Source organism: Pseudomonas baetica, assembly GCF_002813455.1.
In the GTDB taxonomy this organism is placed as follows: domain Bacteria; phylum Pseudomonadota; class Gammaproteobacteria; order Pseudomonadales; family Pseudomonadaceae; genus Aquipseudomonas; species Aquipseudomonas baetica.
The window spans coordinates 56632-113878 of record NZ_PHHE01000001.1; the positions used below are offsets into that span (position 1 = coordinate 56632).

Annotated in this window: 51 protein-coding genes and 4 pseudogenes (2 of these 55 running past the window's edge); 32 read left to right on the top strand and 23 right to left on the bottom strand. The window is 59.2% G+C overall.

What is annotated here, in order from left to right; translation table 11 throughout:
- The 15 genes from rsmH to lpxC all read left to right on the top strand — a co-directional run.
- A protein-coding gene (gene rsmH / locus ATI02_RS00260) for a 16S rRNA (cytosine(1402)-N(4))-methyltransferase RsmH (protein WP_167394859.1) crosses the window boundary here: on the top strand, positions 1 to 944 show its 3' portion. It extends 4 nt beyond the left edge of the window; the window shows 944 of its 948 coding nt (coding positions 5–948); its start codon lies off the left edge, out of view; its stop codon occupies positions 942 to 944.
- Entirely contained in the window at positions 941 to 1234 is a 294-nt protein-coding gene (gene ftsL, locus ATI02_RS00265; protein ID WP_095190816.1) for a cell division protein FtsL, read from the top strand. Before rsmH ends, ftsL begins: the two co-directional genes overlap by 4 nt.
- Positions 1234 to 2973 (top strand): peptidoglycan D,D-transpeptidase FtsI family protein, encoded by a 1740-nt coding sequence (locus tag ATI02_RS00270; protein ID WP_170947305.1) that lies wholly within the window; start codon positions 1234 to 1236, stop codon positions 2971 to 2973. Before ftsL ends, ATI02_RS00270 begins: the two co-directional genes overlap by 1 nt.
- A complete protein-coding gene (locus tag ATI02_RS00275; protein ID WP_100845128.1) occupies positions 2973 to 4436 on the top strand; it encodes a UDP-N-acetylmuramoyl-L-alanyl-D-glutamate--2,6-diaminopimelate ligase in 1464 nt (487 codons plus the stop codon). The genes ATI02_RS00270 and ATI02_RS00275 overlap by 1 nt, the downstream gene beginning before the upstream one ends.
- Positions 4429 to 5796, top strand: coding sequence for a UDP-N-acetylmuramoyl-tripeptide--D-alanyl-D-alanine ligase (locus tag ATI02_RS00280; RefSeq protein WP_100845129.1), 1368 nt, complete (start codon positions 4429 to 4431; stop codon positions 5794 to 5796). The genes ATI02_RS00275 and ATI02_RS00280 overlap by 8 nt, the downstream gene beginning before the upstream one ends.
- Positions 5796 to 6878 carry a phospho-N-acetylmuramoyl-pentapeptide-transferase gene (gene mraY / locus ATI02_RS00285; RefSeq protein ID WP_100845130.1) on the top strand — a complete coding sequence of 361 codons (1083 nt, stop codon included), beginning with the start codon at positions 5796 to 5798 and terminating at the stop codon, positions 6876 to 6878. The genes ATI02_RS00280 and mraY overlap by 1 nt, the downstream gene beginning before the upstream one ends.
- A gap of 5 nt (positions 6879 to 6883) precedes the next feature.
- A complete protein-coding gene (murD, locus tag ATI02_RS00290; RefSeq protein ID WP_100845131.1) occupies positions 6884 to 8230 on the top strand; it encodes a UDP-N-acetylmuramoyl-L-alanine--D-glutamate ligase in 1347 nt (448 codons plus the stop codon).
- Entirely contained in the window at positions 8227 to 9444 is a 1218-nt protein-coding gene (gene ftsW / locus ATI02_RS00295) for a putative lipid II flippase FtsW (RefSeq protein ID WP_047303079.1), read from the top strand. The genes murD and ftsW overlap by 4 nt, the downstream gene beginning before the upstream one ends.
- Positions 9434 to 10504 carry an undecaprenyldiphospho-muramoylpentapeptide beta-N-acetylglucosaminyltransferase gene (murG, locus tag ATI02_RS00300; RefSeq protein WP_100845132.1) on the top strand — a complete coding sequence of 357 codons (1071 nt, stop codon included), beginning with the start codon at positions 9434 to 9436 and terminating at the stop codon, positions 10502 to 10504. The genes ftsW and murG overlap by 11 nt, the downstream gene beginning before the upstream one ends.
- Positions 10497 to 11957, top strand: a complete 1461-nt coding sequence (gene murC / locus ATI02_RS00305; protein WP_095190809.1) for a UDP-N-acetylmuramate--L-alanine ligase — start codon at positions 10497 to 10499, stop codon at positions 11955 to 11957. Before murG ends, murC begins: the two co-directional genes overlap by 8 nt.
- Positions 11954 to 12928, top strand: a complete 975-nt coding sequence (locus ATI02_RS00310; protein ID WP_100845133.1) for a D-alanine--D-alanine ligase — start codon at positions 11954 to 11956, stop codon at positions 12926 to 12928. The genes murC and ATI02_RS00310 overlap by 4 nt, the downstream gene beginning before the upstream one ends.
- A gap of 4 nt (positions 12929 to 12932) precedes the next feature.
- Positions 12933 to 13799, top strand: a complete 867-nt coding sequence (locus ATI02_RS00315) for a cell division protein FtsQ/DivIB (protein WP_100845134.1) — start codon at positions 12933 to 12935, stop codon at positions 13797 to 13799.
- Between the two features lie 15 nt (positions 13800 to 13814).
- On the top strand, positions 13815 to 15074 hold the full coding sequence (gene ftsA, locus ATI02_RS00320; RefSeq protein ID WP_007989901.1) for a cell division protein FtsA: 1260 nt from the start codon (positions 13815 to 13817) through the stop codon (positions 15072 to 15074).
- Between the two features lie 67 nt (positions 15075 to 15141).
- Positions 15142 to 16338: a cell division protein FtsZ gene (gene ftsZ / locus ATI02_RS00325; protein WP_007916986.1), complete on the top strand. Its 1197-nt coding sequence runs from the start codon at positions 15142 to 15144 to the stop codon at positions 16336 to 16338.
- Positions 16339 to 16450: 112 nt separating this feature from the next.
- Positions 16451 to 17362 (top strand): UDP-3-O-acyl-N-acetylglucosamine deacetylase, encoded by a 912-nt coding sequence (lpxC, locus tag ATI02_RS00330; RefSeq protein WP_007916984.1) that lies wholly within the window; start codon positions 16451 to 16453, stop codon positions 17360 to 17362.
- 176 nt (positions 17363 to 17538) lie between these two features.
- Here lpxC and ATI02_RS00335 read toward each other — a convergent pair whose 3' ends face one another.
- From ATI02_RS00335 to ATI02_RS00370, 8 genes and pseudogenes are all read right to left on the bottom strand, one after another.
- Complete coding sequence (locus tag ATI02_RS00335; protein ID WP_100845135.1) at positions 17539 to 19047, bottom strand: sensor domain-containing diguanylate cyclase; 1509 nt, start codon at positions 19045 to 19047, stop codon at positions 17539 to 17541.
- 91 nt (positions 19048 to 19138) lie between these two features.
- Complete coding sequence (locus ATI02_RS00340) at positions 19139 to 20455, bottom strand: OprD family porin (RefSeq protein ID WP_100845136.1); 1317 nt, start codon at positions 20453 to 20455, stop codon at positions 19139 to 19141.
- 193 nt (positions 20456 to 20648) lie between these two features.
- The gene (locus tag ATI02_RS00345) at positions 20649 to 20870 is read right to left on the bottom strand and encodes a hypothetical protein (RefSeq protein ID WP_095190803.1); all 222 of its coding nucleotides are present in this window, start codon (positions 20868 to 20870) and stop codon (positions 20649 to 20651) included.
- A 174-nt stretch (positions 20871 to 21044) separates the two neighbouring features.
- Entirely contained in the window at positions 21045 to 22409 is a 1365-nt protein-coding gene (locus ATI02_RS00350) for a heavy metal sensor histidine kinase (protein WP_100845137.1), read from the bottom strand.
- Positions 22399 to 23075 (bottom strand): annotated as a pseudogene (locus ATI02_RS00355) (heavy metal response regulator transcription factor). Before ATI02_RS00355 ends, ATI02_RS00350 begins: the two are co-directional and overlap by 11 nt.
- A gap of 7 nt (positions 23076 to 23082) precedes the next feature.
- A complete protein-coding gene (locus ATI02_RS00360) occupies positions 23083 to 26196 on the bottom strand; it encodes a multidrug efflux RND transporter permease subunit (protein ID WP_100845138.1) in 3114 nt (1037 codons plus the stop codon).
- Entirely contained in the window at positions 26193 to 27353 is a 1161-nt protein-coding gene (locus ATI02_RS00365) for an efflux RND transporter periplasmic adaptor subunit (RefSeq protein WP_100845139.1), read from the bottom strand. Before ATI02_RS00365 ends, ATI02_RS00360 begins: the two co-directional genes overlap by 4 nt.
- A gap of 165 nt (positions 27354 to 27518) precedes the next feature.
- Positions 27519 to 28820 carry an IS4 family transposase gene (locus ATI02_RS00370; protein WP_100848404.1) on the bottom strand — a complete coding sequence of 434 codons (1302 nt, stop codon included), beginning with the start codon at positions 28818 to 28820 and terminating at the stop codon, positions 27519 to 27521.
- A 1005-nt stretch (positions 28821 to 29825) separates the two neighbouring features.
- Here ATI02_RS00370 and ATI02_RS00375 point away from each other — a divergent pair.
- Together ATI02_RS00375 and ATI02_RS00380 are read left to right on the top strand one after the other, a co-directional pair.
- Positions 29826 to 30131, top strand: a complete 306-nt coding sequence (locus ATI02_RS00375) for a fimbrial protein (protein ID WP_095191611.1) — start codon at positions 29826 to 29828, stop codon at positions 30129 to 30131.
- A 111-nt stretch (positions 30132 to 30242) separates the two neighbouring features.
- The gene (locus ATI02_RS00380) at positions 30243 to 30482 is read left to right on the top strand and encodes a hypothetical protein (protein WP_100845140.1); all 240 of its coding nucleotides are present in this window, start codon (positions 30243 to 30245) and stop codon (positions 30480 to 30482) included.
- Between the two features lie 206 nt (positions 30483 to 30688).
- Here ATI02_RS00380 and ATI02_RS00385 read toward each other — a convergent pair whose 3' ends face one another.
- The 5 genes from ATI02_RS00385 to ATI02_RS00405 all read right to left on the bottom strand — a co-directional run bounded on the left by ATI02_RS00385 (position 30689) and on the right by ATI02_RS00405 (position 34752).
- On the bottom strand, positions 30689 to 31438 hold the full coding sequence (locus ATI02_RS00385; protein WP_100845141.1) for a YkgJ family cysteine cluster protein: 750 nt from the start codon (positions 31436 to 31438) through the stop codon (positions 30689 to 30691).
- Positions 31439 to 31521: 83 nt separating this feature from the next.
- Positions 31522 to 31848: a hypothetical protein gene (locus ATI02_RS00390; protein ID WP_095191608.1), complete on the bottom strand. Its 327-nt coding sequence runs from the start codon at positions 31846 to 31848 to the stop codon at positions 31522 to 31524.
- Between the two features lie 189 nt (positions 31849 to 32037).
- The gene (locus ATI02_RS00395; protein WP_095191982.1) at positions 32038 to 33285 is read right to left on the bottom strand and encodes an IS256 family transposase; all 1248 of its coding nucleotides are present in this window, start codon (positions 33283 to 33285) and stop codon (positions 32038 to 32040) included.
- Positions 33286 to 33363: 78 nt separating this feature from the next.
- Positions 33364 to 33822 carry a GNAT family N-acetyltransferase gene (locus ATI02_RS00400; protein WP_100845142.1) on the bottom strand — a complete coding sequence of 153 codons (459 nt, stop codon included), beginning with the start codon at positions 33820 to 33822 and terminating at the stop codon, positions 33364 to 33366.
- Between the two features lie 27 nt (positions 33823 to 33849).
- Positions 33850 to 34752 (bottom strand): chemotaxis protein CheV, encoded by a 903-nt coding sequence (locus ATI02_RS00405; protein ID WP_095191606.1) that lies wholly within the window; start codon positions 34750 to 34752, stop codon positions 33850 to 33852.
- 259 nt (positions 34753 to 35011) lie between these two features.
- Between ATI02_RS00405 and ATI02_RS00410 the strand changes: the two genes are divergently transcribed.
- Positions 35012 to 36259, top strand: coding sequence for an IS256 family transposase (locus ATI02_RS00410; RefSeq protein WP_095191982.1), 1248 nt, complete (start codon positions 35012 to 35014; stop codon positions 36257 to 36259).
- A 61-nt stretch (positions 36260 to 36320) separates the two neighbouring features.
- Here the strand turns inward: ATI02_RS00410 and norR are convergent.
- Positions 36321 to 37868 (bottom strand): annotated as a pseudogene (norR, locus tag ATI02_RS00415) (nitric oxide reductase transcriptional regulator NorR); the annotation flags it as partial.
- A 164-nt stretch (positions 37869 to 38032) separates the two neighbouring features.
- Between norR and hmpA the strand changes: the two are divergent.
- The 9 genes from hmpA (at position 38033) to ATI02_RS00465 (ending at position 46989) form a co-directional block, all read left to right on the top strand.
- Complete coding sequence (hmpA, locus tag ATI02_RS00420) at positions 38033 to 39214, top strand: NO-inducible flavohemoprotein (RefSeq protein WP_100845143.1); 1182 nt, start codon at positions 38033 to 38035, stop codon at positions 39212 to 39214.
- Positions 39215 to 39434: 220 nt separating this feature from the next.
- Complete coding sequence (locus tag ATI02_RS00425) at positions 39435 to 39995, top strand: ester cyclase (protein WP_100845144.1); 561 nt, start codon at positions 39435 to 39437, stop codon at positions 39993 to 39995.
- Positions 39996 to 40020: 25 nt separating this feature from the next.
- Positions 40021 to 40530, top strand: a complete 510-nt coding sequence (locus tag ATI02_RS00430; protein ID WP_095191602.1) for a disulfide bond formation protein B — start codon at positions 40021 to 40023, stop codon at positions 40528 to 40530.
- Positions 40531 to 41355: 825 nt separating this feature from the next.
- Complete coding sequence (gene cyoA, locus ATI02_RS00440; protein WP_095191601.1) at positions 41356 to 42297, top strand: ubiquinol oxidase subunit II; 942 nt, start codon at positions 41356 to 41358, stop codon at positions 42295 to 42297.
- A 3-nt stretch (positions 42298 to 42300) separates the two neighbouring features.
- Entirely contained in the window at positions 42301 to 44331 is a 2031-nt protein-coding gene (gene cyoB / locus ATI02_RS00445) for a cytochrome o ubiquinol oxidase subunit I (RefSeq protein WP_090286080.1), read from the top strand.
- A 3-nt stretch (positions 44332 to 44334) separates the two neighbouring features.
- Positions 44335 to 44958, top strand: coding sequence for a cytochrome o ubiquinol oxidase subunit III (cyoC, locus tag ATI02_RS00450; protein WP_095191600.1), 624 nt, complete (start codon positions 44335 to 44337; stop codon positions 44956 to 44958).
- Entirely contained in the window at positions 44958 to 45293 is a 336-nt protein-coding gene (gene cyoD, locus ATI02_RS00455) for a cytochrome o ubiquinol oxidase subunit IV (protein WP_007916940.1), read from the top strand. The genes cyoC and cyoD overlap by 1 nt, the downstream gene beginning before the upstream one ends.
- A gap of 10 nt (positions 45294 to 45303) precedes the next feature.
- The gene (cyoE, locus tag ATI02_RS00460) at positions 45304 to 46191 is read left to right on the top strand and encodes a heme o synthase (protein WP_095191599.1); all 888 of its coding nucleotides are present in this window, start codon (positions 45304 to 45306) and stop codon (positions 46189 to 46191) included.
- A 306-nt stretch (positions 46192 to 46497) separates the two neighbouring features.
- The gene (locus tag ATI02_RS00465; RefSeq protein WP_095191598.1) at positions 46498 to 46989 is read left to right on the top strand and encodes a RidA family protein; all 492 of its coding nucleotides are present in this window, start codon (positions 46498 to 46500) and stop codon (positions 46987 to 46989) included.
- A 73-nt stretch (positions 46990 to 47062) separates the two neighbouring features.
- Here ATI02_RS00465 and ATI02_RS00470 read toward each other — a convergent pair whose 3' ends face one another.
- The 4 genes and pseudogenes from ATI02_RS00470 to ATI02_RS00485 form a co-directional block, all read right to left on the bottom strand.
- Positions 47063 to 47767, bottom strand: a complete 705-nt coding sequence (locus ATI02_RS00470; RefSeq protein ID WP_095191597.1) for a hypothetical protein — start codon at positions 47765 to 47767, stop codon at positions 47063 to 47065.
- Positions 47768 to 47903: 136 nt separating this feature from the next.
- Positions 47904 to 48416, bottom strand: a pseudogene (locus tag ATI02_RS00475) (hypothetical protein).
- A gap of 61 nt (positions 48417 to 48477) precedes the next feature.
- Positions 48478 to 48882, bottom strand: a complete 405-nt coding sequence (locus tag ATI02_RS00480) for a GNAT family N-acetyltransferase (protein ID WP_100845145.1) — start codon at positions 48880 to 48882, stop codon at positions 48478 to 48480.
- A gap of 57 nt (positions 48883 to 48939) precedes the next feature.
- Positions 48940 to 49846 (bottom strand): annotated as a pseudogene (locus ATI02_RS00485) (LysR family transcriptional regulator).
- A 102-nt stretch (positions 49847 to 49948) separates the two neighbouring features.
- On the opposite strand from ATI02_RS00485, the gene ATI02_RS00490 reads away from it, so the two are divergent.
- On the top strand, positions 49949 to 51121 hold the full coding sequence (locus ATI02_RS00490; protein WP_100845146.1) for an aspartate aminotransferase family protein: 1173 nt from the start codon (positions 49949 to 49951) through the stop codon (positions 51119 to 51121).
- Between the two features lie 126 nt (positions 51122 to 51247).
- On the opposite strand, the gene ATI02_RS00495 is transcribed toward ATI02_RS00490, so the two are convergent.
- The 3 genes from ATI02_RS00495 to ATI02_RS00505 form a co-directional block, all read right to left on the bottom strand.
- Positions 51248 to 53167, bottom strand: a complete 1920-nt coding sequence (locus tag ATI02_RS00495; protein WP_100845147.1) for an alkaline phosphatase D family protein — start codon at positions 53165 to 53167, stop codon at positions 51248 to 51250.
- 71 nt (positions 53168 to 53238) lie between these two features.
- Positions 53239 to 53979 (bottom strand): hypothetical protein, encoded by a 741-nt coding sequence (locus tag ATI02_RS00500; protein WP_100845148.1) that lies wholly within the window; start codon positions 53977 to 53979, stop codon positions 53239 to 53241.
- Between the two features lie 100 nt (positions 53980 to 54079).
- Positions 54080 to 54445 (bottom strand): hypothetical protein, encoded by a 366-nt coding sequence (locus ATI02_RS00505; protein ID WP_100845149.1) that lies wholly within the window; start codon positions 54443 to 54445, stop codon positions 54080 to 54082.
- A 119-nt stretch (positions 54446 to 54564) separates the two neighbouring features.
- On the opposite strand from ATI02_RS00505, the gene ATI02_RS00510 reads away from it, so the two are divergent.
- Positions 54565 to 55311, top strand: a complete 747-nt coding sequence (locus ATI02_RS00510) for a hypothetical protein (protein ID WP_100845150.1) — start codon at positions 54565 to 54567, stop codon at positions 55309 to 55311.
- A gap of 45 nt (positions 55312 to 55356) precedes the next feature.
- Positions 55357 to 55725, top strand: coding sequence for a PH domain-containing protein (locus tag ATI02_RS00515; protein WP_100845151.1), 369 nt, complete (start codon positions 55357 to 55359; stop codon positions 55723 to 55725).
- A gap of 9 nt (positions 55726 to 55734) precedes the next feature.
- On the opposite strand, the gene ATI02_RS00520 is transcribed toward ATI02_RS00515, so the two are convergent.
- Positions 55735 to 56064 carry a hypothetical protein gene (locus tag ATI02_RS00520; RefSeq protein WP_100845152.1) on the bottom strand — a complete coding sequence of 110 codons (330 nt, stop codon included), beginning with the start codon at positions 56062 to 56064 and terminating at the stop codon, positions 55735 to 55737.
- Between the two features lie 268 nt (positions 56065 to 56332).
- Here ATI02_RS00520 and ATI02_RS00525 point away from each other — a divergent pair, with 268 nt between their 5' ends.
- Together ATI02_RS00525 and ATI02_RS00530 are read left to right on the top strand one after the other, a co-directional pair.
- On the top strand, positions 56333 to 56593 hold the full coding sequence (locus ATI02_RS00525; protein ID WP_095191586.1) for a DUF6429 family protein: 261 nt from the start codon (positions 56333 to 56335) through the stop codon (positions 56591 to 56593).
- A 74-nt stretch (positions 56594 to 56667) separates the two neighbouring features.
- Entirely contained in the window at positions 56668 to 57024 is a 357-nt protein-coding gene (locus ATI02_RS00530; RefSeq protein ID WP_100845153.1) for a DUF7079 family protein, read from the top strand.
- 194 nt (positions 57025 to 57218) lie between these two features.
- Here the strand turns inward: ATI02_RS00530 and ATI02_RS00535 are convergent.
- The gene (locus ATI02_RS00535; RefSeq protein WP_100845154.1) for an IS3 family transposase occupies positions 57219 to 57247 on the bottom strand (it continues 1134 nt past the right edge of the window). Within the gene, positions 57219 to 57247 belong to an annotated coding region that runs on past the window's edge; the region does not span the whole gene.

Consider the following 57247-nt stretch of genomic DNA (forward strand, 5'->3'; position numbering starts at 1 on the left):
CTATTGATAGCGGCTTTAACCACATCACCGTACTGCTTGACGAAGCCGTCGAGGCTCTCGCCGTACGCCCTGATGGCTGCTATCTGGATGGCACGTTCGGGCGCGGTGGGCACAGTCGGTTGATCCTCAGCCAGCTTGGAACCGACGGTCGACTCATCGGTTTCGACAAAGATCCACAAGCGATTGCCACCGGGCAAACGCTAGCGGCCGAAGACGGCCGCTTTGTCGTTGTGCAGCGCAGCTTTGCCGAACTCGGTTCGGAAGTCGCCGAACGCGGTCTGGCCGGCAAGGTCAGCGGCATCCTGCTCGACCTCGGCGTGTCTTCGCCGCAGCTCGACGACGCTGAGCGCGGTTTCAGTTTCCTCAACGACGGCCCGCTGGACATGCGCATGGACCCGTCCCGTGGCATCAGCGCTGCCGAGTTCGTCAACACCGCGCCGGTGGAAGAAATCGCCCGGGTGTTCAAGGAATACGGTGAGGAACGTTTCTCAGGGCGCATGGCTCGCGCCGTCGCCGAGCGTCGCGATATCACCCCTTTCGAGCGCACCGCTGATCTGGCTGAAGTGTTGAAAGTCGCCAACCCGGCGTGGGAAAAGGGCAAGAACCCGGCCACCCGTGCGTTCCAGGGTTTACGCATTCACGTCAACAACGAACTGGGTGATCTGGAAGCCGGCCTCGAAGCCGCGCTGGAAGCTCTGGAAGTTGGCGGCCGTTTGGTGGTGATCAGCTTCCACTCGCTGGAAGACCGCATCGTCAAACTGTTCATGCGCAAGCTGGTGAAAGGCGAAGCCGACAACCTGCCGCGCAACCTGCCGGTTCGCCACGTGGCGTTCGAACCGAAAATCAAAGTCCATGGCAAAGCGCAGACGGCCTCCGACGCCGAACTCAAGGCCAACCCACGTTCCCGTAGCGCCGTCATGCGCGTCGCGGAGAAGCTGCGGTGAGCAAGCTTTTCGCCAAGCCACTGCCCGGCGGCAGCTTTTTCATGCTGCTGCTGTTTGTCGCCGTGCTCGTGTCGGCCATTGGCGTGTCTTATAGCGCGCACTGGAACCGCCAGTTGCTCAACAATCTTTATAACGAACTCAGCGTGCGCGACAAGGCGCAGGCCGAGTGGGGTCGCCTGATTCTCGAGCAAAGCACCTGGACCGCGCACAGCCGGATCGAAGTGCTGGCCACCGAACAACTGAAGATGAAAATCCCGGGCGCGGCTGACGTGAAGATGGTGGCGCCATGATGAAACTCGAAGGCGCACTGTTCCCATGGCGCTTCCGCCTGATGGTCGCGCTGCTTGGCGTGATGGTTGCGGCGATCTGCTGGCGCATCATTGACCTGCAAGTGGTTGACCGTGACTTCCTTAAAGGTCAGGGCGACGCGCGCAGTCTGCGTCATATCCCGATTCCGGCGCACCGCGGTCTGATCACCGACCGTAACGGCGAGCCTTTGGCCGTCAGTACGCCGGTGACCACGCTGTGGGCCAACGCCAAGGAAATGCAGACCGCCAAAGAGAAGTGGCCAGCACTGGCCGCCGCGCTGGGGCAGGACCCGAAAGCCCTGAGTGAGCGCCTCGAAGCGCAAGCCAACAAAGAATTCATTTATCTGGTGCGCGGGCTGACTCCCGAGCAGGGCCAGTCCGTGCTCGACCTTAAAGTGCCGGGCGTTTATGGCATCGAAGAATTCCGCCGCTTCTATCCGGCCGGTGAAGTCACGGCGCACATGGTCGGCTTTACCGACATCGACGACCACGGTCGCGAAGGCGTCGAACTTGCTTACGACGAGTGGCTCGCTGGCGTACCCGGCAAGCGGCAGGTCATCAAGGATCGGCGCGGTCGGCTGATCAAGGATGTTCAGGTCACCAAAAACGCCAAGGCCGGTAAGCCCTTGGCGTTGTCCATTGACCTGCGTCTGCAATATCTGGCCAACCGTGAACTGCGTAACGCGATCATCGAGAACGGCGCCAAGGCTGGTAGCCTGGTGATCATGGACGTGAAGACCGGCGAGATCCTCGCCATGGTCAACCAGCCGACCTACAACCCGAACAACCGTCGCAACCTGCAACCGGCGATGATGCGTAACCGCGCGATGATCGACGTGTTCGAACCGGGTTCGACCATGAAAGCCATCTCGATGGCCGCCGCGATCGAAACCGGACGCTGGAAACCAAGCGACACCGTCGAGGTTTATCCAGGCACGCTGCAGATCGGCAAATACACCATCAAGGACGTTTCGAGGTCTGAAGGCCCGGTGCTGGACCTGACCGGCATCCTGATCAATTCCAGTAACGTCGGCATGAGCAAGGTCGCGTTCGATATCGGCGGCGAAACCATTTTCCGCCTCGCGCAGAAGGTCGGTCTGGGCCAGGACACCGGCCTCGGCTTCCCGGGTGAACGTGTCGGCAACTTGCCGAACTACCGCGATTGGCGCAAGGCTGAAACCGCGACGCTGTCCTACGGCTACGGTATTTCCGTGACCGCGATTCAACTGGTTCACGCGTTTTCGGCCCTGGCCAACAACGGTCGTCTCGCGCCGTTGACCTTGATCAAAACCGACAAGGCACCGCAGACCACTCAGGTGCTGCCGGAAGCCGTTGCGAAAACCATGCAAGGCATGTTGACCCAAGTGATCGAGGCTCCGCGCGGCGTGTTCCGCGCGCAGGTGCCGGCGTATCACGTGGCCGGCAAGTCGGGTACTGCGCGCAAGACTTCGGTGGGTACCAAGGGTTACGCCGAAAACTCGTACCGCTCGCTGTTCGCCGGTTTCGGCCCGATGAGCGATCCGCGTTACGCGATTGTTGTAGTGATCGATGAACCGTCCAAGGCCGGTTACTTCGGTGGTCTGGTATCGGCGCCGGTATTCAGCCGTGTGATGTCTGGAACCTTGCGCCTGATGAACGTGACCCCGGACAACCTGCCGACCACACAACAGGCCAACGCCACCCCGGTCATTCCGCTGAAAGCCAATGGAGGGCGCGGCTGATGTCATTAAGTCTGAACAAAATATTCCCCCACGCCGGCCACGATCTGTTGATCCGTGAATTGGCGCTGGACAGCCGCAACGTACGCGCAGGTGATTTGTTCCTCGCGGTGCCGGGCGGCAAATTCGATGGCCGTGCGCACATTGCTGATGCATTGGCGCGCGGCGCTGCCGCGGTGGCGTATGAAGTGGAAGGCGCCACCGTGCTGCCTATCACTGATGTGCCGTTGATTCCGGTCAAGGGGCTCGCGGCGCAGTTGTCAGATATCGCCGGGCGTTTTTACGGCGAACCAAGCCATCATCTGAATTTGATCGGCGTCACCGGCACCAACGGTAAAACCAGCGTGACCCAACTGGTCGCGCAGGCATTGGATCTGCTCGGCCAGCATTGCGGCATTGTCGGCACCCTTGGTTCCGGCTTCTATGGCGCACTGCAAAGCGGTCTGCACACCACGCCCAATCCAATTGCCGTACAGGCGACTCTGGGCGACCTGAAAAAGGCCGGCGCGAAAGCCGTGGCCATGGAAGTCTCGTCCCATGGTCTGGATCAGGGCCGGGTGACCGCGCTGGCGTTCGACGTGGCGGTGATGACCAACCTGTCCCGCGATCATCTGGATTATCACGGCACCATGGAGGCTTACGCCGAGGCCAAGGCCAAGCTGTTCGCCTGGAATGATTTGAAGTGCCGCGTGGTCAACCTCGACGACGATTTCGGCCGGCAACTGGCCGCCGATAAACGTGAGTCGCGCTTGATCACCTACAGCCTGCTCGACAGCAGTGCTTACCTGTTCTGCCGCGAGGCGCAGTTCGACGACCACGGCGTGCGCGCCACGCTGGTGACGCCGCAGGGCGAACATCATCTGCGCAGCACCTTGCTCGGGCGCTTTAACCTGAGCAACGTACTGGCCGCCGTCGGCGCCTTGCTCGGTCTGGACTACGCGCTCGACGAAATTCTCAAGGTCCTGCCGAAACTCGAAGGCCCGGCCGGACGCATGCAGCGTCTTGGCGGAAGCACTCAGCCGCTGGTGGTGGTTGATTACGCCCACACACCGGATGCGCTGGAAAAAGTCCTGACGGCATTGCGCCCACACGTCAAAGGTCAGTTGCTGTGCCTGTTCGGCTGCGGCGGTGATCGCGATCGTGGCAAACGTCCGCTGATGGCCGAAGTGGTCGAGCGACTGGCTGATCAAGTGCTGGTCACCGATGACAATCCGCGCACTGAAGACCCGGCCGTTATTTTCGATGACATCCGCGCCGGTTTTACCGCTGTGGATAAAGTCACTTTCGTCGCTGGCCGTGGTCTGGCCATCGCGCAATTGATTGCCGGCGCTTCGGCCGATGACGTGATCGTCCTGGCCGGCAAAGGTCACGAGGACTATCAGGAAATCAACGGTGAGCGCCATGCCTTCTCCGATCTGGTCGAAGCCGATCACGCGCTGACCGCTTGGGAGGTGGCCCATGCTTAAGGCCCTCAAACTGAGCGAATTGACCAACGCACTCGACGCACGTTTGATCACTGCCGATGCCAGTTTCGACGGCGTCAGCATCGACAGCCGCGCGATCCAGCCGGGCCAGCTGTTTATTGCCCTGACCGGCCCGCGTTTCGACGGTCACGATTACCTGAATGACGTCGCCGGCAAAGGCGCCGTGGCGGCGCTGGTCGAGCGTGAAGTCGCCGACAGCACCTTGCCGCAATTGCTGGTCAAGGACACCCGTCAGGCCCTGGGCCAGCTGGGTGCCTTGAACCGCGCAGCCTTTACTCAGCCAGTGGCAGCGATCACCGGTTCCAGCGGCAAGACCACCGTCAAGGAAATGCTCGCGAGCATCCTGCGCACGCGCGGTCCGGTGCTGGCGACTCGGGGCAATCTGAACAACGACCTCGGCGCGCCACTGACTCTGCTCGAACTGGCCCCGGAACACACAGCGGCCGTGATTGAGCTGGGTGCCTCGCGTCTGGGCGAAATCGCCTACACCGTCGGGCTGACCAAGCCGCACGTGGCGATCTTGAACAATGCCGGTACCGCTCACGTCGGTGAGTTTGGCGGGCCGGAAAAAATCGTCGAAGCCAAGGGCGAAATCATCGATGGGCTGGCGGCGGATGGCGTTGCCGTGCTCAATCTTGATGACAAGGCCTTCGGTATCTGGAAGACCCGCGCTGCCGCTCGCAAAGTGCTGACGTTCGCCCTGAGCAATCCTCAGGCGGATTTCTACGCCAGCGATCTGAGCACCGATGCGCGTGGTTGCCCGGCCTTCAATCTGCACACACCTGAAGGTGTCGAATACGTTCAACTGAACCTGCTCGGCACCCACAACGTTGCCAATGCCATGGCCGCTGCCGCCGCCGCTCACGCCCTCGGCGTGTCGCTGTTCGGCATCGCCACCGGGCTTGGCGCCGTGCAACCGGTCAAGGGTCGCACCGTCGCGCAACTGGCGAAAAACGGAATGCGCGTGATCGATGACACTTACAACGCAAACCCCACCTCAATGTGTGCGGCCGTTGATATACTCGCCGGCTTTTCCGGCCGCACCGTCCTGGTGCTCGGAGATATCGGCGAGTTGGGCGATTGGGCGGAGCAGGGGCACCGCGACGTGGGCGAGTACGCCCGGGGCAAGGTTTCCGCGCTTTATGCCGTTGGGCCGAACATGGTTCACGCCGTAAACGCTTTCGGCGAACAGGCGCATCACTTCGGCACGCAAGCCGAACTGATCCAGGCCCTCGACGCCGAGCAGGACACAAACACCACCATTTTGATCAAGGGTTCGCGCAGTGCAGCGATGGAAAACATCGTTGCAGCTCTGTGCGGGTCCAGTCTGGAGAAACATTAATGCTGCTGCTGCTAGCGGAGTATCTGCAACAGTTCTACAAAGGCTTCGCGGTCTTCCAGTACCTGACCCTGCGCGGGATCCTCGGTGTGCTGACCGCGCTGGTTTTGTCGCTGTGCTATGGCCCGTGGATGATCCGCACTTTGCAGAACCGGCAGATCGGTCAATCCGTGCGTAACGACGGCCCGCAATCGCACCTGTCCAAGTCGGGTACACCGACCATGGGCGGCGCACTGATTCTGTCTTCGATCGGCGTCAGCACCTTGCTCTGGGCTGATCTGAGCAACCGTTATGTCTGGACCGTGCTGCTGGTGACCCTGCTGTTCGGCGCCATCGGTTGGGTCGACGATTACCGTAAAGTCATCGAGAAGAACTCCCGTGGCCTGCCGAGCCGCTGGAAGTATTTCTGGCAATCGGTGTTTGGCCTCGGCGCGGCGATCTTCCTTTATATGACTGCTGCTACTCCGGTGGAAACCACACTGATCCTGCCGATGCTCAAGGACTACAGCATTCCGCTGGGCTTTGGCTTCATTGTGCTGACTTACTTCGTGATCGTCGGTTCGAGCAACGCGGTCAACCTGACTGACGGCCTCGACGGTCTGGCGATCATGCCAACCGTGATGGTCGGCGGTGGCCTGGGCATTTTCTGCTACCTGTCGGGTAACGTGAAATTCGCCGAATACCTGCTGATTCCTTATGTACCGGGTGCGGGTGAACTGATCGTGTTCTGCGGTGCGCTGATCGGTGCCGGTCTGGGCTTCCTCTGGTTTAACACCTACCCGGCCCAAGTCTTCATGGGCGACGTCGGTGCACTGGCACTCGGCGCAGCCCTGGGCACCATCGCGGTGATCGTCCGCCAGGAAATCGTCCTGTTCATCATGGGCGGTGTGTTCGTGATGGAAACCCTGTCAGTCGTCATTCAGGTTGCGTCCTTTAAGCTGACCGGTCGCCGTGTATTCCGCATGGCACCGATACACCACCACTTTGAACTCAAGGGCTGGCCCGAGCCGCGCGTGATCGTCCGTTTCTGGATCATCACCGTGATTCTCGTGTTGATCGGCCTTGCCACCCTGAAGCTGAGGTAGAACGAGTGTCTCTGATCGCTTCTGACCACTTCCGCATCGTTGTCGGCCTCGGCAAGAGCGGCATGTCCCTGGTTCGCTTCCTGGCGAACCGGGGCACGTCGTTTGCCGTGGCAGACACGCGGGAAAATCCACCGGAACTGGCCACGCTCAAGCGTGACTATCCGCACGTGGAAGTGCGTTGTGGCGAGCTGGACGTCGAATTTCTGTGCCGTGCCGATGAGCTCTACGTGAGCCCCGGCCTGGCGCTGGCGACCCCGGCCCTGCAAGCCGCTGCGGCCCGTGGCGTGAAACTGTCCGGTGACATCGAGCTGTTCGCGCGTAACGCGAAGGCGCCGATTGTGGCCATCAGTGGTTCCAACGCGAAAAGCACCGTCACCACCCTGGTCGGCGAGATGGCGGCTGCGGCCGGCAAACGCGTGGCGGTGGGCGGCAATCTCGGTACCCCGGCGCTGGATCTGCTCAGCGACGACGTCGAGTTGTACGTGATGGAGTTGTCGAGCTTTCAGCTGGAAACCACCGATCAGCTCAACGCTGAAGTGGCGACCGTGCTGAACATCAGCGAAGACCACATGGATCGCTACAGCGGTCTGCCGGCGTACCACCTGGCCAAGCACCGGATCTTCCGTGGTGCGAAGCAGTTCGTGGTCAACCGTCAGGACGCGCTGACCCGGCCGCTGATGGGCGAGGGCCAGCCGTGCTGGACCTTCGGTTTGAGCAAGCCTGATTTCAAGGCATTCGGTATCCGTGAGGAAGATGGCGAGAAGTATCTGGCCTTCGAATTCCAGAACCTGATGCCGGTACGCGAGCTGAAAATTCGTGGCGCGCACAACCAGTCCAACGCACTGGCGGCGCTGGCGCTCGGCCATGCGGTCGGCCTGCCGTTCGACGCGATGCTGGCGGCCCTGCGCACCTTCGCCGGTCTCGAACATCGCTGCCAGTGGGTGCGTGATCTGGACGGCGTCGCTTACTACAACGATTCCAAAGCCACCAACGTTGGCGCCGCACTGGCGGCCATCGAAGGCCTGGGTGCGGACATCGACGGCAAGGTCATTCTGATCGCCGGTGGTGATGGCAAAGGTGCCGAGTTCAACGACCTGCGTGATCCGGTGGCAGCCAACTGCCGCGCCGTGATCCTGATGGGCCGCGACTCCGACAAGATCGGCGCGGCCATCGGCGATGGCGTGCCACTGATTCGCGCAACCTCCCTGGTTGATGCTGTCGCGCAATGCCGCGCTGCCGCCCAACCGGGTGACGTGGTGCTGCTGTCGCCGGCCTGTGCCAGTTTCGACATGTTCAAGAATTACGAAGACCGTGGTCACCAGTTCGTCCGCGCCGTGGAGGAATTGGCATGAACCTGAGAAATATCATCAAGCCGTACCCGTCGCCGCTGATTACCGGACGCGGCATCGATCTCGACTTCCCGATGCTCGCCGGTTGCCTGGCGCTGCTCGGCCTGGGTCTGATCATGATCGCTTCGGCCTCCACCGAAGTGGCGGCCGCGCAGTCGGGCAGTCCGCTGTATTACATGATCCGCCACCTTATCTATGTGGTGCTGGGATTGGGCGCGTGCATCATCACCATGATGATTCCGATCGCCACCTGGCAACGTCTCGGCTGGTTGATGCTGCTCGGTGCATTTGGCCTGCTGATCATGGTGATCATCCCGGGGATCGGCCGTGAGGTTAACGGTTCGATGCGCTGGATCGGTTTCAGCTTCTTCAACGTGCAGCCGTCGGAGATCGCCAAGGTATTCGTGGTGATTTACCTCGCCGGTTATCTGGTGCGTCGCCAGAAAGAAGTGCGCGAGAGCTGGATGGGTTTCTTCAAGCCGTTCATCGTGCTGCTGCCAATGGCCGGCCTGTTGCTGATGGAGCCGGACTTCGGCGCCACCGTAGTGATGATGGGCGCCGCGGCGGCGATGCTGTTCCTTGGCGGGGTCGGCCTGTTCCGCTTCTCGCTGATGGTGGTGCTGGCGGTCGGGGCCGTGGTGTTGTTGATTCAGATGCAGCCGTATCGAATGGCGCGTCTGACCAACTTCGCTGACCCGTGGGCGGACCAGTTCGGTGCCGGTTACCAGTTGTCGCAAGCCTTGATCGCGTTTGGTCGCGGTGAATGGCTGGGCGTGGGCCTGGGCAACAGCGTGCAGAAGCAGTTCTACCTGCCGGAAGCGCACACCGATTTCGTGTTCTCGGTATTGGCCGAAGAGCTCGGCGCCGTGGGCTCGCTGTGCACCGTGGCGCTGTTCGTGTTCGTGTGTATTCGCGGCATGTACATCGGCTTGTGGGCCGAGAAGGCCAAACAGTTTTTTGCCGCGTATGTGGCTTACGGCCTGTCGTTCCTGTGGATTGGTCAGTTCCTGATCAACATCGGTGTGAACGTCGGCCTGCTGCCAACCAAGGGTCTGACCTTGCCGTTCCTCAGTTATGGCGGCAGTTCGTTGGTGATCTGCTGTGCCTGTCTTGGCTTGTTGCTGAGGATCGAGTGGGAGAGTCGAACCCACCTGGGCAGTGAAGAGATGGAATTCCATGAGAGCGACTTCGCTGAGGAGCCGAATCATGGACGCTAACGTATTGATCATGGCCGGCGGAACCGGCGGCCACGTATTCCCTGCACTGGCTTGTGCCCGCGAGTTTCAGGCACGCGGCTACACCGTGCACTGGCTCGGCACGCCACGCGGAATCGAAAACGAGCTGGTTCCGGCCGCCGGGCTGCAATTGCACCGAATCAACGCCACCGGCCTGCGCGGCAAGGGCAAGCTGTCGCTGCTCAAAGCGCCGTTCATGCTGCTCAAATCGGTATGGCAGGCGCGGGCGATCATTCGTCGTCTGAAACCGGTGTGCGTGGTCGGCTTCGGTGGTTATGTGACTGGGCCCGGTGGCCTCGCCGCGAAACTGGCCGGTGTGCCCGTGATCGTTCACGAGCAGAACGCTGTCGCCGGCACCGCCAATCGGTTGCTGGTGCCGTTCGCCGCCCGAGTGTGTGAAGCGTTCCCCGACACCTTTACTCTGTCGGACAGCCGCCGTACCACCGGCAATCCGGTGCGCAGCGAGCTGTTCCTCGACACATTGCGACCTGCTCTGGCAGGGCGCAAAGCGCGTTTGCTGATCCTGGGCGGAAGCCTGGGCGCAGAACCGTTGAACAAATTGCTGCCTGAAGCCCTGGCCCAAGTCGCTGCCGATTTGCGTCCGGAAGTGTTTCATCAGGCCGGCAAAAACCACGATGAAGTGACTGCAGAGCGCTACCGCGCCGCCGGCGTGGAAGCGCAGGTGCAGCCATTCATCAAAGACATGGCCCAGGCCTATGGCTGGGCTGACCTGGTGGTGTGCCGTGCAGGCGCGTTGACCATCAGTGAGCTGGCTGCCGCCGGTCTGCCCTCGATGCTGGTGCCTTTGCCCCACGCGATCGACGATCACCAGACCCGCAACGCCGATTATTTGGCCCGTGAAGGCGCAGCCTTCCTGATGCCGCAAAGAACGACTGGTGCCGCGGACCTTGCCGCGCGCCTGACAGAGGTCTTGATGCAACCGCAACGACTCGAAGAAATGGCCCAAGCGGCCCGCCGTCTGGCGAAACCCGATGCCACCCGTAGCGTGGTCGATACCTGTCTGGAGGTGGTCCATGGTTGAGAATCAGAAAGCCATGCCGCAACCGGAAATGCGCCGCATCCGTCGCATCCACTTCGTCGGTATCGGCGGCGTGGGCATGTGCGGCATCGCCGAGGTGTTGTTGAACCTGGGCTATGAAGTGTCCGGTTCCGACCTGAAAGCTTCGCCGGTGACCGAGCGTCTTGAGTCGTTCGGCGCGAAAATATTTATCGGCCACCGCGCCGAAAACGCTGCTGCCGCCGATGTGCTGGTGGTGTCGAGTGCCGTCAACACCTCCAACCCGGAAGTTGCGACCGCGCTGGAACGCCGCATCCCGGTGGTGCCGCGTGCCGAAATGCTGGCTGAGCTGATGCGCTATCGCCACGGCATCGCCGTCGCCGGTACCCACGGCAAAACCACCACCACCAGCTTGATCGCTTCGGTGTTCGCCGCTGGTGGTCTCGATCCGACCTTCGTCATCGGTGGCCGCCTGAATGCCGCGGGCACCAATGCCCAACTCGGCACCAGCCGTTACCTGATCGCCGAAGCCGACGAGAGCGATGCGAGTTTCCTGCATCTGCAACCGTTGGTGGCCGTGGTCACCAACATCGACGCCGACCACATGGCGACCTACGACGGTGACTTCAACAAACTGAAGAAAACCTTCGTCGAGTTCCTGCACAACCTGCCGTTCTACGGTTTGGCGGTGATGTGCCTGGACGATCCGGTGGTGCGCGAAATCCTGCCGCTGGTCAAACGCCCGACTGTGACCTACGGCTTCAGCGAAGACGCCGACGTGCGCGCGATCAATGTGCGTCAGCAAGGCATGCAGACGTTCTTCACGGTGCTGCGTCCTGACCGCGAGCCGCTGGAAGTCTCGGTGAACATGCCCGGCAACCACAACGTGCTCAATTCCCTGGCGACCATCTGCATCGCCACTGACGAAGGCGTCAGCGATGAAGCCATCGTTCAGGGCCTGTCGGGCTTCCAGGGTGTCGGTCGACGCTTCCAGGTCTACGGCGAACTGCCGGTGGACGGCGGCCACGTGATGTTGGTCGACGACTACGGTCATCACCCGACCGAAGTCGCCGCCGTGATCAAAGCCGTACGCGGTGGCTGGCCGGAGCGTCGTCTGGTGATGGTGTATCAGCCGCACCGTTACAGCCGCACCCGCGACCTGTACGACGACTTCGTCAATGTACTGGCCGACGCCAACGTGCTGCTGCTGATGGAAGTCTACCCGGCCGGCGAAGAGCCAATCCCGGGTGCCGACAGCCGCAAGCTGTGCAACAGCATCCGTCAGCGCGGTCAGCTCGATCCGATCTACATCGAGCGTGGCGTTGATCTGGCGCCGCTGGTCAAGCCGCTGCTGCGTGCCGGCGACATTCTGCTGTGCCAGGGCGCCGGTGATATCGGCGGTCTCGCGCCGAAGTTGTTGAAAAGTGAATTGTTCGCTGGCGCCGTGGCGGCGTCGGTCGAGGGGAAGTTGAAATGACTGCTGCCTACGCCAAGCTGTTTTCCACTATCGCGCCGAAAGACTTCGGCCGCGTCGCCGTGCTCTTTGGCGGTCTGAGTGCCGAGCGTGAGGTTTCGCTGAAATCCGGTAACGCCGTGCTCGAGGCGCTGCAAAGCGCTGGCGTGGACGCGTTCGGCATCGACGTTGGCGATGATTTTCTGCAGCGTCTGCTCAGCGAAAAAATCGACCGCGCTTTCATCATCCTCCACGGTCGTGGCGGTGAAGACGGCAGCATGCAGGGCCTGCTCGAATGCGCGGGTATCCCGTATACCGGCAGCGGCATTCTCGCTTCGGCACTGGCGATGGACAAACTGCGCACCAAACAGGTCTGGCACAGCCTCGGGATTCCGACGCCGCGTCACGCCGTGTTGTGCAGCGAAGCCGATTGTATTTCGGCAGCGACGGAACTGGGCTTCCCTTTGATCGTCAAACCGGCGCATGAAGGTTCAAGTATCGGGATGGCCAAAGTGAGTTCTGCGTCCGAGTTGATCGACGCATGGAAAGCGGCCAGTACCTACGATTCGCAAGTCTTGGTTGAGCAATGGATTCAAGGTCCGGAGTTCACCATCGCCACCCTGCGTGACCAGGTGTTGCCTCCAATCGCCCTGGGTACACCGCACACGTTCTACGACTACGACGCCAAGTACATCGCCAACGATACCCAGTACCGCATTCCGTGCGGCCTGGACGCGGACAAAGAACAGGAACTCATGGATCTCACGGCCAAGGCCTGTGAGGCGCTGGGTATCGCCGGTTGGGGCAGGGCGGACGTGATGCAGGACGCCGACGGGCAGTTCTGGTTCCTGGAAGTGAACACTGCACCGGGCATGACCGATCACAGTCTGGTGCCGATGGCGGCCCGTGCGGCCGGTCTGGATTTCCAGCAACTGGTGCTGGCCATTCTGGCCGCCAGTGTTGAAGGCGCGGTAACCCAAGAGGCGCGAGGTTAAGACCATGCAAGGCGCTCAGCTCCGACATCAGCCTCCCGCACCCGGCCGCAAGCCGGTGCCGCGGGGTGCCAGCCGAATGGTGGCGAAAGAGCCGATGTCCGCGCGCCTGCCGAAAGCCAACTTCGGTTTTCTGAAAAGCCTGTTCTGGCCAGTGCTGCTGGTGGTGCTCGGCTTCGGTACTTATGAAGGCGCGCAGCGTTTGCTGCCGTACGCCGACCGGCCGATCACCAAGATCGCCGTGCAGGGCGACCTGAGCTACATCAGCCAGCAAGCGGTGCAGCAGCGGATCGCCCCTTTTGTGGCGGCGAGCTTCTTTACCATCGATCTGGCGAGCATGCGCAAGGAGCTTGAGCAAATGCCCTGGATCGCCCACGCCGAAGTGCGTCGGGTGTGGCCGGATCAAGTGGTGATCCGCCTCGAAGAGCAACTGCCGGTGGCGCGTTGGGGCGACGAGTCGTTGCTGAACAACCAGGGCCAGGCGTTTACGCCAAGGGAGCTGGCGAACTACGAACACCTGCCACAGCTGTTCGGCCCACAACGGGCCCAGCAGCAAGTGATGCAGCAGTACCAGGTGCTGAGCCAGATGCTGCGGCCGTTGGGCTTCTCGATTGCACGCCTGGAATTGCGTGAACGCGGGAGCTGGTTCCTGACTACCGGTGCCGGCAGTTCCGGCCCCGGCATCGAGTTGCTGTTGGGACGCGGCAACCTGGTGGAAAAGATGCGCCGCTTTATCGCCATCTATGACAAGACGCTCAAAGAACAGATTACGAACATTGCGCGCATCGATCTGCGCTACGCCAACGGCCTCGCTGTTGGCTGGCGGGAACCAGTAGCGCCGACGACAGCCCAACCCGCTGTCGCAAAGAATTAAGAAGAGGCAGGACCCATGGCAAACGTGCAAAGCGGCAAAATGATCGTCGGTCTGGATATCGGCACCTCCAAGGTGGTGGCGCTGGTAGGCGAGGTCGCGGACGACGGCACGCTGGAAATCGTCGGTATCGGTACTCATCCGTCCCGCGGCCTGAAAAAAGGCGTGGTGGTGAACATCGAGTCCACCGTGCAATCGATCCAGCGCGCGATCGAAGAAGCCCAACTGATGGCGGGCTGCCGCATTCACTCGGCGTTCGTCGGCGTGGCGGGTAATCACATTCGCAGCCTGAACTCCCACGGCATCGTCGCAATCCGTGATCGCGAAGTCAGCTCGGCCGACCTTGAGCGTGTTCTCGACGCTGCCCAGGCCGTGGCGATCCCGGCTGATCAGCGCGTGCTGCACACCCTGCCGCAGGATTACGTGATCGATAACCAGGAAGGCGTTCGCGAGCCACTGGGCATGTCCGGCGTGCGTCTGGAAGCCAAGGTTCACGTGGTCACCTGCGCCGTCAACGCCGCACAGAACATTGAAAAATGCGTGCGTCGCTGCGGTCTGGAAATCGACGACATCATTCTTGAGCAACTGGCATCGGCCTACTCGGTGCTGACCGACGACGAGAAAGAACTGGGCGTGTGCCTGGTCGACATCGGCGGCGGCACCACCGACATCGCGATCTTCACCGAAGGCGCGATCCGCCACACCGCGGTGATCCCGATTGCCGGTGATCAGGTGACCAACGACATCGCCATGGCGTTGCGCACTCCAACCCAGTACGCCGAAGAAATCAAGATTCGCTACGCCTGCGCCCTGGCCAAACTGGCCGGTGCCGGCGAAACCATCAAGGTGCCAAGCGTTGGCGACCGTCCACCGCGTGAACTGTCGCGTCAGGCCCTGGCCGAAGTGGTCGAGCCGCGTTACGACGAACTGTTCACCCTGATTCAGGCCGAACTGCGTCGCAGTGGTTACGAAGACCTGATCCCGGCCGGCATCGTCCTGACCGGCGGTACGTCGAAGATGGAAGGCGCGACAGAACTCGCCGAAGAAATCTTCCACATGCCTGTACGCCTCGGTGTCCCGCATGGCGTGAAAGGTCTGGATGACGTAGTGCGCAACCCGATTTATTCCACTGGCGTGGGCTTGTTGATGTACGGCCTGCAAAAGCAGTCCGACGGGATTTCGTTCTCGGGCATCGGCAGCCGCGACAGCTACAGCAACGAAGAACCACAGGCGCCGTTGCTGGATCGATTGAAGAAGTGGGTGCAAGGCAACTTCTAAAGCTTTACCGCAACACCGCAACAAACAGCAGTAGGCGAAAAAACTAGAGAATGTAAGGAGAGGGAAAATGTTCGAACTCGTAGACAACATCCCCGCAAGCCCGGTAATCAAAGTTATCGGTGTTGGCGGTGGCGGCGGCAACGCTGTCAATCACATGGTCAAGAGCAACATCGAAGGCGTCGAGTTCATCTGCGCCAACACTGATGCTCAAGCGCTGAAAAACATCGGCGCGCGCACCATCCTGCAACTGGGCACCGGCGTGACCAAAGGTCTCGGCGCTGGCGCCAACCCTGAAGTAGGTCGTCAGGCCGCTCTCGAAGACCGTGAGCGCATTGCCGAAGTCCTGCAGGGCACCAACATGGTGTTCATCACCACTGGCATGGGCGGCGGTACCGGTACCGGTGCAGCACCGATCATCGCCGAAGTGGCCAAGGAAATGGGCATTCTGACCGTTGCGGTCGTGACTCGTCCGTTCCCGTTCGAAGGCCGCAAGCGTATGCAGATCGCCGATGAAGGCATCCGCATGCTGTCCGAAAGCGTCGACTCGTTGATCACCATTCCTAACGAGAAGCTGCTGACCATCCTCGGTAAAGACGCAAGCCTCTTGTCGGCTTTCGCCAAGGCTGACGATGTACTGGCCGGTGCCGTTCGCGGTATCTCCGACATCATCAAGCGTCCGGGCATGATCAACGTCGACTTCGCCGACGTGCGTACCGTGATGAGCGAAATGGGCATGGCAATGATGGGCACTGGCTGCGCCAGCGGTCCGAACCGTGCACGTGAAGCCACCGAAGCGGCCATTCGTAACCCGCTGCTGGAAGACGTGAACCTGCAAGGCGCACGCGGCATCCTGGTGAACATCACCGCCGGTCCTGACCTGTCTCTGGGTGAGTACTCCGACGTGGGTAGCATCATCGAAGCCTTCGCTTCCGAGCACGCCATGGTCAAGGTCGGTACCGTTATCGATCCGGACATGCGCGACGAGCTGCACGTAACCGTGGTTGCCACTGGTCTGGGCGCGAAAATCGAGAAACCTGTGAAGGTCATCGACAACACCGTTCACACCTCCATGGCATCTGCCCAGGTGCAACAACCGGCTGCGGCCCGTCAGGAAGCGCCAGCGGTGAACTACCGTGATCTGGACCGTCCGACCGTCATGCGCAACCAGGCTCAGGCCGGTGCTGCGGCTGCCGCGAAGATGAATCCGCAAGATGACCTGGACTACCTGGACATCCCGGCATTCCTGCGTCGTCAGGCCGATTGATGGAATGTATCAGGGCTATGAAGGTGATTGGTGTTCAGCAAAGGCTCGGTCTGCTATTATCGCCAGCCTTTGTTGATACCAGTTCGCAATTTGCGCTGAAGCGGCCCAAGCCATGATTAAACAACGCACACTGAAAAATATTATCCGTGCCACAGGTGTAGGCCTGCACTCCGGTGAGAAGGTCTATCTGACCCTCAAGCCTGCGCCTGTCGACACTGGCATTGTGTTTTGTCGCGCTGACCTCGACCCTGTGGTGCAGATTCCTGCCCGCGCGGAAAACGTCGGTGAAACCACTATGTCGACGACGCTGATCAACGGCGACGTCAAAGTGGACACGGTAGAGCACTTGCTCTCGGCCATGGCTGGCCTGGGCATCGATAACGCCTACGTCGAGCTCTCCGCGTCCGAAGTCCCGATCATGGATGGCAGCGCTGGACCCTTCGTATTCCTGATTCAATCGGCTGGCCTGGAAGAACAGGACGCCGCCAAGAAATTCATCCGCATCCTGCGTGAAGTGACAGTGGAAGACGGCGACAAGCGCGCCACTTTCGTCCCTTTCGAAGGGTTCAAGGTGAGCTTCGAGATCGATTTCGATCACCCGGTATTCCGGGACCGCACCCAAAGTGCAAGCGTGGATTTTTCCAGCACTTCGTTCGTAAAAGAAGTCAGCCGCGCGCGTACTTTTGGTTTCATGAGTGACATCGAGTACCTGCGCAAGCACAACCTCGCACTCGGCGGCAGCGTTGAAAACGCAATCGTGGTCGATGCCGATGGCGTACTGAACGAAGACGGCCTTCGCTATGAAGACGAATTCGTTAAGCACAAGATCCTCGATGCCATTGGCGATCTGTACCTGCTGGGCAATAGCCTGATTGGTGAGTTCAAAGGCTTCAAGTCCGGTCATGCACTGAACAACCAGCTGCTGCGCAAGTTGATTGAGCAGACAGATGCTTGGGAAGTGGTGACGTTCGAAGACGCCAGCACCGCACCAATCTCTTACATGCGCCCTGTTGCGGCCGTGTAAGTAAAAAACCTCTCTAGTTTTTTGAAGGCCATCCTTGGATGGCCTTTTTTTATGCCCGCAGTTTTTGTATTGCCGGGGCGCCTATTCGCGAGCAGGCTCGCTCCCACATTTGAAGTGCATTCCCCCGTGGGAGCGAGCCTGCTCGCGAAGGCGCCGGTGCAATCGCCACAGAACGCTCAGGCTGCCACCACCACCCGGTTTCTCCCACCTTCCTTGGCCTGATACAACGCCTTGTCCGCCGCAAACAGCAGTTGCTCCAGGGTCATCTCACTGGCCGCTGTCCAGCTACTGATACCGATACTCACCGTCATCGGCATCTGTGCTCCGTCGCGCAACGGCAGTCGCTCCACTGCCTGACGGATATGCTCGGCAATCTGTTGCGCACCCGCACTGTCGGTCTCGGCCAGAATCACTGAAAACTCCTCACCGCCATACCGCGCTACCAGATCCGCCGGCCGGCGTACGTTCGCCGTGATGACCTTGGCCAACTCGCGCAACGCCTGATCCCCGGCCTGATGCCCGTGCCGGTCGTTGAACGCCTTGAAGTGATCGGCATCGATCATCATCACCGATAGCGGCTGGCCCGAGCGCTGGGCGCGGAACCACTCGTGGCGCAGCGCCTGATCGAGCATTCGGCGGTTGGCCAAGCCGGTCAGTGGGTCGGTGGCCGCCAGTTGCGCCAGTTCGTGCTCGGCGCGTTGGCGCAAGCGCAGTTCGCGGGCAAGCAGCCAGGTCAGCCACAACAACCCCATACACAACACGCCAGTTGCGCCGCTGATCAGCATCGCCGTCCGTCGCCAGGTGCCAAACACCTCATCACTGGACAACGCGACCATCACGATCAGTGGCAAGTTACCGACCCGCGAATAGGTATAGAGACGCTGTTGGTGGTCCATGCTTGAAATGCTGCTGAAACTGCCATTGCCACTACGGTCGCGCAGAATCCGTATCACATTGGGCCGGTTACCGAAGCTTTTGCCGATCGAGTCGCTTTGCAGGTACGGCTTCTGCGCCAGCAACACGCCGTCGTTGTCGATGATGTTCAGGGTACTGTCGTTGCCGATGTCGAGGCTGTTGAATAGCTGGTCGAAGTAATCCAGTTTCAACGAGGCCACGGCCACCCCGGCGAACTCGCCGTTTTCCGAGGAAATGCGTCGGCTGAAACTGATACGCCATTGGTTCGCTTCATCGCAATCGCAACGGGTCTTGAATGGACGGCTGATGAACATGCCGGTGTCGCGCTTGAACGCATGGGCAAGGAAGTAATCGCGGTCGGCGAAATTGCCCGGTTTTGCTTCGATCCGCGAGGAGTCAGCGACCACATCGCCGTGTTTGTCGAGCAGCAGTATGTCGCCCTTGAAACGGGCAGCGGTCGAACGGTCGAATAACGCCAGATGACGGATCTGCGGGCTCACGTCGCGTAAGTCATCGCGCTGCGAGGCGGCGATCAGGCCTTGCAGGGTCAGGTCGTACAACTCGACGGTGCGTAACACGTCGGCGTCGATCAACTGAGCGATGGTGGTGGCGCTGCGGGTAGCCGATTCCTGAGCATTGGCGTGCTCACGAATCAGTAGAAAAGTGACGATGCAGATAATCGCGATCACGGTCAGCAAACTGCCGCAAATCAGCAGCAGTTCGGGGCGTCCGGTCTTGCCCGAAGCGGGTGGGGTTCGACTCGCGATCATGATGGAGTTATCGGTTGGGAAGTTTTATAAGCGTAGTTGCAGGCACAAAAAGGCCAGCCTTTCAGCTGGCCTTTTTACTGTAGCGCCGATCTTAGAAGACGTTGATCGGGTAGTCGATGATTACCCGGTATTCATCTGTGTCTGTATCAATTACGCCATAACCGTTGCCGCCGCGATTGGTCGCCCATTGCAGACGTACCGCCAGGTCTTTGGCCTGACCGCTTTGCACAACGTATTTGAGGTCGAGGTCGCGTTCCCAGTGCTTGGCGTTGCGCCCTTCGGCGCTGTACCAGTTGGAGTAGCCCTGGCTGTTCGGATCGGCCTTGGTCAGGTCAACCGTACCGCGCGAGTAGGACACCGCTGACGTCAGGCCTGGCACGCCGACAGCGGCAAAGTCGTAGGCGTACTTGAGTTTCCACGAACGTTCGTTGGGGCCGTTGAAGTCCGAGTATTGCTGGGAGTTGTCGAGGTAAACGCTGTCGCCCTGGCTGATGTAGTCGAACGGCGTATTGCCGTTGACCCGCTGATACGCGGCCGTGACGCTGTGGCTGCCGATGCCGACGGTGAAATGCAGGCTGTAGGTGTTGTTGTCGATGTCGCCGAGCAGCGCATCACCCGTGTCCTGGGTGTGATAGAAGTGCAGGCCGGGGTTGAGGCTGACCAGATCGTTCAACTGCCAGGTGTAATCCAGGTCGTAGTAGTACTGGTTCCAGATGTCCTTCAGTTCCGAGGCATACAGACTGCTGGTCAGGCCTTCGACACCGCTCCAGGCCACGCCGGCCCAGTTCAGGTGGCGGCTGTCATCGCCATCGGCCAGGGTGCCGTAGGAGGTGCCGATGCGCGTGTGGCCACTCTGGTTGTAAGGCTTGGTGAAACTGGCCTGGCCACCTTCGATCAACCAGCCATCGAAGCTGTGATTGGTCAGGCTGACGCCACGGAATGTCTGCGGCAGCATGCGGCTCTCACCGCCGGCAATCACCGGGTTGGTGAGGAACAGATCACCGGCCTTCAGCTCGGTATCGAACGCACGCATTTTCAAGGTGCCGCCCGCCGTCGAAAACGACCCCGGCGCTTTGCCGTTGTTATCTCTGATCGGCAGGATGCTGGAGCCGTCAGTACCGCCACCGCCGTCGAGTTTCAGCCCGAGCATGGCGTGGGCATCAATGCCAAACCCGACCGTGCCTTCGGTGTAACCCGACTGGAAGATCCCTAGAAAGCCTTGGCCCCACTCGATGTTGTCGTCCGTCTGCTGCAGGCGGTTGCGATTCATGTAGTAGTTGCGGGCGTTGAGGTTGAGGCTCGAGCCTTCGACAAAGCCTTCTTTTTTAGGCTCGTCGGCGTGAGCGGCGGGGGCAATCGTTGCGGCAATTGCAATGAACAATGGAGTGAAGCGGACTGGGTAACGCACGTGCAGTAGAGCTCCTTGGGTCAGCGGCACCTCAATGTCTTGAGGCGCGAGATGTTTCTTATTGTAAAAGACGCACCAGACAGCGTTCAGACCACAACGAAAAAAGGCCGCTCAAAGGCAGCGGCCTGGAATGACGACGGTTGAACGGGAAGAGCCAAACAACCGCGTCGAGGGAAACGGTGCGGTGCGCGACTCAGCTGTCTTTCTCGGACGCTTGAGCCTGGGCTGCTGCAGCTTGAGGTGCCTGCGTCGCGTCTTTGGCCTTGGCCATCATTTCTGCCTGATGCTGATCGTACGCCTGCGCCCGAGCGCTGTTTTGCGCAACGAAGGCCTGGGACTCTTCAGCCATCGCCATGGGCGACAGGAACAATGAGGACAAAACGAAAGCGCTGGCAATACCCATACTGTTGGACATTCTGAAAACCTTCTTGCTTGGCAAGTGCTGTTTGGTGCGGGCAAAGATAAGGTTGCCGGGGGTTGGGAAACAGCGTGATTTTCATAAATGACTATTACAGCACAAGCAAAGATCGCAGCCTTCGGCAGCTCCTACAGGGGAAAGGTGAACACCTGTGTTGATCGTGGAGGGCTGTCAGACAGGGAGGTGGATGCCGAACGTATTCATCCCCCGATCACTCCTCACAAACACATCCCCGCCATGCATCAGCGCAATCGCTTTCACGATCGCCAATCCCAACCCATGGTTACTGCCACTGTTACTGCGCGACGCATCCACGCGATAGAACCGCTCGAACAAACGTGGCAAATGCTCGCTGGCAATCGGCGACCCCGGGTTGGCGACGCCAATGCTGACCTGATGCTCCGCAACCTCGATGCGCACTTCAATCACCTGACCCGGTGCTGTGTGCTGCACCGCGTTGCTCAGCAGATTGATCAACGCCCGGCGCAAATGCGCGACCTCGATCTGCACTTGCGCATCGCCGCTGACGTGGACCTGAACCTGCGCGTCTTCGAGGATGAAGTCCAGATACTCCAGTGTGGTCGCCACCTCATCGGCCATTGAAGTCGACGTCAGTTTGGTCGCCTTGTTGCCCTGATCGGCACTGGCCAGAAACAGCATATCGTTGATGATCGAGCGCAGCCGCTCCAGCTCTTCGAGGTTCGATTGCAGCACTTCGAAGTAATGCTCGGCCGAACGTCCGCGCGTCAACGCGACTTGGGTCTGACCGATCAGATTGGTCAGCGGCGAACGCAGTTCATGGGCTACGTCGGCGTTGAATGATTCCAGCCGCGAGTAAGCCTGCTCAACCCGCTCCAGCGTCGAATTGAACGAGTCGACAAACTGTTCCAATTCCGGCGGCAACGGCGACAGCCGCAAGCGTCCGGCCCGCAGCGGAGGCGCCAGGCGCTGGGCTTCGTGGGACAGTTTGATCAGCGGCTTGAGGCCGATCCGCGCCACCCAATAGCCCAGCGCCGAGGCCATCAGCACACCGACAATCGCCAGGCTGATCAGGGCGATCAGCAGGTTGTGCTGGGTCTCATGGAAGGTCTCGGTGTTGATGCCAATCATAAAGCGCAGGGGCGGGCGCTGATCCTTGGCCGGCAACTCGGTCAGCAGCACTTTCAGCGGGTAAGGCTGGCCGGGCAATTGCAAGTCATGCATGCCCACCGGCCCTTGGGCGAAGGCGCGGATTGCGGCTTCCGGCTGGCCGAACTCATAACCCGGATTGCCGCTCACCACCCAGAAACGAATGCGTTTGTCTTCTTCACCGAGCAGCTTGAGTTTGGCGTTGATCTTCACCCAATGCTCGGGCGTGCCGAAGCGATTGAGCGCCGATTCCAGCACGCTGTAACGCGCGTCCAGCTCGGCTTCCGGCAACAGGCCCAAGCCCTTGTCGACCTGCTGATACAGCGCGCCGCCGATCAGCAGAAACACCAGCAGCGCCACCAGTGTGAACATGCCGCTCAGGCGCAGGGCGATTGAGTTACTGGACATCACGGCTCTCCAGCACATAACCCATGCCCCGGATGGTGTGCAGCAGCTTCTCGTCGAATGGCCCGTCGAGCTTGGCGCGCAGACGTTTGATCGCCACTTCGACGACGTTGGCGTCGCTGTCGAAATTGATGTCCCAGACCATTTCGGCGATGGCGGTTTTCGAGAGGATTTCACCCTGACGCCGAGCCAGAACGCTGAGCAGGGAAAACTCTTTCGCCGTCAGATCCAGTCGGGTGCCAGCGCGGGTGGCCTTGCGGCTGATCAAATCTATCCACAGGTCAGCGATGCTCACCTGCACCGGTTCATGGCCGCACTGCGCCGGGTCAGCGCTTGCAGACGCGCCACCAGTTCAAGGAAGGAAAACGGTTTGCCGAGGTAATCATCGGCACCGTCGCGCAGGCCCTTGATGCGGTCTTCGACCCGTTCGCGGGCGGTGAGCATGATCACCGGGGTTTGCTTGCGCGCACGCAATGCGCGCAGTACGCCGAAGCCGTCGAGGCCCGGCAGCATGACGTCGAGGACGATCACCGCGTAGTCGCTTTCCAGCGCCAGGTGCAGGCCCTCGACGCCGTCGCGGGCCAGGTCCACGGTGTAACCCTGTTCCGTCAGACCGCGGTGTAGATAATCCGCGGTTTTTTCCTCGTCTTCGATAATCAGAACGCGCATGACCGCCTCAGTCTGTAGTCGCCAGTGCCGGTGCGGGCGATGGGGCTGGTGGGTGTGAGTGCCGGTGAAACAGCCGCTCAAGCCACAAGTATATGACCGGCGTGGTAAACAGCGTCAGCATCTGGCTGACCAGCAAGCCGCCCACCACGGCGATCCCCAGCGGCTGGCGCAATTCGGCGCCGGTGCCGTAGCCGAGCATCAGCGGCAGGGCGCCGAGCAGGGCGGCGAGGGTGGTCATGATGATCGGTCGGAAGCGCGTGATGCACGCTTCGAAAATCGCATCCTGCGGCGACAAGCCTCGTTGGCGCTGAGCTTCGAGCGCAAAGTCGATCATCAGGATGCCGTTCTTCTTGACGATACCGATCAGCAGCACCAGGCCGATCAGCGCCATGATCGAAAAGTCCTGGCCGCAGATCCACAGCATGATCACCGCACCCAGGCCTGCCGCCGGCAGCGTCGAAATGATCGTCAACGGATGCACGAAGCTCTCATAAAGCACACCAAGAATGATGTACACCGCCACCAGCGCCGCGAGAATCAGCCATGGCTGGCTGGCCAGCGAACTCTGGAACGCCTGCGCCGCACCCTGGAAATTGCCGCTGATCGCGGTCGGCATACCGATCTCGGCCTTGGCCTGATTGAGCAGAATTACCGCATCGCCCAACGCCACGCCGGGGGCGAGGTTGAACGATAGGTTGGCGGCCGGGAACATGCCGTCGTGGGCAATCGACAACGGGCCGATGGTCGGTGCATCGAATCTGGCCAGCGCCGACAGCGGCACCATCTCGCCGCTCAGCGGCGAACGCAGGTAGAAATAGTTGAGGCTTTCGGCTTTGCCGCGTTGCTTGGTGTCGAGCTCCAGAATCACGTTGTACTGGTTGACCTGCGTCTGGAATTCATTGATCTGCCGCTGGCCAAACGCGTCGTACAGCGCCTCATCGACATCGCTTGCAGTCAGGCCGAAACGCGCAGCGGCGCTGCGGTCGATGCTGATGTGGGTGATGCTGCCGCCCAGTTGCAAGTCGTTGGAAATGTCGCGAAACGCCGGGTTGCTGCGCAGTTTTTCCGTCAGGCGCTGGGTCCAGGTGGCGAGGGTCGCGCCGTCGTTGCTCTTGAGCACGTATTGGTATTGCGCACGGCTCGGGCCGGAGCTGAGGTTGATGTCCTGGCCGGCGCGCAGATAAAGGACGATGCCGGGGACTTTCATCAGTTGCGGGCGAATGCGGTCGATGAACTGGCTGGCCGACACATCACGGTCGCCGCGTTTTTTCAGGGCAATCCAGAAGCGGCCGTTGGCGATGGTCTGGTTGCTGCCCGAGACACCCACCGAGTGGGAAAACGCCTGCACGGCCGGGTCGGCAGCGACGATTTCGGCCATGGCCAAATGTTTTTTCACCATGTCGCCGTAGGAGATATCCGCAGCCGCCTCGGTGGTGCCGAGAACGAAACCGGTGTCCTGCACCGGAAAGAAACCCTTGGGGATAAAGATGTAACCGGCGACGGCCAACGCGAGGGATAAGCCGAACACCCCGATCATCAGCTTCTGATGGGCGAGGGCGCGGCGCAGGCCTTTTTCGTACCCGCCGAGCAGGCGTTCGCTGAAGCCCGGTTTATCGCTGGCGTGATGCACCGGTTTGCGCATGAACAGCGCCGCCAGCGTCGGCGCCAACGTCAGCGACACCACCACGGAAATCATGATGGTCGAGGTCGCCGTCAGGGCGAATTCCTTGAACAAACGCCCGACCACGCCACCCATGAACAGCAACGGAATAAACGCCGCCACCAGCGAAAAACTGATCGAGACCACGGTGAAGCCGATCTCGCCGGCACCTTTGATCGCGGCTTCGCGCATGTCGTCGCCGGCCTCCAGATGCCGGTGAATGTTCTCCACCACCACAATCGCATCGTCGACCACAAACCCCACGGCCACCACGATGGCTACCAGCGTCAGGTTATTCAGGCTGAAGCCGAGGAGGTACATCAGGGCAAAACTGGCGACCAGCGACACGCCGAGGACTGCCGAAACAATCAGCGTCGCCGACAACTGCCGCAGGAACAGCGCCATCACCGCCACCACCAACAGGATCGCGATCAACAGCGTGATCTCGACTTCATGCAGCGAGGCGCGGATGGTCTGGGTGCGGTCAATCAGGGTTTTCACCTCCACCGACGCCGGCAGCATGGCTTCGAGGCCGGGCAGGGCGGCTTGAATGCGGTCAACGGTCTCGACGATGTTGGCGCCCGGTTGGCGGGAAATCACCAGGTTGACCCCCGGTCGATCACCCGCCCACGCTTGCACATAATCATCTTCCGAACCGTTGATGACGTTGGCGACATCTCTTAGGTGAACTGGGGCGCCATCCTTGTAGGAAACGATGAGCTGGCGGTACTCCTCAGGCTGGAACAACTGGTCGTTGGTCGACAGCGTGGAAATACTCGACTCGCCGTAAAGCGCGCCTTTTGCCAGATTGAGGCTGGTCTGTTGGATCGCCAGGCGGATGTCGGCGAGGGTCAGGCCAATGGCCGCGAGTTTGTCGGCTGAGGCCTGCACACGGATCGCCGGACGTTGCTGACCGGTGATGTTGATTTGGCCTACGCCGTCGATCTGACTGATCTGACGGGCCAGCAGGGTTTCCACCAGATCACTGAGTTCGGTGCCGGGCATCTGTGTCGAGCTGACACTGAGGATCAGCACCGGGCTGTCGGCCGGGTTGACCTTCCTCCAGGTCGGCAACGTCGGCATGTCCTTGGGCAGCTTGCCGGCGGCGGTGTTGATCGCCGCCTGGACTTCCTGCGCGGCGGTATCGATGCTTTTGTCGAGGCTGAATTGCAGGGTCAGCAGGGTTGACCCCAGGGCACTGCTGGAGGTCATCTGGGTCATGCTGGGGATGGCGCTGAATTGCACCTCCAGTGGCGTGGCCACGGACGAGGCCATGGTGTCGGGGCTGGCGCCGGGCAGTTTCGCGGACACCTGAATCGTAGGAAATTCCGCTTCCGGCAGTGGGGCAATCGGCAAGCGCGGGAAGGCAATCACGCCGATCAGTACCAAAGCGAGGGTCAGCAGAATCGTCGCCACCGGGTGATCAATGCACCACGTCGAAACCCCTTTGTGTTCTTTCATGGTTGCGGCTCCGCTTGCACTACTTGCGCAGGCTCGCTCATGACTTGCACGGTGGAACCGGATTTGAGCCGCGACTGGCCGTCGGTGACCAGTACATCACCGGCCTTCACGCCTTTGATGATGTCCTGGCCACTGCCCTGATAAACCATCTGCACTTGCACCGCTTCGACCTTGTCGCCGTTGACCCGATAGACGAAGTGTTGATCGAGACCGCGTTGTACGACGGTGGGCGGAACCACCAGCGCATCTTTGTCCAAAGCCGTCTGAATTTTTACCGTGACCAGCAGGCCCGGCCAGAGCTTCTGGCTGGCGTTGTCGAATTCGGCTTTGGCGCGAATGGTGCCGGTGTTGGCGTTGATCTGGTTGTCGATCAGGGTCAGGCGACCTTCGCCGAGCAGGTTGCCGGTTTCGCCATCGGTGTCGGCACCGATGTAGGCCTTGACCTGCGCGTGTTGCGGGTCGTTGATCAGGCCTTGAAGGGTTGGGAGCATTTGCTGGGGCAGGGAGAATTCCACGGCGATCGGGTCGATCTGGGTCACGGTGAACAGGCCCTGGGCGTCGGTCATGCGCAGGAAGTTGCCTTCGTCGACTGTACGAATACCGACGCGGCCGGTGACCGGCGAGCGAATCTGCGTGTAGGAAAGTTGTACCTGCGCGGCGTCAATCGAGGCCTGGTTACCTTGGGCGGTGGCTTTGAGTTGGTTGACCAAGGCTTGTTGCTGATCGTAGGTCTGTTTGGAGACGCCGTCGTCGACGCTGAGCAGTTTGTAGCGTTTGAGGTTGAGCAGGGCGACTTGCAGTTGGGCCTGGCTTTCGCCCAGTTGCGCGCGGGTCTGGTCGAGGCTGGCGCGGATCGAGCGGTCGTCGATGGTGGCCAGCAGGTCGCCTGCTTTGACCAACTGGCCTTCCTTGACGAGGATTTTGGTGAGGATGCCGTCGACTTGTGGGCGCACGACCACGCTGTGTAGTGAGAGGACGGAGCCGATGCCGCTGGTGTAGCGGGGGACGTCTTTTTCGCTGACGGTGATGACTCGCACCGGGATGGCGGTGGGGGTGGCGAGTTTGGTCGGGGCTGGTTTGATTGCAAACCATAGGCCCATGGCTGCCAGGGCGATGAGCAGGGTGGCTAGCAGGGCTTTGTGCTTTTGGATTCGCATGCGAAGTCGGCGCCGGACGGAATTTGGGCAGGGTTAGGGTCTTTATAAACTTGTTTGGGGGTCAGGAGGGTGACGGCTGGCTGTCAGCGCTGTCAGTTTTCTCTGTGTGTATATCCGTTTTTGCGGGTGTGGCTGATTACGGTTCCGCCCTTACGGCCATCCCTTTCAAGGTCTTTTAGTTTTGGCAGCCTTGATTACTCTGTCCGTTGAAACATGCGCATGCACCGCCGTGCCTTGGACCCATGTCTTGGGCTTAGGCACTTTGGGGCCACGGGGGCTTTTCGCAACTTGTTTGGGTTGGATGTTGCTGGCCAGCTCTAGTAAGCGCTGGGCCAGTTTTTCCAGAGGAATGACGGGAAGATATTCCGAAGGCAGCGCAATCTGCATTCCCTCATAACCACTCCTGACCTGAACCGCCAAGTGATAGATCGAGGCTTCCCAGCCGTCAGGCTGGGTATCCCGGTGAGCTTGCTCGACGCTTCGTTTGAGGACGGCCAGGACGTTGTAGGCCAACACCGCAGTGGCGAACCCGAGTAAGGCAGCCTTTGGGCTGCCAAGAGTTTCGATTTCACTTTCCAGGATCGCTTCCAGTCGCTGGAACATGCCTTCAATGCTCCAGCGACGGCGATAGAGTTGCGCGATCTGCTGTGCGCTGACGCTTTGGGGTAGATTGCTCCAGAACATCAAGCTGCTGTCACCCGAGTCTGTTGGCGAATGAAGCGTCAGTTCGACACGCCGACATTGGTAACCGCCTCTGACCTGGATGATCTGCTCACGCACAGTGCCTGTTTCCACAGGCACGGGTTCTTGCCACTCACCCTCTTGAATCAGGCGTGGATGTTTGGCTTGCTGACGAATGACAAAGGATGTCTGGACCTGCTCACAAGCCTCCATGACCGGGAGCGTGCAATAGAGTCGATCAGCCAGCCACACTTGGCCTGGCTCGGCATTGGCCAGTAGAGGCAGCACGCAAACACGCTCGCTTGCGTAGGCATCCTCACACGCCTGAAGGTCGATGACCTGATCGAGATCGGGGTCGTAAACAACCACCGAAAAGCCAGGACGAGCGGCGCCTCGCTCATGGCGTAGAGCGCCCAGACGTTTCTCAGTGGAAGCCAAATGATTGCCGTCCACCACTCGAAGCTGCCAGCCCGGCAACGTTTTGGTGCAGCCCAGCTCCTTGATGGTCGGAGTCAGACGTTGCGCACAACCTGTGACCAGAGCGCGTAACAGCGCAGGTTCAGTACGACTGATCTTGTCGTAGAGGGCAGCCAAACTGACAGGAAGATCTTCCAGTTGCCGCGCGGCGGCGTGCAGGGATGGCTTCAAGCCCAATGAAACAAGGGACATCAGCTTGATGATGGTCGAGAACAGTAGCTCACGAGAATACTGCCGTTGCCGATGCTCTTCGAAGACCTGATCAATCCACTCAGGCGCAATGGCCTGCTCCAGCGCCAATTTGGCCATGACACTGGCAGGTGCTTTTTTCTCGAAACGCGCTAGAACATCGGCCCACATCGTTCGGGTCCTCCTGGCTGAAGTATCAGGGGATTTTACCTAAGACCTTGAAAGGGATGGCCCTTACGGCGGGTCACTTTTTCCAGACGCCGAAAAAGTAACCAAAAAGGCTTTACCCTGGCGTTCGGCCCTCGCTTAGGCTCGGGTTCCTTCGTTACGGGATTGATCCGGGCGCATCGCCTACGGTTTGCTGCGCTGCACCTCCTCTCGATGTGTTTGGCTGCGCCAAACGGTCGCTGCGCTCCCATCCCCGGATCAATCCCTCCACTCAGCCTTCCGACGGGCGCTTTAAGATCAAAAGCGGTACTCGAGCTTGCGCTCATTGTGTTGAGTGGGGCGGCATGCGCCGCGGGCCGGGTGTGCTTGTCTCCTCTGTTGGAGCTGTCGAAGGCTCGGGCCGCGATCGGACGATCTTTTGATCTGGCTTTTTCTTTCTGTGGGAGCTGGCTTGCCGGCGATGGCGGCCTGACAGCCGACCAATGTCTTGCAGACTGCATGCGAACCCATTGTAGGAGTGAGCCTGCTCGCGATGGCGGCCTGACAACCGCTCAATTTTTGGCAGGTGTACTCGGTTGAAACTGTGTGCGGGCTTGCTCGCGAAGAGGCCCACACAGTCACCCGATTACTTTGCTGTGTTTAGGGGTGTGTGAAATCACCAGAATCTTCCCACAAGGTTTTCAGGTTGTCCGTCGGACGTGTGCTCTCTAGTCGTTGGCTGTCGCTCCCACGGGAATACGCATTCCAACTGTGGGAGCCAGCCTGCTGGCGATGACGGCCGTACAGTTGCGACAGTTTCAACCTGTGAACCACCCCGCAAACTCACCACCGGTCATTCCTGAATAGGGATCCTTCTTTGCTACGCCAACTACGCTCTTAAAGATCCGCCCCTACCAGCGGATACACGTTGTATAGCCCAATCGTTCACCGCGTGGGTCTCTACGGGAGTGTCCTGCCATGAAGCTTGTAACCGTCATTTTCAGTGTGTTTGTTCTGCTTCCGCTCACTGTCTCCGCCGCCCCTCAAGCCACCTCTGGCGAGATCCGTTTTACCGGTCAGATTGTCGATTCCGGCTGTGAAGTCGGGCGCGTCGGCACGTTGAGCGCCAACGAGTCTCGCCAGATCGAGCTCAAGCCCGGCCTGAAGCTCGATGTCGACACGTACCGCAATGCGTGCAGCCACGAAACATTGCCAATGACCATCACCTTTGAGCCGCTGAAGACTTCGGTCGACAAAGGCATCGTTACCATCGCGTACCTGTAAACCGTTCGGCGTGCGGTGCAAATCTTCAGGCGCTGACCCGTGGCGCGCAGGTATACTGCGCGCCTTCGCGGCTCACTTACCGGGCGCGACTTTTTGTTTTGCGGAGCTTTCATGACTTCCCCGATCCAACCGCCGGTTGACGACGCCGTGAGCGATGTCTCGGCTGAACTGGCCGACGCCAGCGAATCCAAAGCCGAGATCCCGGCGTTCAAGTTCCCGTTCAAACCGGGTGAACTGGGCGCTGCCAAGGGCTCGAATCAGCCGTGGTACAAGAACGGCGCGAAGAACGGCCACACCAAGACCCCGGGCATGGCCCCGCCGGGCACCCGTCGTTCGATGGGCAAGCGCTGAGTTTTCTGGCCGGGAATTTGCGTTGGGTTGCGTGGGTTTTTGAGGGCGGCGACAGGTTTGGGATTGAGATCGCCTTCACTGGCCCATCGCTGGCAAGCCAGCTCCCACAGGTTTTGCGGTTGTTCACTTACATTGATGTACGACACAAGACCTTGTGGGAGCTGGCTTGCCAGCGATGGGGCCCGAACAGCCACTCGAGTATTTGATCAAGCCGCCCGCAACGAAATAAACGCATAGGTCAACGCCGGCTCAGTCACCACCTGCGCCCCGGCCGCGAGCACTTGCCCGGCGACATCGTCCCCGGAGAGATGAAACAGCCATTCACTCGATGCTTCGCTCAATGGCTGCGCACTTACCTGATCAATCACCGCCGCAAAAGCGTCCATGTTCGGCAGATACGCCGTGAAACCGTCGCCCTTGAGCGCCGTGGTACGAATACCCAGCGCGGCACAAATTGCGTCTTTTAGCCGAATGTCATCCCGATCCGCCTGACGCGAGCGCTGGATCAGTTCGACCAGCTCCTGATCAACCAACTCGCCACCGACGATCAACAGCGGCCCCTGTTCCCAAGACTCCGGCGGGCAATCCTTGGCAGCAGGATTGAGCGGAATATGTGGATTGATCTCTGCCGGGTAAATCCTGCAAACCAGCGGCCGGCGCTCGTAAATGCGACACAGCTTGTCTTCGTCAAGATTCCGGCAAGGTCCGACGTTGTACGCAGCAAAGGTGATCGCCACGTGCGCGTCGGATTCACCGCTACGCACCACCACCGAACGCCGTTCGGCGTGCTCGCGCTGCTGCACTGGCAAGCCCAGACCGTTGCCGAGAAAGGCTTCCACCAGCACGATCACCTGACCGCCATCCGCCGCCCACATGCGGGCTTCGGCCAGGGTCAGAGGGACATGGTGGTCGGTGCAGCATTTGCCGCAGCCTACGCCGGAAAACGTCGTATTCATTGCGCGATCAATCTTCAATCAGGGTGTGAAATGGCGACGGAAAGTCGCCATGCAGACTCCGGTCGAAGCAAGTTATGCGCCATTCATTGGGCTTTGGCGGTCGGGCGGACCGAGTCCCACTCGGTGACGAACGCGGTTTTCGACTGTTTGTTGTACAGGCACAGTTCGGTGCCTTGCTGGCCCTTCATGTGTTTTTGCGGGTATTGGCCTTGCAGCAAGACGGCGGTGTAGCCGACGCGGTCGTCGAATTGCGCGGGGCTGCCGACGGGTTTGGCGTTTTTCAGGCCGCTGGCCTTGGTGCAACTGGCGAGCACGGTTTTGTCGTAGGCGGCCCAGGCGTCAGGGCTGGAGGCTTGGGCCTGGGAGGCGAGGGCGGTGAGGCAGAGCAGGCTGAAGGTGAGCACTTTCATGGTGGGCGTCCTTGGTGGTGTGTGGCCAAGGTTGGAGTGTGCCTGAGAAGGGAAGTTGCCTGTGCCGGCCTCTTCGCGAGCAGGCTCGCTCCCACAGTTTGAAATGCATTCCAGGGTGGGAGCGAGCCTGAGAGTGTCAGATTTTTTGTGTGCGGGCCGGTAATGGCCTGCCGTCAGGCAGGCCGGGTTTTACCAGGTCGGCCTGATAAATCGATCTCCGTACAGAATCGCAAATTGGTTCATCGCACTCTTCCAGTCATGAGCCGCCGAGCCCCAGTTTGCCGTGATGTTACGCAGCCCAAGCCAGATCAGCTTGGTCGCTGCGTCATCCGTCGGGAAGTGGCCCCGGGTCTTGATGATCTTGCGTAGCTGAGCGTTGATGCTTTCGATAGCGTTGGTCGTATAGATCACTTTTCGAATGGCAGGCGGGAAGACAAAAAATGGAATCACTCGATCCCAGGCTCGTCTCCAGGCCGCCACCACCGTTGGGTATTGCTTACCCCAAGGGCCATTTTCAAAGGCATCCAGTGCTTCCTCAGCCGCTTCTGCGTTGATGGCTTGATAGATCGGTTTTAGCGCCTTGGCCAGCTCACGGCGCTTGTCCCACGCCGCGTAATCGAGGCTGTTGCGGATCAAGTGGACGATGCATGTTTGCAGCGTTGTTGCCGGAAATACTGCGCTTAGCGCCTCTGGCATGCCTTTGAGACCGTCAGTCACGGCGATCAGCACGTCCTCTACGCCGCGGGTCTTGAGGTCGTTGAAGACCTTCATCCAGAACTTCGCACCCTCGGTGTTTTCGATCCAGATACCAAGAATATCGCGCGTTCCATCGGGTAAAACACCCAGCGCCAAGTAAATCGCCTTGTTGCGGACAAGGCCTTCTTCTCGGATCTTGACCCGCAGCGCATCGAAGAAAATGACTGGGTACATCGGCTCAAGCGGTCGCTGTTGCCACGCACCAATTTCCTCCATCACCTCGTGCGTGACTGAGCTGATGAAGTCATGGGAAACGTCCGTCCCGTATTGCTCAGAGAGGAAAGCGCGGATTTCTCGAACGGTCATGCCTCGGGCATACATGGCGATGATCTTGTCATCAAAACCGGTGTAACGCCGCTCATGCTTGGGGATCAGAATGGGGGCAAAACTGCCATCCCGATCACGGGGAATCTCCAGCCGCAGCGGGCCATCCCCCGTCAAAATCGTCTTGCCCGTTTTGCCATTGCGCTGGTTGGTTTCATCCTCTGGGCGCTGCGCGCCCGGCGGATACCCCAGGTGGTGACCGAGCTCGGCACTCAATGCTCGCTCAATCAAGGCCTTCTTGAAGGCCGCAGAAGCGTCTTCAATAGCCTCTGCGGTAATCAGCCCCTCACCGAACTCTTCGAGCAGCTCCTTGGGGATTTTTGGTAGGTCACGCAGGGGTTTCTTTTTGGTTGGCATACATGCACCTCTTACTCATGTTATGCCCGAACACAAAATTTCTGACACCCCCGCGAGCCTGCTCGCGAAGACGGTCGATCAGTCCGGCACCCGTTCCCGGCGGACCACATACATCCCGGCACTTTCATACAACCGCTGCGCTCGCACGTTATCTTCCAGCACCTTTAAATCGACAAATCCTTCACGCCGCTGGTGAAACCCCCTGAATGCATTCAACAACAATGCCCGGCCCAAACCTCGGCCCTGCAGGCGCGGATGCACCACCAGATCCTTGATGTATGAACTGGTCCAACATTGCGCCACACCGACCACGCCCTCGGCATCAAGGGCAATAAAACACAATGTCGGATCATATTCAGGATCGCTTTCAAAGCGCTGTTGCCAGGTTTCCAGATCCGGCACTCGGCCCCCACCTTCCCGGGAACCGAGTTGCATGAGGTGATGCACAGCCACAGCCAGTTCCGGCCGGTAAGTGCTGACCTCAACACCTTCTGGCCAGACGATATCCGGCGCGTTTGCAGGTAGATCCCGCCGCATCAAAAAGCAGTACGTCTGGCCCAAGACTCAGTAACCGTTGGCGGCGACGTGTTTGGCCGCTTCGATCAGGCGCTGGGTCAGTTCCGGCGAGGAGAACTTGGTCAGTACTGCGTTGGCCCCGGCAAGGCGTGCTTTTTCGCTGTTCATCGCGCTGTCGAGCGAAGTGTGCAGCAGCACGTAGAGGTGGGCGAAATCCGGGGTTTCGCGCAGGGTACGGGTGAAGGCGTAGCCGTCCATTTCGGACATTTCGATGTCGGAGACGATCAGGTTGATCTGCTGCGCGGTGCCTTGCAGGTCGAGCAGGCAGTCGATGGCTTCCTTGGCGCTGCGGGCAGTGTGGCATTGCAGGCCGAGATTGCGCAGGGTGTGTACCGATTGCTGCAGCGCCACCTGGCTGTCGTCGACCACCAGAATCCGCGCGTTGCCGAGGACGTCGGCGTCTTCCATGGTCAAGTCGGTCGGGGCCATTTCGATCTGCGCCGGGGCAATGCTGTGGATGACTTTTTCGATGTCCAGCACTTGCACCAGCGTACCGTCGACCGAGGTCACGCCAGTGATGTAGGCGCGCGAGCCGCCGGAACCGAACGGCGGTGGCTTGATGTCGGTGGTCAGGCAGTGGACGATTTTGCTCACCGCTTGTACGTGCAAACCCTGCTTCGAACGGCTGACGTCGGTGACGATCAGACAACCGCCGTTCGGGTCTTCCAATGGACGTTCGCCGATGGCGCGGCTGAGGTCGATGACCGACAGCGAAGCACCGCGCAACGTGGCGATGCCTTTGACGTGCGGGTGCGACTCCGGCAGTTTGGTCAGCGGTGGGCAGGGGATGATTTCACTGACTTTCAGCAGGTTGATCGCCATCAGCTTGCCGCTGCGCAAGGTAAACAGCAGAAGCGAAAGTGAGTCTGCGCGGGCTTTGGTGGAGGACATATAAACCTTCTGTGGAAAGGTGGTGGGCGAGGGTGAAAATCGCCAAAAACTATTGATGCCGGGTTATCGACTTGTCGGGGGCAGGCTTTAGTGCCTTTGGGCAGTCGAAGATCAAAAGATCGCAGCCTGCGGCAGCTCCTACAGAGATCACCTATCCCTGTAGGAGCTGCCGAAGGCTGCGATCTGTGCTTTTATTTCATGCCGAGGGGGGGTGTCAGAAATTTTGTGTTCGGGCATAACATGAGTAAGAGGTGCATGTATGCCAACCAAAAAGAAACCCCTGCGTGACCTACCAAAAATCCCCAAGGAGCTGCTCGAAGAGTTCGGTGAGGGGCTGATTACCGCAGAGGCTATTGAAGACGCTTCTGCGGCCTTCAAGAAGGCCTTGATTGAGCGAGCATTGAGTGCCGAGCTCGGTCACCACCTGGGGTATCCGCCGGGCGCGCAGCGCCCAGAGGATGAAACCAACCAGCGCAATGGCAAAACGGGCAAGACGATTTTGACGGGGGATGGCCCGCTGCGGCTGGAGATTCCCCGTGATCGGGATGGCAGTTTTGCCCCCATTCTGATCCCCAAGCATGAGCGGCGTTACACCGGTTTTGATGACAAGATCATCGCCATGTATGCCCGAGGCATGACCGTTCGAGAAATCCGCGCTTTCCTCTCTGAGCAATACGGGACGGACGTTTCCCATGACTTCATCAGCTCAGTCACGCACGAGGTGATGGAGGAAATTGGTGCGTGGCAACAGCGACCGCTTGAGCCGATGTACCCAGTCATTTTCTTCGATGCGCTGCGGGTCAAGATCCGAGAAGAAGGCCTTGTCCGCAACAAGGCGATTTACTTGGCGCTGGGTGTTTTACCCGATGGAACGCGCGATATTCTTGGTATCTGGATCGAAAACACCGAGGGTGCGAAGTTCTGGATGAAGGTCTTCAACGACCTCAAGACCCGCGGCGTAGAGGACGTGCTGATCGCCGTGACTGACGGTCTCAAAGGCATGCCAGAGGCGCTAAGCGCAGTATTTCCGGCAACAACGCTGCAAACATGCATCGTCCACTTGATCCGCAACAGCCTCGATTACGCGGCGTGGGACAAGCGCCGTGAGCTGGCCAAGGCGCTAAAACCGATCTATCAAGCCATCAACGCAGAAGCGGCTGAGGAAGCACTGGATGCCTTTGAAAATGGCCCTTGGGGTAAGCAATACCCAACGGTGGTGGCGGCCTGGAGACGAGCCTGGGATCGAGTGATTCCATTTTTTGTCTTCCCGCCTGCCATTCGAAAAGTGATCTATACGACCAACGCTATCGAAAGCATCAACGCTCAGCTACGCAAGATCATCAAGACCCGGGGCCACTTCCCGACGGATGACGCAGCGACCAAGCTGATCTGGCTTGGGCTGCGTAACATCACGGCAAACTGGGGCTCGGCGGCTCATGACTGGAAGAGTGCGATGAACCAATTTGCGATTCTGTACGGAGATCGATTTATCAGGCCGACCTGGTAAAACCCGGCCTGCCTGACGGCAGGCCATTACCGGCCCGCACACAAAAAATCTGACACTCTCTGCCGAGGCGCTTGGCCATCCGCCCCAGATTCGCCCGATCCAGCCCCAACTCTCGCGCCGCACTCGCCCAGTTGTCCTGATTGCGTTCCAGCGCAGCACTGATCAATCTTCGCTGATATTCCTCAGTGGCTGCACGCAAATCCCCGCTGATCAACGGTACAGAAGCGACATCACCGGCAACCGGTTCGACCGGGTTATCCACAACCTCGCGCGGCAAATCCAGATCCGTCGCACTCAGGCTAAGGATTTTCGGCCGCACCTTGCAGTTGCCCAAGGCCTTCAACGCACTGCGCCCGATCAAGTGTTCCAGCTCACGCACGTTGCCCGGCCAAGTGTAGGCGAGCAGGGCTTCCTGAGCGTCGCTGTTGAGTCGCAGGCTATTGAGGCCCATGCGCGAACGGTTCTGTTCAAGGAAGAAACCGCTGAGCAGCAACACATCCCGCCCACGATCACGCAGGGCGGGTACCCGCAACGGGTACACGCTCAGGCGATGGTAAAAGTCGGCACGATAACGGCCACTGCGCACTTCTTCGGCCAGATCTCGGTTGGTTGCGGCGATCAGGCGCACATCGACCTGATGCTCCTTGTCCGAACCCAGGCGCTGCAACTGGCCGCTTTGCAGCACCCGCAGCAGCTTGGCCTGCACCGTCAGCGATAACTCACCCACTTCATCGAGAAACAGCGTGCCGCCATTGGCCAGTTCGAATTTGCCGCGACGGTCGCTGGTGGCGCCAGTGAAGGCGCCGCGGACGTGGCCAAATAACTCGCTTTCGACCAGGGTATCCGGCAATGCGGCGCAGTTGAGGCTGATGATCGGTTTGTCGGCGCGTGGGGAGGCGGCATGAATGGCTTGGGCCACCAGTTCCTTGCCAACCCCGGTTTCGCCGGTGATCAACACGGTCAGGTCGCTGCCGCCGACCAGATTGATTTCTTCCACCAGCCGTTTAAGCGCTTTGCTCTGGCCGATCATTTCGCGATTCTGCTGACCGCTGGCCTGACGGTAGACCTCGGCGCGCTGGTGCTCGTCTTCAGCGCGGATCGCCAGGCGCTCGATGCGCTCGGCGGCGTTGACCGTGGCCGAGGCCAGGCTGGCGAAGGCTTGCAGGGCGTCCAGTTCAATCGGCTCGAAACGCTCGGGGTCGAGCGCATCGAGGGTGATCAGGCCCCAGAGTTTTTCATCGACAAACAATGGGCAGCCAAGGCAGTCGTGGACTTCGAGGTGATCGTCGAGGCCGTCGACCAGACCGTCGTAGGGATCGGGCAAGTCGCTGTCGGCGGCGAACCGGGTCGGGCCTTTGCCGGCCAGCAACACTTCAAAGCGCGGATGTTCGCTGACTTTGAAGCGTCGACCCAGGGTGTCAGTACTCAAACCGTCCACCGCCAGTGGCACCAGCGATTCGCCGTCGAGGCGCAACAACGCGGCGGCATCACACGGCAGCAAAGCGCGCATGGCTTCGAGCAGGCGCCGGTAGCGCTCGCCCTCGGGCAATTCGCGGGACAGGTCGGAGACGAGGGGAAGCAAAGCGGTGAGCAGGGATTTGGCAGTCATGGTCTTGTAGTCAAAGAGACAAGATGTAGTCGGGATGACTATAAAGAGCTTTGAGTCTATTTGACTACATTATTCTCAAGTATATGATTTATATAGGTTTATTATTTGGCACGGAAACTGATAAGCCTTAGGTAACTTTTAAATGAAGCTCAGGAGTCAACCTTATGCTTAGCGTCCAGGATCGTGCCATCGTCAAATCCACCGTGCCCCTGCTGGAAAGCGGCGGCGAGGCGCTGATCACGCACTTCTACCGCATGATGCTCGCCGAATACCCGCAAGTCCGCCCGTTGTTCAACCAGGCGCACCAGTCCAGTGGCGACCAGCCGCGTGCCCTGGCCAACGGCGTGCTGATGTATGCACGGCATATCGACCAGCTCGACCAGTTGGGCGATCTGGTGGCGAAGATCATCAACAAGCATGTTGCTCTGCAAATCCTGCCGGAGCACTACCCGATTGTCGGTGCCTGCCTGTTACGCGCCATCTGCGAAGTGCTTGGCGATGAAATCGCCACGCCTGAAGTGATGAGCGCATGGGGCGCGGCTTACGGCCAACTGGCCGACATTCTGATTGGCGCCGAAACCGCCATCTACGACCAGAAAGAACACGCCGTCGGCGGCTGGCGCGGCGCGCGGGAGTTCATTGTGGCGGCCAAGGTTGAGGAGAGCGCGGAAATCACTTCGTTCTACTTCGAGCCAGCGGACAAAGGCCCGATCCTCGCGGCCGAACCGGGTCAGTACATCGGCATGAAGCTGTTCCTCGACGGCGAAGAAATCCGCCGTAACTACTCGCTGTCGGCGCTGGCGAACAACGGCCAGTACCGCATCAGCGTCAAGCGCGAACCGGGCGGCCGTGCCTCCAATTATTTGCACGATCAGCTACACGTCGGCGCGAGCATTCAACTGTTTCCGCCATCGGGCGAGTTCACCCTGACTGCCAGCGACAAGCCGCTGGTACTGATCAGCGGCGGTGTCGGCATCACCCCGACCTTGGCGATGCTCGAAGCGGCGCTGCAAACCAAGCGCCCGGTGCACTTTATCCACTGCGCGCGTAACGGCAGTGTGCATGCGTTCCGTGACTGGATCGATGAGTTGGCTGCGCGTCATCCGCAACTCAAGCGTTTCTACTGCTACGCCGAAGATGACGGCGTGAGCCCGGCGGCGGACAAGGTCGGGATGTTGAGCCAGGAGTTGCTGGGTGAATGGCTGCCAGAGCAGCGCGATGTCGACGCTTACTTCCTTGGCCCGAAAGGTTTCATGGGGGCGATCAAGCGCCACCTGAAAGCGCTGGGTGTGCCGCAGAAGCAGAGCCGGTATGAGTTCTTTGGGCCGGCTGCGGCTTTGGAGTGATCTGAAACCGCGTCGCCTTCATTCGCGAGCAGGCTCGCTCCCACATTGGATCTGCGTTGAACACAAATCCCCTGTGGGAGCGAGCCTGCTCGCGAAGGCCGTTACGCGGTCTCTATTATTAAATTCTGTTTAAAGGTTAATCGTTTCTTAACCGGTTTATCGTTTATTCCCCGATGCTGATGATAGGCGCTCGTTCGTTTACATGATCAGGATCGCCCCCATGTCGCACCTCACCTTGTCCCGTCGTTCCAGTCTCGCTGCCCTGAGCCTGTCGGCTTCGCTGCTGGCCAGCCCGTTTGCTTCTGCCGAATCTGCCCTGATAAAACCGCAGACCTTGATCGTTGATCAGAGCCTGCCCAAGGCGCAGGCACAAGCCATGGAACTCGCGGCGCGGCGTTACGGCAGTTTCTGGAATTCCGGTGAAGAAGCGTTGGCCACGGCGGCGCTATCGCCGCAGTTCGTCGACAAGACCCCGCCCGAAGGTCGGGTGCAGGGGCCGACCGGGCCATTGCTGGCGTCGAAGTTCTTTCGCACGGCGGTGCCTGATTTGAGCTGCGATATCGAGCAAATGATCGTCGCCGGTGATCGCGTGGTGGTGCATCTGCACTTTCGCGGGCATTTCACTGGCACCTTCAAGGCTCTCAAAGGGCAGGGCCAGCGTGTAGACTTCCGGGCAACCGATATCTATCAGATCGACAACGGTCGCATCGCGGCCAATTGGCATATCGAAGACAACATCAGCCTGATGGCGCAACTGCAAGCGCAGCCGCCGGCCAGCTGAACCATGGACATATAAGGGAAACGCGATGAGCGAGGAAACGATTCGACTGGGACGTGAGCGGCGCTTTCTGGTGCTGCTGGGCATCATCTGTCTGGCACTGATCGGTGGTGCGCTGTACATGCAGATCGTGCTCGGCGAGGCGCCTTGCCCACTGTGCATTTTGCAGCGCTATGCGTTGCTGCTGATCGCGCTGTTCGCGTTCATCGGCGCGGCCATGCGGACCAAGCGCAGCATCACCGTGTTTGAGGTGCTGGTGGTGATTTGCGCGATTGCCGGTGCCGGCGTGGCCGGGCATCACGTGTACACCCAGTTCTATCCGGCGGTGAGTTGCGGCATTGATGTGTTGCAGCCGATTGTCGATGACCTGCCGCTGGCGAAAATCTTCCCGCTGGGCTTCCAGGTCGACGGTTTCTGCTCGACGCCGTACCCGCCGATCCTTGGCCTGTCGCTGGCGCAATGGGCGCTGGTGGCGTTCGTGCTGATCGTGATCCTGGTGCCGCTGCTGACGTCGCGTAATCGAAAAGCACTGCGCTGAATCAACTATTCGGCGCATTGGCCGATACAGAAAACGCCTCGATTTGCGTATCAGCCAATCGGGGCGTTTTGCATTTCAGAGTGTTTGTGAAAACACCGTGACGAACGGCAAGGGTGGGTGCGACAGGTGTGCGACATGTTGTCACACAGGCCGTGTCGCAGGCCTTCACAGCGACATGGATTGGTGCGCTGTTACAAAAAAGGATTGGTCTGTTTCGGTGATTTTGCGCTTTTGCACGTGTGTGCCAGATCAGGCAGTTTTAACAAGCGCGGGCAAATGGCCAGAAGCCTTGGGATATCGGGCTTTGCGCTGATCAGGCATGCAGAAAATGCCTGCAGAGCTGTCTGAAATGAGGCGCATACACCTACAAATTTTGGTGTTTTTGTTGAGAATTGATTTCGATAACATGCGGCACTTTTGCAAAAATGGCGATGGATTGTTGCTCGAACGGATAAAAATTATTTCGGGATAAGACATGGTGTATAGGGCGCTACCTATCTACAATCGCCCGCACTGAATTCCCGGCACTGTTCAGCCTTTATTAAGGAGGCGAGCAGGAAGTCGGGTGTCGAGCAAGTCGCAAGGCTTTCAAGACACCCAGGTGTCGGTGCCTTCCAACTTTCCGCACCAAATGGAATTGGTCTGTAACAAGGCCTTTGACCACGAATTCGAATAAGAACTGACCGCTGTCCCAGGTTTTGTCGAGCGTCTGACGCGCGACGGGCGGCCCTTATTCAATCCAAAGAAAATGCCAACCCTTGGCAGGGTGAAGTGTTGGCGATCAAAACCCAACTGCATTGCGCAAGCTGCTTTAGAGGTCGTGAGATGAGTAAAAACAGGTACCCCAGATTACTAGGCCTAGTGCCGCTGCTCGGCACGTTGTTGCTGGGAGGCTGCAACATGACCTTGCTCAATCCAACGGGCCAGGTTGGCCTGGAACAGCGCAACCTGATCATCACCGCCACGCTGCTGATGCTGTTGGTTGTGGTGCCGGTTATCGTCATGACCTTCCTGTTTGCCTGGAAGTACCGCGCCTCCAACAAAGACGCCATCTACACCCCGAAATGGTCGCACTCGACCAAAATCGAAGTGGCTGTCTGGACCATCCCGGTGCTGATCATCATTGCCCTGGGTTACATCACCTACATTTCGACCCACGAACTGGACCCGTATCGTCCGATTGAATCCGACGTCAAGCCGGTGACCATCGAAGTGGTCGCGCTGGACTGGAAGTGGCTGTTCATCTACCCGGAACAAGGCATTGCCACGGTCAACAAGATCGTGTTCCCGGCGCACACGCCAATCAACTTCAAGATCACCTCCGACGCCGTGATGAACTCGTTCTTCATCCCGGGCCTGGGCGGCCAGATCTACGCGATGGCGGGCATGCAGACCAAGCTGCACCTGATCGCTGACCGCAACGCTGAAATGGACGGCATCTCCGCCAACTACAGCGGCGCGGGTTTCACCGGCATGAAGTTCAAAGCCATCTCAACCACTCAGGAAGATTTCGACGCCTGGGTAAGTGAAGTCAAGAAGTCACCTAAACAGCTTGATCAGGCTGAATACGCAGCCCTTGCCAAGCCGAGCCAGAACAACCCAGTCGAGCTCTACTCCTCGGTCACGCCGAACCAGTTCCAGATCATCGTCGACAAGTACGAAGGTATGAAGCCGGGCAAGCCGCTGAAGCACGAGAAGAAAGAGAAAGAAGTGGCGGCCACGGAAATTGACTCGAGTTCGCATTCAGCTGCCGGGGCAGAGGAGTAAACGATGTTTGGTAAATTAAGTTGGGAAGCAGTCCCATTCCACGAGCCGATCGTGATGGTGACCATCGCCATGATCGCCCTCGGTGGTCTGGCGCTGTTCGCTGCAATCACCTACTTCAAGAAGTGGACTTACTTGTGGACCGAGTGGCTGACGTCGGTCGACCACAAGAAAATCGGCGTGATGTACATCATCGTCGCCATGGTCATGCTGCTGCGCGGTTTTGCCGACGCCATCATGATGCGTACCCAGCTGGCCATGGCCACCGAGGGTTCGCCTGGCTACTTGCCGCCTGAACACTATGACCAGATCTTCACCGCTCACGGTGTGATCATGATCATCTTCATGGCGATGCCATTCTTCACCGGCCTGATGAACCTTGCAGTGCCGCTGCAGATCGGCGCGCGTGACGTTGCCTTCCCGTTCCTGAACTCCCTGAGCTTCTGGCTGCTGGTGTCCGGCGTTGTGCTGATCAACCTGTCCCTGGGCGTCGGCGAATTCGCCAAGACCGGTTGGGTTGCTTATCCACCGCTGTCGGGTCTGCAATACAGCCCTGGCGTGGGGATGGACTACTACATCTGGGCGCTACAGCTATCCGGGTTGGGTACAACGCTAACGGGGGTTAACTTCCTCGCTACCGTACTGAAAATGCGTACCCCTGGCATGAAACTGATGGACATGCCGATCTTCACCTGGACCTGCACCTGGGCAAACGTTCTGATCGTGGCTTCGTTCCCGATCCTGACCGCTACCCTGGCACTGCTGACCCTTGACCGTTACATGGATTTCCACATTTTCACCAATGAACTTGGTGGCAATCCAATGATGTACGTTAACCTGTTCTGGGCGTGGGGCCACCCTGAGGTTTACATCCTGATCCTGCCGGCATTCGGCATCTTCTCGGAAGTGATCTCGGCGTTCACCGGCAAGAAACTGTTCGGCCACCACTCGATGATCTACGCCTCGGGCGCGATCTCGGTACTGGGCTTCATGGTCTGGCTGCACCACTTCTTCACCATGGGTTCGGGTGCCAGCGTCAACGCCTTCTTCGGTCTGGCGACGATGCTGATTTCCATCCCGACGGGTGTGAAGCTATTCAACTGGCTGTTCACCATCTACCAGGGCCGTCTGCGCTTCACCAGCCAGGTGATGTGGACGCTGGGCTTCATGGTGACCTTCGCCATCGGCGGCATGACCGGCGTACTGCTGGCCATCCCGGGTGCTGACTTCGTTCTGCACAACAGCCTGTTCGTGATCGCGCACTTCCACAACGTGATCATCGGCGGTGCGGTATTCGGTTACATCGCAGGTTTCGCGTTCTACTTCCCGAAAGCGTTCGGCTTCAAGCTGCACGAAGGCTGGGGTAAAGCAGCGTTCTGGTTCTGGATCTCGGGCTTCTTCGTCGCGTTCATGCCGCTCTATGCACTGGGCTTCATGGGCATGACCCGTCGTCTGAACGCCACCACCAACCCTGAGTGGGTACCGTACCTGTACGTTGCCATGTTCGGTGCGGTGATGATCGCTGTCGGTATCGCTTGCCAGCTGATCCAGCTGTACGTATCGGTGCGTGACCGCAACAAGCCAGAGAACGTTTGCGATCACGGTGACCCGTGGAATGCACACACTCTGGAATGGTCGACCTCGTCGCCACCTCCGTTCTACAACTTTGCTGTGCTGCCTAAGGCTGACTGCATCGACCCGTTCACCGAAGCCAAGGAAAACGGTACTGCGTACCAGCGTCCGGCCAAGTACGAGCCGATCCACATGCCGAACAACACCGCTACCGGTGTGGTGATGGGCGCACTGTTGACCGTCTTCGGTTTCGCGATGATCTGGCACATCTGGTGGCTGGCGATCGCGAGCCTGGTAGGCACTGTCGTCTACTTCGTGATCCACGCTGCACGTGACGACCAGGGCTATATGGTTCCGGTTGAAACGATCGAGCGCATCGAAGCCGAGCAGCACAAGCGTCTGGTTGCGGCAGGGAAAATCCCGGCCGGTGCCACCCGTGTTGAAACCTCGTTGGAACAGGCTTAAACCATGTCGAATTTAGTGACCAATGTTGGACACGCCCATGGTGACCATGGGCACGATGACCATCACCACGACTCGGGCGAGATGACCGTATACGGTTTCTGGCTCTACCTGATGACCGACTGCATTCTGTTTGCGTCGATCTTCGCGGTGTACGCAGTACTGGTAAACAACGTAGCCGGTGGCCCAGCGGGCCACGACATCTTCGAACTGCCCTACGTGCTGGGCGAAACCGCTCTGCTGTTGTTCAGTTCGATCACCTACGGCTTCGCCATGCTGGCGTTGTACAAAGGCAAGAAGCAGGCGGTCCTGGGTTGGTTGTTCATGACCTTCCTGCTCGGCGCCGGCTTTATCGCCATGGAGATCAACGAGTTCCACCTGCTGATCTCCGAGGGCTTCGGTCCTAGCCGTTCGGGCTTCCTGTCGGCGTTCTTCACCCTGGTCGGTACCCACGGTCTGCACGTATCTGCAGGTCTGATCTGGATGGGCATCATGATGTACCAGGTCAACAAGCACGGCCTGACGGCGACCAACAAGACCCGTCTGAGCTGCCTGAGCCTGTTCTGGCACTTCCTGGACGTGGTGTGGATCTGCGTATTCACCGTTGTTTACCTGATGGGGACTCTGTAATGGCTAATGCACACTCCCATGACAGCCATGATGCTGGCCACGGCAGCGTAAAGTCGTACGCCATTGGCTTCATCCTGTCGGTGATCCTGACCGTCATCCCGTTCGGCCTGGTGATGTACCCGAGCCTGCCGAAGGCGACGACGCTGGCAATCGTTCTGTTGTTCGCAGTGATCCAGGTGATCGTTCACCTGTATTACTTCCTGCACCTGGACCGTTCCATCGCTCAGCGTAACAACGTGATCGCGTTTGTCTTCACGGCCATCGTGATCGTGCTGCTGGTTGGCCTGTCGCTGTGGATCATGTTCAGCATTCACACGTACATGATGGCGAAGTGAGGTAGACCCGATGTCGCTCAAGCACTTTATCCAAATCACCAAACCGGGGATCATTTTCGGTAACGTGCTTTCTGTGGCAGGCGGGTTCTTCCTGGCCTCGAAAGGGCATGTCGATCTGGCGGTGTTTCTGGCAGCCATGATCGGCACCTCCCTGGTTGTAGCCTCCGGTTGCGTGTTCAACAACTGCATCGACCGCGACATCGACCTGAAGATGGAGCGCACTAAAAACCGGGTGCTGGTGCAGGGCTTGATCTCCCTGAAACTGGCCCTGGTCTATGCGACCATCCTTGGTGTTCTCGGCGTTGCGTTGTTGTACAAGGTGGCCAATCCGTTGGCCGCCCTGTTCGCGGTCATCGGCTTCGTCATCTACGTCGGCTTCTACAGCCTGTACCTCAAGCGCAAGTCGGTTCACGGCACGCTGGTGGGCAGTCTGTCGGGCGCCATGCCGCCAGTGATCGGTTACGTTGCCGTAACCAACAGCTTCGACATGGCCGCGCTGGTCCTGCTGGTGATGTTCAGCCTGTGGCAGATGCCGCATTCCTACGCCATCGCGATCTTCCGCTTCAACGATTACCTGGCCGCATCGATTCCGGTGCTGCCAGTGAAGCGCGGGATTAAAGTGGCCAAGAAGCACATCCTGCTCTACATCCTGGCGTTCCTCGTGGCGACCTTGATGCTGACCTTCAGCGGCTACGCCGGCATGAGCTACCTCGCTGTCGCCGCGGCCATGGGCATGTACTGGTTGTACATGGCCTGGACCGGCTACAAGGCAGTGGATGACACGGTCTGGGCACGCAAGCTGTTCGTGTTCTCGATCTTCACCATCACCGCGCTGAGCGTCATGATGTCCCTGGACTTCAAGGTGCCAAGCGAGCTGCTGCTGACGTACGCGCCGTAAGGTTTCGAGGCTTCAAGAAAAACCCCGCATATCGAGAGATGTGCGGGGTTTTTTGTTGCGCGGATTATGCTGATTTGATGTGCGGCGATTCGCGAGCAGGCTCGCTCCCACAGGGAATATGTGATCGACGCAGATCACATGTGGGAGCGAGCCTGCTCGCGAATCGCAACGTCACTGAATTTGCTGGGTTGCCGGTTGCAGACTTCCGGTAAACCCCCTAGATTTGGATCCAACCATAACGGTAATAGCGCCATGCCACTTCGCAGGGACACTGTTATTCATGCATCAATCGAGAGGCTGGGCGAAATGACTGAGAGGATGACCTGCGACGAGCGTTTTATTGCCCTGGCCCAAGAGCTGAACTATGACATTTATGGCGAGAACACCGCCGGCGGCAATTACGCGCCGCTGATCCGTCATCACGATGAGTTGTACATCAGCGGCATGGTGCCGCGCACCCATGGCAAGATTCAGTACCCCGGCCGCGTTGGCCTGGAGTTGACCCTAAAGGACGCGCAGGCCGCCGCCAGCATCAGTGCGATGCGCTGTCTGGCGTTGATTGTCGATGCGGTCGGTTCGCTGGACAAGATTCGGGCGTTGTTGCGGGTCACGGTGTACGTGAAGTCCACCCCGGACTTCGTTGACCTGAGCGAAGTGGCCAACGGTGCATCGGACGTGTTCAGCCACGTGCTCGGCGATGCCGGGCGGCACACGCGCACGACGGTCGGTGTGTATCAGTTGCCGAAGAACGCGGCGATTGAAGTCGACATGATTGTGGCATTGCACTCTGGCGCCTGAATCGCCCGAAAGCCACACAACAAAAAGCCCCGCCTGAATCTCAGGGCGGGGCTTTTTCGCAAGCGTTGCCGTATTACTGCGCGGCGATGCTATAGCCATCGAACGCGGTCTGCTGTTGCAGTGCGGTGATGATGTTCTTGCGGTTTACCGCCTGCTCAGTACCGGCGTTATCGACGAAGACTTCGCTTTCCAGCTCCGCTTCTTCGCCTTCACCGACGAAGGTGAAACCGAGGAATTCCAGTGCTTCACGGTCAACGTTCAAGCGCGAACGCGGTGTGCGCAGCGGCAGGGTCACGCTGCTGCCGTCCTTGCTGATGGTGAAGATCTCGACTTCTTTCTTCGCGCGGGCAGCCTTGCTCTTGCCACCGCTCGGGTTGCTGATCGCCTGATGCGTCTGGTTCAGCACTTTGAGCGCCAGGCCATAAACGATTTCCTGGAACGCCGGATCGTCCTTGAAGCTGGAGAGGATGCGGCCGATAGAGAACTTGCTGCTCAGGTCTTCAAGGGCGGCAATGTCCGCAGCCTCGGCGTCCTTCAATGCCTTGAGTTCGCCCATCAGTTCGTAGGCCTTGTCGTCATCGAAGCGGTCGTGTGCCTGGCGGATCGCGGCGCGCAGTTCGCGGATCTGGTCGCTCTCGCGGGTCGACTGGAACGCGTCCAGGACCATCTCGCTGATGATTTTGGCTTGTGGCAGGTGTTGTGAAAGATTGATGGAGTTTTCGTATTCCGCTTTGGACGATTCGGTAACTACGGATTCAGCGGTGTTGAAATCGGACATTGAAATTTCACTACTTTTTTAACTTGAGTGGAGATGAGCAAGCACGGGGCTTTTTCAGGCCGACTAATTTAGGGGAGCGGGGCGGCGTTGTCACGGAGCAACGGGTCGGTGGTCGAGGTTTTTTCCCGCCGACTCATCAAGCGCCCAACGGCGGGCGCTGTGCCTGAAGCATTCGCAACAGCCAATAGAACTTCAGCGAGCGGGTGCCGATCAGTCCGCAGACAAATCCGGACGCGGTGGCCTTGAGCAACAACATGTCCGCAGCGGTGCTGCGTTCCGGGTACACATCATCCTGATAGCCGAAGTAGTAGTTCACCGCAAAAAACAGCAGCAACAACATCAGCGCTTTTCAGGTACCCGGCACGATCAATCCGCTTTCCGGGTCGTCGAGCTTCACGCCCTTGCGGGAAAAAATCAGCCATGCCGACAGGGCGCCAAGTATCAAAGCGATCGACCAGCCGCCCAGCGTAAAACCGGGATCAACCGACAGGTTCAGCGAAAACAGCGACCAGACCAGCAGCGCCAACGGGGTCGACAGTAGCGAGAACCGGCTCTCGTGCTGAGGCTTGCGAGCCTTCAGGCCGTAATACATCAGGATCACAAAAAACACATAAACCCACAGCGGGGTGTTTTGCAAAATGGCGAGCATCGCGCAGCGTCCATGCTGGAAAGAGATGGGCGATCATAGCGGTTGTCAGAGCGCTTGACGGTTATTTCAAGCGAGGGCGCTCCATCGCAATCAGCGATGTTTCAAAGCCCAGGCTGGCAAAGAATGACTCGGCACCTTCACGGCCGGCGCGCAGCACCCAAGTGATGTCGGGGTTATCCCCCATGACGTGCTCAACCAGTGCCCGACCAATGCCTTTGCGTCGCTGTTGCCCGTCGACCGCGACCATCGACAGGTAGCCGTTGGACAAGCCATCGGTGATGCCTCGCGCGAAGCCAATGATTTGCCCGTCTTGCAGCGCGATGGCCGTGCGTTGGGAGTTCTCGATCAGTTGCGCAAAGTGGCTGCTGGAGCCTGTTCGATGGCCCCAGCCATGTTGCCCAAGGAACAGACGCACGGGCTCCACTTCGGCGGGCAGCAGATTACGAACGGTCAGGTTAGTGTTCATTTGCGGGTCGACTCCCTATCGGTGGTCATTTGAAAGGTTGCTTGATAGCTGACGGGATCAGGATCTGCCCCATGTTTTCATCGCGAAATCGACGAAGCGTCTCAGCTTGGGCAGCCGATAGCGATCCGGGGCGTACAACAGATGCAATGGCCGGCTGGGAGGCTGGAAGTCGGGAATGACCTTCACCAGTTTGCCCTCGCGCAGATCCTGCTCGACCAGCGCATCGGGCAGCATGACGATGCCCATGCCGGTGCGCGCCGCCTGATGCAAACCGGCGGAGCTGTTGATCAGCATCGGACCACTGACGTCGACCAGGATTTCTCCGGCCGGGCTGCTCAGGCGCCAGCGCTTTTCCACCGATTGCCAGTCGTCCCCGGCAGGATAGGCGAACGACAGGCAGTCGTGTTGTTGCAAGTCTTCCGGCGTTTGCGGCATGCCGCGTCGGGCCACATAGTCCGCTGAAGCGCACACGGTCAGGGTGTAATCGATCAAGGGGCGGGCGATCAGGTTCGACTGCTCGAAATGGCCCAGACGAAACGCCACATCGAGGCCACTCTCCAGTAGATCCGGACGGCTGTTGGTCAGCACCACGTCCATTTTGACCTGCGGGTATTGCAGGGAAAACTCGCTGAGCGCAGGCGCCAGGCGTTCGACGCCGAAGGTCAGTGGCGCAGTGAGGCGCAGCAGGCCGCGCGGCTCATCAAGGGCCTGCTCGGCGAGACGCTCGGAGTCCGCCACCAGCCCCAACACATCCAGACAACGCTGGTAGTAAACGCTGCCGAATTCAGTGAGGCGTTGGCGTCGGGTCGTGCGTTGCAACAATTGCACGCCCAAGCGTTGCTCCAGTGCGCGCAGGTGATTGCCGACCATGGTCGTCGACATGTCGCACTGCAACGCGGCCGCCGTCATGCTCCCCCGCTTCGACGACTTTGACGTAGACGCTCATCGACTGGAACAGGTCCATTATCAAGCTCTGCTTATAAATGATTGAAGTTTTGCCGAGTTTATCCAGTTCTGGTGGCTAACCATACTGCAAACACACCGACCTTCACTGGAGTTTGAAGTCATGACCGCCGCCCTGATGAACACCTACCAACCACTGGCCCTGAGTTTCACTAAAGGGCTGGGCACCCGACTGTGGGATCAGGCCGGCCGCGAGTATCTGGATGCGGTCGCCGGTGTGGCGGTGACAAATGTCGGCCACTCGCACCCACGGATCGTTTCGGCGATCAGCGAGCAGGCTGGATTGCTCCTGCACACCTCCAACCTGTACAGCATCGACTGGCAGCAACAACTGGCAAAGCGGCTGACCGAGTTGTCGGGAATGGATCGGGCGTTCTTCAATAACTCCGGCGCCGAGGCCAACGAGACGGCGTTGAAACTCGCGCGGCTGTACGGCTGGCGCAAAGGCATCGAGCAGCCGCTGGTGGTGGTGATGGCCAACGCTTTCCATGGCCGCACGCTCGGCACACTGTCTGCCAGCGATGGCCCGGCGGTGCGCCTGGGGTTCAGTGAACTGCCGGGGGATTTCGTCAAAGTGCCGTTCGGCGATCTCGCAGCGCTGGAGAACATTCAGCGCAAGCACGGCGAGCGCATCGTGGCGATTCTGGTCGAGCCGATTCAGGGCGAAAGCGGCGTGCAACTCGCACCACCCGGTTACCTGAAAGCCCTGCGCGACCTTTGCAATCGCCACGCCTGGCTGCTGATGCTCGATGAAATCCAGACAGGCATCGGCCGCACCGGTCAGTGGTTTGCGTTTCAGCATGAGGGCATCGTCCCGGACGTCATGACGCTGGCCAAAGGACTCGGCAACGGTGTGCCGATCGGCGCTTGTCTGGCGCGGGGCAGGGCGGCAGATCTGTTCACCCCCGGCAGTCATGGCAGCACGTTTGGCGGTAATCCGCTGGCTTGCCGGGTCGGCTGTACGGTGCTGGATATCATTGAAGAACAAGGCTTGCTGGACAATGCGCGGGTGCAGGGTGCGCGCTTGCTGGCCCGGTTACACGCAGAGCTGGCCGATAACCCGAATGTGCTGGCGATTCGCGGTCAGGGTTTGATGATCGGTATCGAGCTCAAGCAGCCCATTCGCGATCTGACGCTGATTGCGGCGCGAGATCATGGGCTGCTGATCAACGTCACGCGGGGCAAGACGATACGGCTACTGCCGCCGCTGACGATTGATGAGCGGGAGGTGGAGATGATTGTCAGAGGTGTGGGGCGGGCAGTGACTGCGCACTAATGGCTACTCGATAACCCCTGTGGGAGCGAGCCTGCTCGCGATAGCGTAGCGTCAGACGACATTCATTTTGAAGGGTCAATCGCAATCGCGAGCAGGCTCGCTCCCACAGGGGAAAAGTGCGTCGCGCTAATCAGGATAATCCGACAAATCCGGCGCCAGCATCCGCGTCTTCGTCGCGCCATTGGCGTTGTGCTGAATGATCTCTCGCGGCTGTCCCTGCTCATTGAAAAACACCTGCCCGATCCCCGCCGAATTCCACAGCCGTTCACCGGCTTCGGCATGTTCCGGCGTATACGGCACGATGCGCATGCGTCGGCGTTTGGTCAGCCAGTTCAGTGGCGAGCGCGGCGAGTAGAGCCAGCGGTTGAGGCGGTCGAACCACTCCAATAGCGCCGGCGGAAACTCGTTCTTGATGCCGCTGCTGGTGATCTGCCAGATTCGCGGGCCAGCCTTGCGGTGCCTTATCAGCACTTCGTAGACGAAGGAATAATGCACATCGCCGGACAGCACCACGTAGTTCCCAGGTGTGCGCGAGTGCCTGAAAATATTCAGGATCACCTGTGCAGCCCCCCGATGGGCCATCCAGTTTTCCGCATCGACCAGCAGTGGATAACCGCACCAACTGAAGACTTTTTGCACGCTTTCAATCAGCTTCACGCCGAAGATCGGCGCGGGCGAAACGATGATCGCCGAGGGGTGATCGAGCAGTTCCTGTTGCAGTTCGGTCAACGCCTCCCAGTCGAGCAGGCCCGACGGTTGCTTGAGCGCCATTTCGCTGCGCCAGCGCCGGGTACGGGTGTCGAGCACCACCAGTGCGGGACGGGTTGGCAGCACGAAATGCCAGTTCTGAAAGCGCAGCAGGTCATCGATCAGCGCGTCCTGCACCGGGCTGTCGAGATAGTGGTCATCGCCGCTGGCGCTCAGGCCTCGGGTTTTCTCCAGTACTTCGTTGAAGGCATCCGGGTTGTTGCCCCAGCCCTGACAGAGCATGTAAGCGATCAACGCATTGCCGATGATGCGTTTGGAGAACGGATGGCCGTAGGCTGTTTCCTCCCACTGCGCCGAGAGATTCCAGTCGTCGGTGATGTCGTGATCATCAAAAATCATCAGACTCGGCAGGTGCGCCAACGCTCGGGCGACGTTGCCCAAACCGGCCTTGAAGCCATCGATACGCGTCTGTTCGAGGGCATAGCGCTTGAGTCTTTCTGGCGTCAGCGCAGGCGCTGTCGGATTGATCAGCGTCCATGCAACCGGCGACCACACCAGCAAGTACATCGCCATGACTTCGGCGAAGGTCACCAGATGATTGTCGGCACTGCTGCTGGTGAAAATCGGCTTACGCGCACCGCCGAAAAATCGCTCGCGCAAGGTCTCGTTGCTCTCCAGCGCCGGTAACAAATCCGCACGGTGGTAGTAGCTTGCCGAGTGTTCGTAAAGCTTGGCGCTGTCGCTGACCACGGCGCCTTCGAGGTGTTCGTCGAACAGGCCGAGCCGTTTGATCAAGGCATGAATCGCCCGCAGCATCGGCCCGGCAACATCATCGGCGTAGACCTGATCGCCGCTCATCATCAATAGAGCAGGGCGTTGCTGAGGATCGGTTTCGGCAGCCAACAGTTGATCGACACAGAGCAAACCGTCCGCCGCCGGGTGATGCGGCTTGCGGCAGGAACCGTGGAGCAACTGATCGATCTGCGAGCGCACGACGAAGTTCGGGCAAGTGGCGTTGCCATACACCAGATGCGGCGCCCAATCGGCGATCCGCTCCTGGCCGTCGATCAGCAAGTCATAGTCGATAACGGTGTCGAAGGGCAGGGCGCTGTCGAGGCGGACATCAATGAGGTGCACGAAGGCTCGACTGCCTACGGGGATAACCGTGCATTTCTCGGCATCGAGGGCGATGTCTCCTACACCTTGCAGGCGCAAGGTCAGCGACAACGGACGCGTAGCGACCAGCCACATGACCATTCGCGTTGGTTCCAGCCGTCGCAGCAGCGGGCCGGCCAACACAGGTGGCAGCGCAATCAGGTCATCAGGTTTTGGAGACATCGAGGGCAAAGCTCAAGGCGCACAAGCCGGTGATGATAGCGCAGCCGGCGCCTTGAACGCTTAAGTGAGGCTTAAGAGTCGCGCTTTTTGAACTTCAGATCGAGCAGCCGCCACGCGGCCTTGTCAGTATCTTTACCGTCCACTTGTTGAACCGAGCAGTCGACACCGTAGCTGACAGTGTCGCCTAACATGTTGAGAGCGCTGACGGTGCTGCTGATGGTATAGGTCTGATCCTTGAACCGTTGGCTGCTCGCGCTCTTGGCACTGGCAATCGCTGTCGACGCTGAAAAACGCATGGCGCTCTTGATGAAGGGTTCGCAAATCATCAACGCCATCATGGATTTGTCCGCGTCCGGATGAGTGCCGGCCAATCGGCGCGAAGCGGTAAAGTCGTCATGCACGTTGTCTTTGAAGTCCTTTTCCAGCAGTGAGGCGGGCAGGCGTTTGCTGTAGTTCGGCAGAAGGGCGGACTCGGGCGGAGAAGGCTCATTCTGTGGTGCGCTGGCGACGTAGGTCGCAAGGTTGTCGGACTGGGCTGGGGTGGATGCGATCACAGGTGTAGGCTGCATTGCCCGTTCTAACTCAGGCATGAGTGCCGCCGCAGCGCTCTCTGTCTCGCTGTTATATGTTTGCGCCGGTGCCGATGGAAACAACGACAACGTAATCGACAGCACGACCATCGCCACGATGAAACCGCCCGCTGCGCCGACGATGTTGCCGTAAAAAAGATGCCAGCTGCCGCGATTCTTCACCACCCAACGCCACATGAAACCCCAGGCCGCGACAAACGCCAGAAAACGCAGAAACTCCATTTGATCCTTTCCTTAAAACTTCAACAATCCGAAAACAGTGCCCGCCAATGTTGGGCCCTGAAGATGGGCGGCAAGATACCAAAATAGAAGCGCTGCGCTATCAAGAACCCGGGAAATAATTCACCGCCAGAAACATCAGTGCCGTCATACCAGCGGCGAAACCACACAGCGCGCCCAACAACTGGCGCGCGACCGGATGTTCCGGTTGACGGCGATGGGCAACCCACATCCATACACCCGCCAGCACCGCGGCGCTGTTCATGAACACCACCAGGCTGTGATTCAGGTTGGGCGTCGCCATCGTCGTGCCAATGACCCCGCCATAAATCAGCGTGAATACGATCCCGGTCACCACGCTACTTCCGGCGCCAGCAAGGTTGGCAAGTAACAAATTCCACTCACCCCGTTGCTTCACGACCCACATCCAGGTTCCGGCCATCACCAGCAAGCACAATAAAGCGTCCATCGATTCATTCCTGAGTGCGCGATAGCAGAGGCGGTTGGCGCGCCTCCAGCGAAAGTGGACGGCAAGATAGCAAAATAGTAGCGTCGCGCCACTGCCCTTATCCTCGTAACGGACTGCACATGCCTGCAATCACCAAAACCTTGCGCCTGTTTTGTGCACTTACTCTGGGCTTTGCCCTGACCCCGGCATTCGCCGCCTGGCAAGAACACCCGGAAAACAGCTGGAAGTATTACGCCGGCAACTGCCAGCAAGTGCAGGAAAAAATGGCCGGAGTCCAGAGCGGTCGAACCACTGCCTATGACGTGATGTTCGCGCTGGAAAGCAATCTGCGAACCATGAATGAACACCGCTCGAACCTGACACCCGATCACTCGGGTTCCCGCGAATTCGCCCAATGCGAAAACCTCGCCGCCCAGGCCGAGGCGATGATCGCCCAAGGCAAAGCCGAGTTCGCCGCGAAAATGGAACGTGGCGTACAGGAGGGCCGGATCGCCCACCAGAACTCCCCCGCATACCAGCGTGCCCGTTCCCTCGGCTACAGCGACGTCGGCGACATTTCCTTTCTCAAACTGCACGAAGACACGGAAGGCGAAGCGCGCCTGAAAACCATGCTGATCACCGTCGACGAAGTCTGCGGCCAATACTTCCGCGCCACGCACTATGTGAAGCCGTATGTGATCTACACGGTCAGGCCTTCGGATGGCGGTTGCGGTGAGGTAAAGCGCGTGGCGATCATCGGCGGCCGAGCGGTGGAGAAGGGTGACTACATTGATGAGAAGGGCGAGTTTCAGTATTTGGGGTGGAAAAAGATCACCGCTGCGGATGGCTTCCCGACAGACATTCGGGTGCTGAAAGTCCGTCGTTAAGTTGCGCAAACACTTGGATGGTTTCTTGAATAAAAGGATGAGCAGATGATCGACTTCAACAACAAAGGCTTCTTCAAACTCAAGCAAAACGATGAGTACGCCGAACGCGTCACCGCCCTGTTGCTGGACGGTGAGCAAGTGATCGACGCCTACAAGGCCATGCGCGACGGCGTTGTGTTTACCAACAAACGCATCATTGCCGTCAACGTTCAGGGCATTACCGGCAGCAAGAAGGATTTCACCTCGTTGCCGTACAAGAACATCGTTGCGTACTCCGTGGAAACGTCGGGGACATTTGATCTGGACTCGGAACTGGAGATCTACTTTTCGTCGCTGGGGAAGGTGAAGTTCGAATTCACCGGAAAGACATCGATGGTGGAGATTTCCAAGTACATCTCCAGGCATCTGCTGTAAGGGCACAAATCACAGGACGTCTTTCAAGTAACCCTTGAGCGCGAGGAGCGGCTGATCAAGCTGCTCCAGCGATTTCGCCTGGCTGAAGTCGGCTGACAACTTATGCAGTTCACGTCCGAGCGGTTTTTCGATCCCGCCCAGGGCGTCCAATGCCAATCCGAGGCATTCATTCATCTTGAACTGAATCGTCTGCACATCACCCCGGCGAACCAGCAGTTCGAAAATATCCTTCTGGTAATCCCCCATAACCATATCGTCCCGCAGAATCGGGCTCAGGCCTTCTTCCTCATAAGCGAGTTTGAGGGAGAAGAGGGCGACGGTTTCCAGTGACGTTTCCATGGTGTGCCTTCAGCGACGTCCTTCAGAGTAAGTGTCGAAAACGCAGATGCAACCTGAGCGAGAGGCACAAGGCGGCGGGCTGCTTTCAGATGGGCGTGATTATACGGAGAGGGATCAACAAGTGCAGCCCAAGGCAAGACTGGGCACGCTGAAGCCGATCAATAACTCTTACGGGATTGAACGCCATTTCCATAGGCAGGCCGGCGAGTATTATGGTGAGCAATCACCACATCGACGTTAACTCTTGGATACGAGCGGGGAGACGACCATGGAATACGACGACAAACTGATGGAAGACGCTGTGCTTGCCCTGCTGGCGGCACTCAGTTCCGACAAAGGCAATGCCTGGAAAGGCTTCGACTTCGAAATCATGAACCGACTGCATGAACAGGGTTTCATCAGTAACCCGGTGAACAAGAACAAGTCGGTCTGGCTGACGCAGGAGGGCATGGAGCGGGGTCGGAAGATTGCGGAGCGGTTGTTTGGAGGGAGTGCTCAAGCTGAGCCTGCGTCCGGTTCCGATGCTTGAGTTCCTGCTATGCCGACTGTAGCGGGAAGACTGGTGGCGGACTCGCTGGATGAGGAGCTGGAGGAGTTTTCCCATTGGGACATTTTCTGACTGAACCACAACTGACAATCGTCAGGGCCGCACTGTCCGAACCGTTCAACCATTTCCCCACTGATTACGATTACATCGCACGCCAGCTCAAAGGCGTCGATCCAGCGGTGCTCTACGAGATCTTCTATTCAGAAGTAGCGCCAGTGTGCTTTACGAACATTGCGGCGGTCTTGCCCACTGTCTGGACAGGTTTTGACCCTGACTGGCTCAGGGCCGAGATAGAGGAAAGGCTCGCGGCGCGGCAGCGTAACTGGTTTCGCAGGCAGTTCGACAAGTTGCTGGTCCGTTGGCTGAAATACAACTACGACTACATGTGGGACGAAATCGCCGGCAGGCTTTGAAATTGTGGTCAGGGATTTTGAATCCTTCTCTTTTAGCGATCAACACTTTCGTCTGGTTTAACGCACGGCCAGTCTGATCACGGGTGAGTTGGTGGCCATTGAGTGAAGAGGGGGGCTTTATCGCAGACGAAAAAAAGGTCTTGCTAAGCAAAACCTTTCTTAATTTTGGTGCCCGAGGGAGACTCGTGTAGTGGTCAACTAATCCCGGACACGACGTTAAGTT

What these genes read in the sequence shown, in the direction of transcription:
- ATI02_RS00270 (WP_170947305.1), top strand. Translation starts at nt 1,234, where the DNA reads ATGAAACTCGAAGGCGCACTGTTCCCATGGCGCTTCCGCCTGATGGTC.
- ATI02_RS00275 (WP_100845128.1), top strand. Translation starts at nt 2,973, where the DNA reads ATGTCATTAAGTCTGAACAAAATATTCCCCCACGCCGGCCACGATCTG.
- ATI02_RS00280 (WP_100845129.1), top strand. Translation starts at nt 4,429, where the DNA reads ATGCTTAAGGCCCTCAAACTGAGCGAATTGACCAACGCACTCGACGCA.
- mraY (WP_100845130.1), top strand. Translation starts at nt 5,796, where the DNA reads ATGCTGCTGCTGCTAGCGGAGTATCTGCAACAGTTCTACAAAGGCTTC.
- ftsW (WP_047303079.1), top strand. Translation starts at nt 8,227, where the DNA reads ATGAACCTGAGAAATATCATCAAGCCGTACCCGTCGCCGCTGATTACC.
- murG (WP_100845132.1), top strand. Translation starts at nt 9,434, where the DNA reads ATGGACGCTAACGTATTGATCATGGCCGGCGGAACCGGCGGCCACGTA.
- murC (WP_095190809.1), top strand. Translation starts at nt 10,497, where the DNA reads ATGGTTGAGAATCAGAAAGCCATGCCGCAACCGGAAATGCGCCGCATC.
- ATI02_RS00310 (WP_100845133.1), top strand. Translation starts at nt 11,954, where the DNA reads ATGACTGCTGCCTACGCCAAGCTGTTTTCCACTATCGCGCCGAAAGAC.
- ATI02_RS00315 (WP_100845134.1), top strand. Translation starts at nt 12,933, where the DNA reads ATGCAAGGCGCTCAGCTCCGACATCAGCCTCCCGCACCCGGCCGCAAG.
- ftsA (WP_007989901.1), top strand. Translation starts at nt 13,815, where the DNA reads ATGGCAAACGTGCAAAGCGGCAAAATGATCGTCGGTCTGGATATCGGC.
- ftsZ (WP_007916986.1), top strand. Translation starts at nt 15,142, where the DNA reads ATGTTCGAACTCGTAGACAACATCCCCGCAAGCCCGGTAATCAAAGTT.
- lpxC (WP_007916984.1), top strand. Translation starts at nt 16,451, where the DNA reads ATGATTAAACAACGCACACTGAAAAATATTATCCGTGCCACAGGTGTA.
- ATI02_RS00335 (WP_100845135.1), bottom strand. Translation starts at nt 19,047, where the DNA reads ATGATCGCGAGTCGAACCCCACCCGCTTCGGGCAAGACCGGACGCCCC.
- ATI02_RS00345 (WP_095190803.1), bottom strand. Translation starts at nt 20,870, where the DNA reads ATGTCCAACAGTATGGGTATTGCCAGCGCTTTCGTTTTGTCCTCATTG.
- ATI02_RS00350 (WP_100845137.1), bottom strand. Translation starts at nt 22,409, where the DNA reads ATGTCCAGTAACTCAATCGCCCTGCGCCTGAGCGGCATGTTCACACTG.
- ATI02_RS00360 (WP_100845138.1), bottom strand. Translation starts at nt 26,196, where the DNA reads ATGAAAGAACACAAAGGGGTTTCGACGTGGTGCATTGATCACCCGGTG.
- ATI02_RS00365 (WP_100845139.1), bottom strand. Translation starts at nt 27,353, where the DNA reads ATGCGAATCCAAAAGCACAAAGCCCTGCTAGCCACCCTGCTCATCGCC.
- ATI02_RS00370 (WP_100848404.1), bottom strand. Translation starts at nt 28,820, where the DNA reads ATGGCCAAATTGGCGCTGGAGCAGGCCATTGCGCCTGAGTGGATTGAT.
- ATI02_RS00375 (WP_095191611.1), top strand. Translation starts at nt 29,826, where the DNA reads ATGAAGCTTGTAACCGTCATTTTCAGTGTGTTTGTTCTGCTTCCGCTC.
- ATI02_RS00380 (WP_100845140.1), top strand. Translation starts at nt 30,243, where the DNA reads ATGACTTCCCCGATCCAACCGCCGGTTGACGACGCCGTGAGCGATGTC.
- ATI02_RS00385 (WP_100845141.1), bottom strand. Translation starts at nt 31,438, where the DNA reads ATGAATACGACGTTTTCCGGCGTAGGCTGCGGCAAATGCTGCACCGAC.
- ATI02_RS00390 (WP_095191608.1), bottom strand. Translation starts at nt 31,848, where the DNA reads ATGAAAGTGCTCACCTTCAGCCTGCTCTGCCTCACCGCCCTCGCCTCC.
- ATI02_RS00395 (WP_095191982.1), bottom strand. Translation starts at nt 33,285, where the DNA reads ATGCCAACCAAAAAGAAACCCCTGCGTGACCTACCAAAAATCCCCAAG.
- ATI02_RS00400 (WP_100845142.1), bottom strand. Translation starts at nt 33,822, where the DNA reads ATGCGGCGGGATCTACCTGCAAACGCGCCGGATATCGTCTGGCCAGAA.
- ATI02_RS00405 (WP_095191606.1), bottom strand. Translation starts at nt 34,752, where the DNA reads ATGTCCTCCACCAAAGCCCGCGCAGACTCACTTTCGCTTCTGCTGTTT.
- ATI02_RS00410 (WP_095191982.1), top strand. Translation starts at nt 35,012, where the DNA reads ATGCCAACCAAAAAGAAACCCCTGCGTGACCTACCAAAAATCCCCAAG.
- hmpA (WP_100845143.1), top strand. Translation starts at nt 38,033, where the DNA reads ATGCTTAGCGTCCAGGATCGTGCCATCGTCAAATCCACCGTGCCCCTG.
- ATI02_RS00425 (WP_100845144.1), top strand. Translation starts at nt 39,435, where the DNA reads ATGTCGCACCTCACCTTGTCCCGTCGTTCCAGTCTCGCTGCCCTGAGC.
- ATI02_RS00430 (WP_095191602.1), top strand. Translation starts at nt 40,021, where the DNA reads ATGAGCGAGGAAACGATTCGACTGGGACGTGAGCGGCGCTTTCTGGTG.
- cyoA (WP_095191601.1), top strand. Translation starts at nt 41,356, where the DNA reads ATGAGTAAAAACAGGTACCCCAGATTACTAGGCCTAGTGCCGCTGCTC.
- cyoB (WP_090286080.1), top strand. Translation starts at nt 42,301, where the DNA reads ATGTTTGGTAAATTAAGTTGGGAAGCAGTCCCATTCCACGAGCCGATC.
- cyoC (WP_095191600.1), top strand. Translation starts at nt 44,335, where the DNA reads ATGTCGAATTTAGTGACCAATGTTGGACACGCCCATGGTGACCATGGG.
- cyoD (WP_007916940.1), top strand. Translation starts at nt 44,958, where the DNA reads ATGGCTAATGCACACTCCCATGACAGCCATGATGCTGGCCACGGCAGC.
- cyoE (WP_095191599.1), top strand. Translation starts at nt 45,304, where the DNA reads ATGTCGCTCAAGCACTTTATCCAAATCACCAAACCGGGGATCATTTTC.
- ATI02_RS00465 (WP_095191598.1), top strand. Translation starts at nt 46,498, where the DNA reads ATGACTGAGAGGATGACCTGCGACGAGCGTTTTATTGCCCTGGCCCAA.
- ATI02_RS00470 (WP_095191597.1), bottom strand. Translation starts at nt 47,767, where the DNA reads ATGTCCGATTTCAACACCGCTGAATCCGTAGTTACCGAATCGTCCAAA.
- ATI02_RS00480 (WP_100845145.1), bottom strand. Translation starts at nt 48,882, where the DNA reads ATGAACACTAACCTGACCGTTCGTAATCTGCTGCCCGCCGAAGTGGAG.
- ATI02_RS00490 (WP_100845146.1), top strand. Translation starts at nt 49,949, where the DNA reads ATGACCGCCGCCCTGATGAACACCTACCAACCACTGGCCCTGAGTTTC.
- ATI02_RS00495 (WP_100845147.1), bottom strand. Translation starts at nt 53,167, where the DNA reads ATGTCTCCAAAACCTGATGACCTGATTGCGCTGCCACCTGTGTTGGCC.
- ATI02_RS00500 (WP_100845148.1), bottom strand. Translation starts at nt 53,979, where the DNA reads ATGGAGTTTCTGCGTTTTCTGGCGTTTGTCGCGGCCTGGGGTTTCATG.
- ATI02_RS00505 (WP_100845149.1), bottom strand. Translation starts at nt 54,445, where the DNA reads ATGGACGCTTTATTGTGCTTGCTGGTGATGGCCGGAACCTGGATGTGG.
- ATI02_RS00510 (WP_100845150.1), top strand. Translation starts at nt 54,565, where the DNA reads ATGCCTGCAATCACCAAAACCTTGCGCCTGTTTTGTGCACTTACTCTG.
- ATI02_RS00515 (WP_100845151.1), top strand. Translation starts at nt 55,357, where the DNA reads ATGATCGACTTCAACAACAAAGGCTTCTTCAAACTCAAGCAAAACGAT.
- ATI02_RS00520 (WP_100845152.1), bottom strand. Translation starts at nt 56,064, where the DNA reads ATGGAAACGTCACTGGAAACCGTCGCCCTCTTCTCCCTCAAACTCGCT.
- ATI02_RS00525 (WP_095191586.1), top strand. Translation starts at nt 56,333, where the DNA reads ATGGAATACGACGACAAACTGATGGAAGACGCTGTGCTTGCCCTGCTG.